General features: G+C 62.5%; 46 protein-coding genes and 1 pseudogene (1 of these 47 running past the window's edge). 27 read left to right on the forward strand and 20 right to left on the reverse strand.

Going from position 1 to position 57671, the window contains the following annotated elements:
- Window positions 1-529 precede the first annotated feature (529 nt).
- The 6 genes from ACFY9W_RS21860 to ACFY9W_RS21885 all read left to right on the forward strand — a co-directional run bounded on the left by ACFY9W_RS21860 (window position 530) and on the right by ACFY9W_RS21885 (window position 6529).
- Window positions 530-973, forward strand: a complete 444-nt coding sequence (locus ACFY9W_RS21860; protein ID WP_391134557.1) for an acetyltransferase — start codon at window positions 530-532, stop codon at window positions 971-973.
- Between the two features lie 84 nt (window positions 974-1057).
- Complete coding sequence (locus tag ACFY9W_RS21865; RefSeq protein ID WP_391134766.1) at window positions 1058-1324, forward strand: cupin domain-containing protein; 267 nt, start codon at window positions 1058-1060, stop codon at window positions 1322-1324.
- A gap of 161 nt (window positions 1325-1485) precedes the next feature.
- Window positions 1486-2196, forward strand: a complete 711-nt coding sequence (locus ACFY9W_RS21870; RefSeq protein ID WP_391134559.1) for a helix-turn-helix domain-containing protein — start codon at window positions 1486-1488, stop codon at window positions 2194-2196.
- A gap of 104 nt (window positions 2197-2300) precedes the next feature.
- A complete protein-coding gene (locus ACFY9W_RS21875; protein ID WP_391134562.1) occupies window positions 2301-3719 on the forward strand; it encodes an efflux transporter outer membrane subunit in 1419 nt (472 codons plus the stop codon).
- Window positions 3720-3879: 160 nt separating this feature from the next.
- Window positions 3880-5025 (forward strand): efflux RND transporter periplasmic adaptor subunit, encoded by a 1146-nt coding sequence (locus tag ACFY9W_RS21880; RefSeq protein ID WP_391134565.1) that lies wholly within the window; start codon window positions 3880-3882, stop codon window positions 5023-5025.
- Window positions 5015-6529 carry a DHA2 family efflux MFS transporter permease subunit gene (locus tag ACFY9W_RS21885; RefSeq protein ID WP_391134568.1) on the forward strand — a complete coding sequence of 505 codons (1515 nt, stop codon included), beginning with the start codon at window positions 5015-5017 and terminating at the stop codon, window positions 6527-6529. Before ACFY9W_RS21880 ends, ACFY9W_RS21885 begins: the two co-directional genes overlap by 11 nt.
- 151 nt (window positions 6530-6680) lie before the next feature.
- Here the strand turns inward: ACFY9W_RS21885 and ACFY9W_RS21890 are convergent, their stop codons facing one another.
- Window positions 6681-7982 (reverse strand): cation:dicarboxylate symporter family transporter, encoded by a 1302-nt coding sequence (locus tag ACFY9W_RS21890; protein WP_105945280.1) that lies wholly within the window; start codon window positions 7980-7982, stop codon window positions 6681-6683.
- Window positions 7983-8050: 68 nt separating this feature from the next.
- Complete coding sequence (locus ACFY9W_RS21895; RefSeq protein WP_391134572.1) at window positions 8051-9406, reverse strand: lyase family protein; 1356 nt, start codon at window positions 9404-9406, stop codon at window positions 8051-8053.
- A 118-nt stretch (window positions 9407-9524) separates the two neighbouring features.
- Here ACFY9W_RS21895 and ACFY9W_RS21900 point away from each other — a divergent pair, with 118 nt between their 5' ends.
- Complete coding sequence (locus tag ACFY9W_RS21900; RefSeq protein WP_391134575.1) at window positions 9525-10262, forward strand: GntR family transcriptional regulator; 738 nt, start codon at window positions 9525-9527, stop codon at window positions 10260-10262.
- Between the two features lie 139 nt (window positions 10263-10401).
- Here the strand turns inward: ACFY9W_RS21900 and ACFY9W_RS21905 are convergent, their stop codons facing one another.
- Both ACFY9W_RS21905 and ACFY9W_RS21910 read right to left on the reverse strand, forming a co-directional pair.
- Window positions 10402-13485: a MexW/MexI family multidrug efflux RND transporter permease subunit gene (locus ACFY9W_RS21905; protein WP_391134577.1), complete on the reverse strand. Its 3084-nt coding sequence runs from the start codon at window positions 13483-13485 to the stop codon at window positions 10402-10404.
- Between the two features lie 2 nt (window positions 13486-13487).
- On the reverse strand, window positions 13488-14579 hold the full coding sequence (locus tag ACFY9W_RS21910) for an efflux RND transporter periplasmic adaptor subunit (protein WP_391134580.1): 1092 nt from the start codon (window positions 14577-14579) through the stop codon (window positions 13488-13490).
- An 84-nt stretch (window positions 14580-14663) separates the two neighbouring features.
- Here ACFY9W_RS21910 and soxR point away from each other — a divergent pair, with 84 nt between their 5' ends.
- A complete protein-coding gene (gene soxR, locus ACFY9W_RS21915; protein ID WP_391134583.1) occupies window positions 14664-15119 on the forward strand; it encodes a redox-sensitive transcriptional activator SoxR in 456 nt (151 codons plus the stop codon).
- A gap of 231 nt (window positions 15120-15350) precedes the next feature.
- Window positions 15351-15599 (forward strand): CsbD family protein, encoded by a 249-nt coding sequence (locus ACFY9W_RS21920; RefSeq protein WP_391134586.1) that lies wholly within the window; start codon window positions 15351-15353, stop codon window positions 15597-15599.
- A 52-nt stretch (window positions 15600-15651) separates the two neighbouring features.
- Here ACFY9W_RS21920 and ACFY9W_RS21925 read toward each other — a convergent pair whose 3' ends face one another.
- From ACFY9W_RS21925 to ACFY9W_RS21940, 4 genes are all read right to left on the reverse strand, one after another.
- Window positions 15652-16905 carry an OprD family outer membrane porin gene (locus ACFY9W_RS21925; protein ID WP_391134589.1) on the reverse strand — a complete coding sequence of 418 codons (1254 nt, stop codon included), beginning with the start codon at window positions 16903-16905 and terminating at the stop codon, window positions 15652-15654.
- A 44-nt stretch (window positions 16906-16949) separates the two neighbouring features.
- A complete protein-coding gene (locus ACFY9W_RS21930) occupies window positions 16950-18254 on the reverse strand; it encodes a citrate:proton symporter (protein ID WP_391134592.1) in 1305 nt (434 codons plus the stop codon).
- A gap of 122 nt (window positions 18255-18376) precedes the next feature.
- A complete protein-coding gene (gene dctA / locus ACFY9W_RS21935) occupies window positions 18377-19693 on the reverse strand; it encodes a C4-dicarboxylate transporter DctA (protein WP_391134595.1) in 1317 nt (438 codons plus the stop codon).
- A gap of 59 nt (window positions 19694-19752) precedes the next feature.
- Window positions 19753-20832, reverse strand: a complete 1080-nt coding sequence (locus tag ACFY9W_RS21940) for a 4-oxalomesaconate tautomerase (RefSeq protein WP_391134598.1) — start codon at window positions 20830-20832, stop codon at window positions 19753-19755.
- A gap of 147 nt (window positions 20833-20979) precedes the next feature.
- Here ACFY9W_RS21940 and ACFY9W_RS21945 point away from each other — a divergent pair, with 147 nt between their 5' ends.
- Entirely contained in the window at window positions 20980-21873 is an 894-nt protein-coding gene (locus ACFY9W_RS21945; protein ID WP_391134601.1) for a LysR substrate-binding domain-containing protein, read from the forward strand.
- A 10-nt stretch (window positions 21874-21883) separates the two neighbouring features.
- Here the strand turns inward: ACFY9W_RS21945 and ACFY9W_RS21950 are convergent, their stop codons facing one another.
- On the reverse strand, window positions 21884-22180 hold the full coding sequence (locus ACFY9W_RS21950) for a DUF3144 domain-containing protein (protein WP_060498818.1): 297 nt from the start codon (window positions 22178-22180) through the stop codon (window positions 21884-21886).
- Window positions 22181-22567: 387 nt separating this feature from the next.
- On the opposite strand from ACFY9W_RS21950, the gene mtlD reads away from it, so the two are divergent.
- Window positions 22568-24766, forward strand: coding sequence for a bifunctional mannitol-1-phosphate dehydrogenase/phosphatase (gene mtlD / locus ACFY9W_RS21955; RefSeq protein ID WP_391134605.1), 2199 nt, complete (start codon window positions 22568-22570; stop codon window positions 24764-24766).
- A gap of 126 nt (window positions 24767-24892) precedes the next feature.
- Here mtlD and ACFY9W_RS21960 read toward each other — a convergent pair whose 3' ends face one another.
- Window positions 24893-25333: a GNAT family N-acetyltransferase gene (locus ACFY9W_RS21960; protein ID WP_391134608.1), complete on the reverse strand. Its 441-nt coding sequence runs from the start codon at window positions 25331-25333 to the stop codon at window positions 24893-24895.
- 177 nt (window positions 25334-25510) lie between these two features.
- Here ACFY9W_RS21960 and ACFY9W_RS21965 point away from each other — a divergent pair, with 177 nt between their 5' ends.
- The 7 genes from ACFY9W_RS21965 to ACFY9W_RS21995 all read left to right on the forward strand — a co-directional run bounded on the left by ACFY9W_RS21965 (window position 25511) and on the right by ACFY9W_RS21995 (window position 31360).
- Window positions 25511-26911 (forward strand): PAAR domain-containing protein, encoded by a 1401-nt coding sequence (locus ACFY9W_RS21965; RefSeq protein WP_391134611.1) that lies wholly within the window; start codon window positions 25511-25513, stop codon window positions 26909-26911.
- The gene (locus ACFY9W_RS21970) at window positions 26904-27293 is read left to right on the forward strand and encodes a hypothetical protein (protein WP_391134614.1); all 390 of its coding nucleotides are present in this window, start codon (window positions 26904-26906) and stop codon (window positions 27291-27293) included. The genes ACFY9W_RS21965 and ACFY9W_RS21970 overlap by 8 nt, the downstream gene beginning before the upstream one ends.
- A gap of 213 nt (window positions 27294-27506) precedes the next feature.
- Window positions 27507-27908, forward strand: coding sequence for a hypothetical protein (locus ACFY9W_RS21975; protein ID WP_391134617.1), 402 nt, complete (start codon window positions 27507-27509; stop codon window positions 27906-27908).
- 98 nt (window positions 27909-28006) lie between these two features.
- Entirely contained in the window at window positions 28007-28408 is a 402-nt protein-coding gene (locus ACFY9W_RS21980) for a hypothetical protein (RefSeq protein WP_391134620.1), read from the forward strand.
- A gap of 441 nt (window positions 28409-28849) precedes the next feature.
- A complete protein-coding gene (locus tag ACFY9W_RS21985; protein WP_391134623.1) occupies window positions 28850-29632 on the forward strand; it encodes an aldolase in 783 nt (260 codons plus the stop codon).
- 44 nt (window positions 29633-29676) lie between these two features.
- Window positions 29677-30570, forward strand: a complete 894-nt coding sequence (locus tag ACFY9W_RS21990) for a dihydrodipicolinate synthase family protein (protein ID WP_391134626.1) — start codon at window positions 29677-29679, stop codon at window positions 30568-30570.
- 73 nt (window positions 30571-30643) lie between these two features.
- The gene (locus ACFY9W_RS21995) at window positions 30644-31360 is read left to right on the forward strand and encodes a type 1 glutamine amidotransferase (protein ID WP_391134629.1); all 717 of its coding nucleotides are present in this window, start codon (window positions 30644-30646) and stop codon (window positions 31358-31360) included.
- 260 nt (window positions 31361-31620) lie between these two features.
- On the opposite strand, the gene ACFY9W_RS22000 is transcribed toward ACFY9W_RS21995, so the two are convergent.
- Complete coding sequence (locus ACFY9W_RS22000) at window positions 31621-32877, reverse strand: phospholipase effector Tle1 domain-containing protein (protein ID WP_391134632.1); 1257 nt, start codon at window positions 32875-32877, stop codon at window positions 31621-31623.
- A gap of 231 nt (window positions 32878-33108) precedes the next feature.
- Between ACFY9W_RS22000 and ACFY9W_RS22005 the strand changes: the two genes are divergently transcribed.
- From ACFY9W_RS22005 to ACFY9W_RS22030, 6 genes are read left to right on the forward strand one after another with little or no spacing between them, the layout of a single operon-like run.
- On the forward strand, window positions 33109-34068 hold the full coding sequence (locus ACFY9W_RS22005; protein ID WP_391134635.1) for an AAA family ATPase: 960 nt from the start codon (window positions 33109-33111) through the stop codon (window positions 34066-34068).
- A 4-nt stretch (window positions 34069-34072) separates the two neighbouring features.
- Window positions 34073-35017 carry a DUF58 domain-containing protein gene (locus tag ACFY9W_RS22010; protein WP_391134638.1) on the forward strand — a complete coding sequence of 315 codons (945 nt, stop codon included), beginning with the start codon at window positions 34073-34075 and terminating at the stop codon, window positions 35015-35017.
- On the forward strand, window positions 35014-35508 hold the full coding sequence (locus ACFY9W_RS22015; RefSeq protein WP_391134641.1) for a DUF4381 family protein: 495 nt from the start codon (window positions 35014-35016) through the stop codon (window positions 35506-35508). The genes ACFY9W_RS22010 and ACFY9W_RS22015 overlap by 4 nt, the downstream gene beginning before the upstream one ends.
- Window positions 35501-36577 (forward strand): VWA domain-containing protein, encoded by a 1077-nt coding sequence (locus ACFY9W_RS22020; RefSeq protein ID WP_300023774.1) that lies wholly within the window; start codon window positions 35501-35503, stop codon window positions 36575-36577. The genes ACFY9W_RS22015 and ACFY9W_RS22020 overlap by 8 nt, the downstream gene beginning before the upstream one ends.
- Window positions 36574-38292, forward strand: coding sequence for a tetratricopeptide repeat protein (locus ACFY9W_RS22025; RefSeq protein WP_391134644.1), 1719 nt, complete (start codon window positions 36574-36576; stop codon window positions 38290-38292). The genes ACFY9W_RS22020 and ACFY9W_RS22025 overlap by 4 nt, the downstream gene beginning before the upstream one ends.
- Complete coding sequence (locus ACFY9W_RS22030; RefSeq protein ID WP_391134647.1) at window positions 38289-39923, forward strand: BatD family protein; 1635 nt, start codon at window positions 38289-38291, stop codon at window positions 39921-39923. Before ACFY9W_RS22025 ends, ACFY9W_RS22030 begins: the two co-directional genes overlap by 4 nt.
- 412 nt (window positions 39924-40335) lie before the next feature.
- On the opposite strand, the pseudogene ACFY9W_RS22035 reads toward ACFY9W_RS22030, so the two are convergent.
- The 3 genes and pseudogenes from ACFY9W_RS22035 to ACFY9W_RS22045 form a co-directional block, all read right to left on the reverse strand.
- Window positions 40336-40584 (reverse strand): annotated as a pseudogene (locus ACFY9W_RS22035) (RHS repeat-associated core domain-containing protein); the annotation flags it as partial.
- 242 nt (window positions 40585-40826) lie between these two features.
- Window positions 40827-42446, reverse strand: coding sequence for an ATP-binding cassette domain-containing protein (locus ACFY9W_RS22040; RefSeq protein WP_391134650.1), 1620 nt, complete (start codon window positions 42444-42446; stop codon window positions 40827-40829).
- A gap of 1 nt (window position 42447) precedes the next feature.
- On the reverse strand, window positions 42448-43602 hold the full coding sequence (locus ACFY9W_RS22045; RefSeq protein WP_391134653.1) for a YcaO-like family protein: 1155 nt from the start codon (window positions 43600-43602) through the stop codon (window positions 42448-42450).
- A 626-nt stretch (window positions 43603-44228) separates the two neighbouring features.
- On the opposite strand from ACFY9W_RS22045, the gene ACFY9W_RS22050 reads away from it, so the two are divergent.
- The 3 genes from ACFY9W_RS22050 to ACFY9W_RS22060 are packed head-to-tail and all read left to right on the forward strand — an operon-like array spanning window position 44229 to window position 49698.
- Window positions 44229-45467: an exonuclease SbcCD subunit D C-terminal domain-containing protein gene (locus tag ACFY9W_RS22050; protein WP_391134656.1), complete on the forward strand. Its 1239-nt coding sequence runs from the start codon at window positions 44229-44231 to the stop codon at window positions 45465-45467.
- Window positions 45464-49108, forward strand: coding sequence for an AAA family ATPase (locus ACFY9W_RS22055; RefSeq protein ID WP_391134659.1), 3645 nt, complete (start codon window positions 45464-45466; stop codon window positions 49106-49108). Before ACFY9W_RS22050 ends, ACFY9W_RS22055 begins: the two co-directional genes overlap by 4 nt.
- On the forward strand, window positions 49105-49698 hold the full coding sequence (locus ACFY9W_RS22060) for a glutathione S-transferase N-terminal domain-containing protein (protein ID WP_391134662.1): 594 nt from the start codon (window positions 49105-49107) through the stop codon (window positions 49696-49698). Before ACFY9W_RS22055 ends, ACFY9W_RS22060 begins: the two co-directional genes overlap by 4 nt.
- A gap of 133 nt (window positions 49699-49831) precedes the next feature.
- Here the strand turns inward: ACFY9W_RS22060 and ACFY9W_RS22065 are convergent, their stop codons facing one another.
- From ACFY9W_RS22065 to pepN, 6 genes are all read right to left on the reverse strand, one after another.
- Window positions 49832-50011 (reverse strand): hypothetical protein, encoded by a 180-nt coding sequence (locus ACFY9W_RS22065; RefSeq protein ID WP_391134665.1) that lies wholly within the window; start codon window positions 50009-50011, stop codon window positions 49832-49834.
- A 122-nt stretch (window positions 50012-50133) separates the two neighbouring features.
- Window positions 50134-51264, reverse strand: coding sequence for a beta-propeller fold lactonase family protein (locus ACFY9W_RS22070; RefSeq protein ID WP_391134668.1), 1131 nt, complete (start codon window positions 51262-51264; stop codon window positions 50134-50136).
- Window positions 51230-51520 carry a DUF5629 family protein gene (locus tag ACFY9W_RS22075; RefSeq protein ID WP_391134671.1) on the reverse strand — a complete coding sequence of 97 codons (291 nt, stop codon included), beginning with the start codon at window positions 51518-51520 and terminating at the stop codon, window positions 51230-51232. The genes ACFY9W_RS22070 and ACFY9W_RS22075 overlap by 35 nt, the downstream gene beginning before the upstream one ends.
- A gap of 163 nt (window positions 51521-51683) precedes the next feature.
- Window positions 51684-54059 (reverse strand): MMPL family transporter, encoded by a 2376-nt coding sequence (locus ACFY9W_RS22080; RefSeq protein ID WP_391134769.1) that lies wholly within the window; start codon window positions 54057-54059, stop codon window positions 51684-51686.
- 20 nt (window positions 54060-54079) lie between these two features.
- Window positions 54080-55108, reverse strand: a complete 1029-nt coding sequence (locus ACFY9W_RS22085) for a YCF48-related protein (protein ID WP_391134674.1) — start codon at window positions 55106-55108, stop codon at window positions 54080-54082.
- Between the two features lie 292 nt (window positions 55109-55400).
- Window positions 55401-57671: the 3' portion of an aminopeptidase N gene (gene pepN / locus ACFY9W_RS22090; protein WP_391134677.1), read on the reverse strand. 387 nt of this gene lie beyond the right edge of the window; 2271 of the gene's 2658 nt are visible here — the last part of the coding sequence; the start codon falls outside the window, past its right edge; the stop codon is at window positions 55401-55403.

A 57671-nucleotide genomic window follows, 5' to 3' on the forward strand; every position in this document is an offset into this window, starting at 1 on the left:
ATTCTCTGGCAGGCTGATTCGTGCCTGGATGTTGCTGAGAGAGGCCGTGGGCTTTTCTACTGAAAATTTGCCTCCGGCCATAGAATCTCCCACAGAGAGATCGCATCAGGGCTTACAGGTGTTAGCCACAAGATATGCAGCGCCTGGGAGACCGAGCGCCGCACGCGCGGCGCTCGGTCTCCCAGGCGCTGAAGATGCTGTGGCGAGCACCTGGCAACCCTGATGCCATTGCCAGAAACCATAGAATCTCCCACAGGTACCGCACCAGGCTTGAGGGTAGTGCTGCACTTGTGGGAGCGGGTTCACCCGCGAAAGGGCCGGTACTGGCGGTCAATCTCTCAAGCCCGGCTCAGGCTGCATTGCCCCACACAACACAATCCGGGTACTCTTCCCGCCTCTTCCCTTCCGGCCTCCCTGCCGTGCACCGCCCAGGCGTTGATTCGCGAAGCGGTCATTCATGATGCCGACCCTTGCATGGCCGCCACTCACTCGCGCGCCCACCCGCCATCAATACATTCAGGATGACCTCATGATCATTCGCCAAGGCATCGCTGCCGACTACCCGCAGCTGCTCGACATCTGGCTGCGCGCCGTGCGCGCTACGCACCACTTTCTGCAACCCGCCGACATCGACGCGTTGCTGCCACAACTGCGCGATATCTACTTCCCGGCCGTCGAGTTGTGGGTAGCAGTCGACACGGATGACCAGCCGCAGGGCTTCATCGGCTTCAACGAACATCACGTGGAAATGCTCTTCGTCGACCCCGACCTTCATGGGCAAGGCATCGGCCGCACGCTGCTGGACTTCGGCCAGCAATCGCGCACTGCAATGAGCGTCGACGTCAACGAGCAAAACCCGCAAGCTGTGGGCTTCTACCGGCATTACGGTTTCATCCAGACAGGCCGCTCACCACTGGATGGCGAAGGCCGGCCATTCCCGTTACTGCACATGAGCTTGCCCACCCAGGCGTGATCAGGAATACATACCGCGATGGACCGCAAAGCCTCCCCCAAGCCGCCGTCCGACTGGGTCATTCGCAGCGCCTAGCCGGGTGGGATCGAGCGCATCGAAGGCGAATTCATCTGGCACGCACACCCGGAAACCGACGAAGCCTTTCTGGTGCTCGCAGGCACCCTGCGCATCGACCTGCCGGATGGCTGCGTGCATGTGCACCCGGGGGAGCTGTACGTGGTGCCCCGTGGCATCGAGCATCGGACGGCAGCCCAAGGCGAGGCGAAACTGATGATGATCGAGCCGCGAGGTGTTCTGAACACTGGGCATGAAGGGGGGGCGCGTACTGCCATGAATGATGTCTGGATCTGACAGTTCGAAAACTCGGCACAATCAACACAAGAGCAATTTTTAGTCTTTCTAGAGTTTCACATAGCCAATAACAGCCACCAAAAGGCATTTTCTCGCAACCATCCACAACCGGGCATCACTCAAGGTACGTATACTCGAACCCACTGTTGAGGATGCCCCGCATGCAAGCACTGGAAATGGACTACCGGCACGGCGATGAGGTCGCCAGCCACTGCCACGCCGAAGACCAGCTGATCTACGCCGCCAGCGGCGTGATGCGGGTCAGTAGCGACGGCGGTAGCTGGGTGATCCCCGGCGGGCATGCCTTGTGGATGCCCGCCGGGGTCAACCATGCCATCCGCATGGAGGGCGTGGTGTGCATGCGTACCTTGCTGCTTGAGGCGCGCGTGGAGCGCTGCCAGGTCATCGTGGTGTCCGGCCTGCTGCACGAACTGATCCTGGCTGCGTCACGTTTGTTTGACCTGCGTGACGGCCAACACGTACGGGCACTGATCCAGTGCGAACTGGCCACCGCCAGGCGCATCGATGCCTTTGTGCCGTTGCCGCAACAGGCGCGGCTGCGGGCCTGGTGCGAGCGCTTCTTGCAGGCCCCGGCCCAGGACCTGACCCTGGAACAATGCGGCGCGCAACTGAACATGAGTGCCCGCAGCGTGGCGCGGCTGTTTCAGCGCGAGGTGGGCATGTCGTATGGCGAATGGCGCGCCCGGGCCCGGGTGATGCTCAGCCAGCAATGCCTGGCACAGGGCCAACCGATCCTGAACGTCGCACTGGAGCATGGCTACCAGAGCGCCAGCGCCTTTGCTGCCATGTTCAAACGCATACTCGGCTACGCCCCCAGCGACTGGCAGAACATCGCCGCCCGCGGATACTGAAGCTCAGCTTGTCCCGATTGCGCGCAAGGTTGTCCCGCTTGCGGCAGCGAGGCCCGCCTCGCCCTCGTTAACCTCGCATCACCACCCTTCAAGCGACGTGCGTGATGCCTTTACTGCAATCATTCCCCTGCCCTGCCCGGCTTGGTGCCGCCCTCGGCATACTGAGCCTGCTTACAGCTTGCGCCCGGCAACCTGCGCCGATCGAGCCACCCGCCGCACTACAGGCAGACCCGCTGGCCAGCTTGCCGGCTGGCACCAGCAAGCAACCGCTTCCCGAACGCTGGTGGGCACTGTTCCAGGACCCACAGCTCGACCGCTGGGTGCAACAAGCCCTGGCACACAACCAGGACCTGGCGCAGGCCGACGCAAATGTGCAGGCCATGCTCGCTGGCATCGGCGAATTCGATGCCAGGCGCTGGCCGTCCACTTCTGTGGGGTTTGCCGCTACCTATGGCAAAAGCGCCGATGACCAGACCCTGGCCGAAGCCACCGACAGCCATGCCCCGTCACAATGGCAATTCAACCCAGGCATCGAACTGGCCTACCAGGTAGATATCTGGGGCCAGGTGCGTGCCGCCATCGAGCGTGCGCGGGTACAAGCTGATGCCACCCAGGCCGCACGGGATCTGGTGCGCCTGCATGTGGTGGCGCAAACCAGCCGTGCCTATATCGACCAGTGTGTGTACACGGCCCGGCTGGATGCGGCCCGCCAGTCGCTGCAATCGCTCGATCACAGCGTGCAACTCAGCACACGCCAGCATCAGGCCGGCGTTGCCACCGCCCTGGACAGCGAGCGCCTGCTGGGGTTACGGGAACAGGTGCGGGCACGGTTACCGATGCTGGAAGCCCGGCGGCAGATGGCGCTGTACGAACTGGGCATGCTCAGCGGTGAGGCCGCTGTGGCCGAGGCGCACACCTGCACGTCGATCCCTGCGCTGTCGGCACCCTTGCCCGCTGGCGATGGCTGGCAATTGCTTGAACGCCGCCCGGATGTGCGCCAGGCCGAGCGTGAACTGCAGGCCGCCACGCTGGAAATCGACATCGTCCAGGCAGACCTGTACCCGAAGGTCAGCTTCGGCGCCTCGCTGACGTCCTCGGACCATCACCTTGCCAACCTGGGCGACAGCGAAGCGCTGGTGTTCGGCATCGGCCCGCTGATCCGCTGGGAGTTCCCCAACGTCAAGGCCAACCGTGCTCGGGTTGCTAAAGCCAAGGCGTTGCAGCAGGCGCAGGTGGCCCATTACCACGGCGTGGCACTGGGCGCGCTGAAGGACGTGCGCCAAGCGCTGGCACGTTACGACGGCGAACGGCAGCGCTTGCAGGCGCTGGACGCGGCCCTGGCACACAGCCAGCGGGGGTTTGCGCTGGCCCAAGGCAATTACCGCGCCGGCACGGTTGACGGGCTGGCCTTGCTCGACAGCGAGCGCGAACTGATTCGTCTGCGGGCCAGCCATGTAGAAGCCCGAGGGCGGCTGGCACAGGCGCAGGTCAACCTGTTCCGCGCGCTGGGTGGGCGTTGGTAGCTCCAGGTCACTACAAACGGGGCCACTCTGCGGCCCTTCGCGGGCATGCCCGCTCCCACAAAAACTGCGCAACGCCTGAAGACAACGCCATCCCTGTGGGAGCGGGCTTGCCCGCGAAGGGCTGCGCAGCAGCCCCAAAAATCAAGTATGGAAATCGGACATGAATGCCGCCATAGAACAAACCGCTCCAGCCGGAACTGAACAGCAGTCCAGCGCCATACCCCGACGCCGCCTCGCCTACATCACCACCGGCAGCCTGGCAGTAACTGCCCTGCTGGCCTTCACCAGCTACTGGCTCACCACCGGCCGCTACCTTGAAACCACAGACGACGCCTACGTACGCGCCGACTGGGTGGCCTTGAGCCCACGCGTGGCCGGCTACGTGGCGAAGGTAGAAGTCGATGACGACCAACCGGTAAACGCCGGCGATGTGCTGGTGCGCCTGCAAGGCCGCGACTATCAGGCCCGGCTAGACCAGGCCCAGGCCCGCGTGGCCGAAGCCCAGGCAGCACTGGCCGCCGCCCAGGCCAGCCAGCAGGTAGCGGCCGAACGCATCAACCAGCGCAAACAAGCCATCGTCCAGGCACAGGCAGCTGTGCACAGTGCCATTGCCGAACGCCACCGCAGCGCGCTGGACATGCAACGTTACCGCGGCCTGGTGCGTGACGATGCCGCAACGGCCCAGCGCCTGGAAAGCGCCAGTGCCGCTGCATCCCAGGCTCAGGCTGCCGTGCAGGGTATGCAGGCTGCCTTGCGCGAACAGCGCTCGCAACTGGCCATGGCCAACGCTCAGGCCACTCAGGCTGACGCCGAACTGAAGCAACGGGAAGCGGCCTTGGCCCACGCACAGGCACGCCGGGTACTGGCCGAACAGGATGAACACGACACCGTGATCCGTGCCCCCATCACTGGCATCGTCGGCCAACGCCGCGTACGCGCCGGCCAGTACGTGGTACCTGGCCAGCCGCTGCTGGCTGTGGTGCCTGTGCAGCAGGCCTACGTGGTGGCCAACTACAAGGAAACCCAGTTGGCCCACATGCGGCCGGGGCAACCGGTTGAAATCCGTGTCGACACCTTCGCCGGTCAAACGCTGCATGGCCGGGTTGCCAGCTTTTCGCCGGCTTCGGGCAATGTCTTCGCACTGCTGCCATCCGACAACGCCACCGGCAACTTCACCAAGATCGTCCAGCGTTTCCCGGTGCGCATCCTGCTCGACAAACCGCTGGACGGCCCGCACGTGCTGCCCGGTATGTCGGTGGTAACCACCGTCCATACCCGCCCTGCCGAGGTTGCCGATGCCCACTGAACAACCAGTGTCACTGCGCGCCTGGGTGGCGGTGCTGGGTGGCCTGTTCGGCTGTTTCATGGCCGGCATGAACGTGCATGTCACCAGCGCCGCCCTGCCGCAAATCCGTGGTTCGCTGGGCGCCAGCTTTGAAGAAGGCTCGTGGATCTCTACCGCTTACCTGGTGGCCGAAATCGTGATGATTCCGCTGACTGCCTGGCTGGTGGAAGTGTTCTCGCTGCGCCGGGTGATGTGGACCGGCTCGCTGATCTTCCTGCTGGCCTCGGTGGCCTGTTCCTGGGCCCCGAGCCTGGAGGCGATGATTGCCATCCGGGTGGTCCAGGGCGCAGCGGGCGCGGTGCTGATCCCGCTGTCGTTCCAGCTGATCATCACCGAGCTGCCGGCCAGCAAGATGGCCATGGGCATGACGCTGTTCAGCCTGGCCAACAGCGTGGCGCAGGCGGCCGGGCCCTCGATTGGCGGCTGGCTGACCGATGCTTGTTCATGGCGCTGGATCTTCTACCTGCAACTGTTCCCCGGCATTGCACTGCTGGTCGCCATCGCCTGGTCGATCGAGGCCAGGCCGATGAAGCTTGAACTGTTGCGCAAGGGTGACTGGCTGGGCATCGGGGCCATGGTGGTGGGCCTGGGTGGCCTGCAGATCGTGCTGGAGGAAGGTGGCCGGCTGGACTGGTTCGGCTCGCCGTTCATCGTCGGCATGAGTGTGGTCGCTGCCATGGCCCTGGTGGTGTTCGTGGTAACCCAGCTGTTTGGCCAGCGCGCGTTCATCAACCTGCGTTTGCTGGGCCGCTACAACTTCGGCGTCGCCAGCGTGGCGATGTTCGTCTTCGGCGCGGCCACGTTCGGCCTGGTGTTCCTGGTGCCCAACTACCTGTCGCAACTGCAGGGTTTCAGCGCGCACGACGTGGGGGTGTCGCTGATTGCCTATGGCGTGGTGCAGTTGCTGCTGGCGCCACTGATGCCACGCCTGATGGGCTGCACCAGTGCCAAGTTCATGGTTGCCAGCGGCTTCCTGATCATGGCGCTGGGTTGCTGGCTGGGTGCGAGCCTGAACGCTGACAGTGCCGACAACGTGATCATCCCGTCCACGGTGGTGCGTGGCATTGGCCAGCCGTTCATCATGGTGGCGCTGTCGGTGCTGGCAGTGGCCGGGCTGGACAAGCGCGAAGCTGGCTCGGCTTCGGCAGTGTTCTCCATGCTGCGCAACCTGGGCGGTGCCATTGGCACGGCCGGGTTGACGCAACTGGTGGCGAGCCGTGAGCGCTTTCACAGTGAACGCATTCACGAGCAGGTGACGGTATTCGAGCCTGGTGTGCAGGAACGGCTCAATCAGACAGTGCAAAGCTGGTTGCCGCACCAACAGCAGATGCTGGAGGGGTTGGCGGGGACGATTCGGCGAGAGGCATACCTGATGGCTTACAGTGATGCGTTTTACCTGGCGTGCCTGGCGTTGGTGGGCTGTGCATTGGCGGCGTTGCTGCTACGGACCAGGCAAAACAGTTAAATTTTGGGGGCGCTTTGCGCCCCTTTCGCGACGCAAGGCCGCTCCCACAGGAGACCCCACCGCAGGAGGGTTACACATCTCCTGTGGGAGCGGCCTTGTGTCGCGAAAGGGCTGCAAAGCAGCCCCAAAATCTGTCAAGCAACCGAGTACATCAGAGCGCTGCCCCGGGCGCCCGCCCCAACACCCGCGAATACTCTTCACGCGCGCTCTGCTCGGTAAACTCCCCCGCCCATTTGGCAACCACCACCGTCGCCACGCTATTACCGATGGTGTTGCAGGTAGCCATGGCCATGGACATGAAGCGGTACACCCCAAACAGCAGCGCCAGCCCTTCCACCGGCAACACGCCAATGGCGGTCACCGTGGCGGCGAACACCACGAAGCTGCCGCCCGACACGGCCGCCGCGCCCTTGGAGGTCACCAGCATGATCGCCAGGATGCCCAATTGCTGCTCCCAACCCAGCGGCACACCGTAGGCGTTGGCAATGAAGAGTACGCACATCGACATGTAGATCGAGGTGCCATCCAGGTTGAAGGCATAACCTGTCGGCAGCACCAGGCCCACGCTCTGCTTCGAGCAGCCGAAGCGTTCGAGCTTTTGCAGCAAACGCGGCAGTGCGCTCTCGGACGAAGCGGTGCCCAGCACGATGAAAATCTCGTCCTTGATGTACTTCAGGAAGCGCCACAGGCTGAACCCCGACAACCGGCACACAGCCCCCAGCACCACGAACAGGAAGAACGCGACCGCCACGTAGAACATGAGCACCAGGTTGGCCAGCGACATCAGCACCGCCGAGCCGTTGCTGCCCACCGCATAGGCCACCGAGCCGAACGCACCCAGCGGGGCGAACTTCATGATCAGGTTGATGAACTCGAAGAAGCACTCCGACACCCGGTTCAGGCCGTCCTCGATCACCGCCCGGCGCTCATGTTTCAAGGCCAGCAAGGCAAAACCGAACAGCACGGCGATCACCAGCACCTGCAACAACTGGCCACCGGCAAAGGCCCCCACGAAGTTGTCGGGGAAAATGTTGTAGATGAAGTCCATGGTCGAGGCCGGCGCATGGCCCTTGGCGACGGCGGCGCTGGCCGCTGCCGATGCGGCGCTGCTGGCGTGTGCGCCGTGCATGCCCGAGCCGATGCTGATCAGGTTGCCCCACAGCAAGCCCAGCGCCAGCGCCAGGGTGGACAGCAGTTCGAAGTACACCAGCGCACGCCAGCCCACTTTCCCGACCCGCTTGATATCACCGGCCGAAGCAATGCCATGGACCACGGTGAAGAACACCAGCGGTGCAACAGCGGTCTTGATCAGTTTGAGAAAGATGTCCCCCAGGATCTTGAACTTGGCAGCAAGCTCGGGGGCGAGGAAACCGAAAGCGATGCCCAGCAGCATCGCGGCAAGCACCTGGAAAGTCAGGTCCTTGTACAGCGGCTTTTTCGAAGTGGAAGCCATGGTAGCGTTCTCATTGTTATTGTACGTAAACACAGGTCGTGGCCCGGGGGTGCCGGGCCACGGGCGTATCAGCGGGCAACGGCACCTGGGCGGGCCAGGGCCTGGTCAACCATCTGCGGCGCCAGGCCCAGGTAGTTGGTCGGGTCGCACAGCTGCTCGAGCGTCGCCAGGTCCAGGCGCGCGGTGGCTTCACCCTGGGCCTTCAAGGCTTCCAGCAGGCTGATGCCCTGGTCGTTGGCCATACGGCAGGCGGCATAGACCACATCGTGCGCCACCTGGCGGCCCAGCGCCGGGGCCAGGCCCATCATCACCGCCTCGGCAACGATCAGGCCCTGGGTCATGTCCAGGTTCTTGCGCATGCGCTCGGTGCGTACGTCCAGGCCGGCCAGCATGAAGCGTGCTTGCGCCAGCGAGGCACCGGTCAAGGCGAAGGCTTCAGGGACGGCGATCCATTCGGCCTGCCACGGGCCGGTGGAGCGCTCGAAGTCCTGGATCATGGCGTCGAGCATCAGCCCGGCCTGCTGGCGCACGCCCTTGGCGGCGGCGTACATCAGCTCGCAGGAGATCGGGTTGCGCTTTTGCGGCATGGTGCTGCTGGCGCCACGGCCCTTGACGAACGGCTCGTAGGCTTCGCCCAGTTCGCTGGTCATCATCATCATGATATCCAGCGCCACCTTGCCCAACGAGGCGCTGACCAGGCCCAGGAAGTTCAGGGTTTCGGCCAGGCCGTCACGGGCAACGTGCCAGGTGGCTTGCGGCACGCCCAGGCCCAGTTCGGCCATCAGCGCGGCTTGCACTTCCAGGCCTTTGTCGCCCAGCGAGGCCAGGGTACCGGCAGCACCGGCGAACTGCCCCACTTCCACTCGCGGGCGCAGTTCGACCAGGCGCTCGGCATGGCGGTCGAACATGCTCAGCCACACCGCGCATTTGTAGCCGAAGGTGATCGGCAGCGCGTGTTGCAGGTGGGTGCGGCCAGCCATCGGCGTATCGCGGTAGCGCAGCGCCAGTTCGGCCAGCAGGCCACGCACGGCCTGGATGTCACGTTCGACGATGGCCAATGCGGCGCGCACCTGCAATACCACGGCGGTGTCCATGATGTCCTGGGTAGTCGCCCCCCAGTGCACATAGCGGCCAGCCTCGCCACACAGCTTCGACAGCTGCTCGACCAGCGGCAGGATCGGGTAACCGACGATTTCAGTCTCGTGCTGCATCAGCGCCAGGTCCAGCGCCTCGTAACGCGACAGCTCGGCAATCTGCACGGCGGCTTCGGCAGGGATCACGCCGCAGCGGGCTTCGGCCTTGGCCAAGGCCACTTCCACTTCGATGTAACGCTCGATCAGCGATTTGTCGGAGAACACCGCACGCATTTCGGCGGTGCCGAACATGTCGCGGAACAGGGTGGAATCGAAAACGGTGGTGGACATGGGCAGGGATCCTGAAATGTTATTTTTTGACCGGACATATTGTTTATGTCCGTACATAATTCTTGCCCTGTCGCTGTTACACTGTCAACCGATGAAATTTGCGAGACAGACCAAAGGTATGAACCCGACCCGCTACACCACCGTGGCAAAGGACTTGATGGAAGGCATCGCCAGCGGCCGTTACCCGGTTGGCAGCCTGCTGCCGACCGAGTTCGAGCTGTGCGACCTGTACAGTGTCAGCCGGCACACGGTGCGCGCGGCGATCGACCAGTTGCTCAATCAGGGGCTGGTGTCGCGGCGCAAGCGTGTGGGCACCCGGGTCGAGGCCAGCAGCCCACGCGGCGGTTATTCGCAATCGCTGGCCAGCGTGGCCGACCTTGCCCACCTGGCCGAAACCCAGCAGCGGGAAATCCAGGACGTGCGCCACTTCGTGGCCGATTTGAGCGAAGCGGCGCGGCTTGGGCTGGTGCCGGGTGAGCATTACTTCTGCGTGTCGAGCATTCGCGTTGATCGCGCGCACAATGCGGCGCCGCTGTGCTGGACCGATGTGTACGCGCAGCGCGACTATGCCGAGGTGATCGAACGGGCCCGCGAGCACCCCGACCAACTGATCGCAGGCTTGATCGAGCAGCACTATGGCCGGGCGATCGCGGTGGTCGATCAGCAGGTGCGTGCAGTGCTGCTGACCGCGGAAATGGCCCGCGCGCTGAAGGCCGAAGCGGGCTCACCGGGGTTGAAGATCATCCGCCATTACCGCGAGGAGAATGGTGATTTGATGGCCGTGTCCGAGACGGTACACCCGGATGACCGCTTTACCCTGGTAACCCAGATGCGCCGGGATCGCTCACCCAGCTGATCCACGCCCCCTGTGGGAGCGCGCTCGCCCGCGAAAAATGCAACGCGGTGTATGGCACCGGCTTCGCCGGTGTTCGCGGGCAAGCCCGCTCCCACAGGGACTTGTACTTGCATTCAGGTCTTGCGCCAACCTGCTGCGCCTACTGCAACCGCAATTGCTGTTCGGCCTCGATCAATTGCTTGCTGCGCACCGTCACCACCCTGTGATCCCGCGCCAGCCACCCATACACCGTCGGTAGCACAAACAGGGTGAACAACGTCCCCACCAGCATCCCGCACACAATCACCACCCCCAGCCCGAAACGGCTGTTGGCCCCGGCACCGCTGGCGAACAGCAGCGGCAGCACGCCGAAGGTCATCGCCGCCGTGGTCATCAGCACCGGCCGCAAACGTATCTGCGCAGCGCGCACGATAGCCTCGGCGCGGGCCAGGTTGTCACGCACCTGAATCTCGTTGGCGAACTCCACCATCAGGATGCCGTGCTTGCTGATCAGCCCGATCAGTGTCACCAGGCCGATCTGCGTGTAGATGTTCAGCGTGGCCCACCCCAGTGCCAGCGGCAGTAGTGCACCACAGATCGACAGCGGCACGGTCACCAGGATGATCAGCGGGTCCACCAGGCTTTCGTACTGCGCCGCCAGCACCAGGTAAATCACCACCAGTGCGGCAAGAAACGCCCACATCAGGGCAAAACCTTCCTGCACGTACTGGCGTGATTCCGATTGCCAGTCGTGGCTGAAGCCAGGTGGCAACTCACTGGCCAGTTGCTCGAGAAATGCCACGGCGTTGCCCATCGACACACCCGGCGCCGGGATCGCCTGCAAGGTACTGGCATTCTGCTGGTCAAATTGCAGCAGGCGATTGGGCGCAACCTCGATATCCAGGTGCACCACCGTGGCCAGCGGCACCAGGCTGTCGTCCTCGGCGCGCACATACTGGCGGTTCAGCGCTGCCGGCGTCAGGCGTTGGTCCTGAATGCTCTGCGGGATAACGTCGTAGGAACGCCCGAACAGGGCGAAGCGATTAACGTACTGCTCGCCCACCAGCACGCCCAGCGACTCGCCGATGGCCTGCATGCTGATGCCCAGGCTGGCTGCCTTGGCCCGGTCGATGCGCACCTTCACCACCGGGTTGTTGTAGTCCAGGTCACTGTCCACCACGGCGAACAGGCCACTGTCGCGTGCACGCTGCTTGAGGGCTTCCATGGTCTGGTAGAGCTCAGGGTAATCCCCGGCACTGCGCAGCACCATCTGCACCGGCAACCCACCGCTGGAGCCCGGCAGCGAGGCCACCTGGAAGGCAAAAATGCTGCTGCCTTCGATGTCCGCTACCGCCTGCTGAAGGTGCGCCTGCACCTGCGCAGCCGAGCGCTCGCGGGCCTGCCAGGCACTGAGGTTGATGCCGCCAAAGCTGGCGGCCGGGCCGTCGGTGCCGTTGATGATCCAGGTGTCGGTGGTTTCGGCAATGGACTTCATCACCTGGTCGAGCTTCAGCGCAAAGCGTTCCGCATATTCCAGGCTGGCATGCTGCGGCGACTTGATGGCCGTGAGCACCGCCGCCTGGTCCTCGGGGGGTGCCAGTTCGCGCTGTGGCAGCAGGTACAGCCAGGGCAGGCTAAGGCACACCAGCAGTACCACGCCGCCACTGATCCAGCGATGAGACAGAATGTAGGCCAACACGCGCCCGTATGCCCCGGTCAGCGCCCCGAACACACGGTCCGCCAGGTTGGCCATTGCGCCGTGCTGCTGACCGGGTTGCAGCAGCAGCGAGCACATCACCGGCGACAAGGTAAGCGCCACCACGCCAGACACGATCACCGCCCCTGCCAGCGTCAGGGCGAATTCGCGGAACAGCGTACCGGTCAGCCCGCCCATCAGCCCGATCGGCGCATACACCGCCGCCAGCGTGAGGGTCATGGCAATCACCGGCCCGGCAATTTCCCTCGCACCCGCCAGTGCCGCAGCAACCGGCGACTTGCCCTCTTCGATATGGCGGTGCACGTTCTCCACCACCACGATGGCATCGTCTACCACCAGGCCGATGGCCAACACCATCGCCAGCAAGGTCAGCAGGTTGAGGCTGAAGCCGAACAGCAGCATCAAGCCTGCGGCGCCGAGCATCGACAACGGGATGGCCACCACTGCAATCATCACACTGCGCAGCGAGCCCAGGCACAGCCAGATCACCAGCACCACGATCAGCATCGCTTCTACCAGCGTGCGCAGCACCTCGTGGATGGAGGCGTCGATGAACCGTGCGGTCTCGTACGCCAACGCCACATGCACACCCGGTGGCAGGGTCTGCTGAATCTGCGGCAGCAGTTGGCGAATGCCCTCGACAATCACCAGCGGGTTGCCGGCCGGCGTGGGGAACAGGCCAAGGTGCACGGCCGGCTTGCCGTCCATGGTGGCACTGGTCTGGGTGGCCGCCGCACTCAGCTCGACAGTGCCGACATCGCGCAGGCGCACCAGGTCGGTGCCCGCGCTACGGATGATCAGCTCGCGAAAGTCCTCGACCCGGGTGAGGTCGGTGTCCACCTGGATATCGGCCAGCACATACTGCCCGCGCACCTGGCCCGGTGTTGCCTGGTAGTTGTTGGCACGCACCGCCTGCGCCACATCGGCTGCCGTCACTCCGCGCCCGGCCATGCGCTCGCTGTCCAGCCACAGGCGCATCGCCAGGCGCTGCCCGCCAAACGACTGCACCTTGGCTACGCCATCGATGCCGGAGAACTGCGGTTCCACTACCCGCGACAGGTAATCGCTCAGCTCGGGTATCGACAGGGTATCGCTGGCAAAACCCACGTAGGCCACAGCCGTGGAGTCACCTGCCGACAGTTCCACCACCGGGTCGTAGGCCTTTTCCGGCAGGCGATAGCGCACCTGGTTGACCTTGGCCATGGTCTCGGCCAACGCCTGGGTCGAATCGCGGTTCAGCACCATGCGCAGGGTGATCAGGCTGCGCCCCTGCTGCGACGACGAGGACAGGTAGTCGATGCCCTCCACCGATGACACCGCCTGGGTAATCGGCTGGGTCACGAAGCCTTGCATCAGCTCGGCGGAGGCGCCGGGGTACTCGGTGCTGATGGTGATGGTCGAGCTTTCCAGCAACGGGTACTGGCGGATCGGCAGCTTGCCCATGGCAAACAGCCCCAACAGGATGATCAGGCTGCTGACCACCAGCGCCAGCACCGGGCGGCGCACAAACAGATCGGTAAATTTCATGGCTACCGCCCTCCCAGGTTGGCCTGCAAGCTATCCTGCGCCACCGGCTCGACCGGCATGCCATCGCTCAGCTTGAGCTGGCCGGATACCACCACCCGGTCACCTGGCGCCAGCCCGGAGGTCACCTCCACCCGCCCCTGCCAGCGCTCACCGGTGGTAACCCGTACTCGGCCGACCCGGGTGCCCTGTTGCACATCCTGGGTCGCAACGAACACTGTCTGCCCATAGGCGGTGTAGGTGATTGCGGTTTCCGGCACGGCCAGCACGGTCGACGGCTGCGCAGCATCCAGGCGCACGCTGGCGTACATGCCCGGCTGCAACAGCCCGTCCGGGTTCGGCAGGGCTGCCTGCACCTGCACCAGGCGCGCCTTGCTGATAACCGGGTCGACCGCCACTACCTGGGCCTGGAAACCTTGGCTGCGCACGGCATCCACACCCAGTGTCAGCACCTGCCCGACGTGTACGCCGGGGGCAGCCTGCTCGCCCAAGGAAAAGTTGACATGCAATTGGCGGGTGTCTGCCAGGCTGACGATGGTCTCGCCAGCGCCCAGGTATTGGCCCTGATGTACCCGACGGATGCCGAGCTTGCCGGCAAACGGCGCACGGATGGCCTTCTGCGCAATCAGCGCCTCGACGTGCTGCAACTCGCCACGGGCCACATCCACGGACGTGGCCGCGTTGTCGAACAGTTCCTGCGAAACGGCATGCATTGCCAGCAGTTTGCGGCTGCGCTGCAACACCACCTCGGCGTTACGCAGCTTGGCCCGCAATTGCACACGCTGGGCCTGCTCCGGCGCGTCATTGAGTTGCACCAGCACCTGCCCGACCATTACCGCCTGCCCCGACTCGAACGCGATGGCGGTAATGCGCCCTGCCACCTCCGCCGCCACCTGCACCTGGTTGACCGCCTCAAGCTCCCCCGAGGCAAAGTTCTGCCGCGCCACCTGCACCTGTTCGGCGGTGGCCAGCGCCACCTTGGTTGCAGGCCACGCCGCCGTAGCGGGTGGTGCCGAACCACTACCTACCAGCGCATAGGCAGCGGCCAGCACACCTGCCACGGCGCCGGCGCAGGCCAGTAACGTCCTTTTGTTCATGCAGTGCTCCGATCATCAGGAAAGCGGTTGCGGGGAAGGTCGGGCAGGACTATAAGAGCTCAACTTAACTTGAGGTCAACAGGCATGGCAGCGGACAACACGCGGATGCTCACGGTAGGCGAAGTGGCCAAACGCAGCGGCGTGGCGGTGTCTGCGCTGCACTTCTACGAGTCCAAGGGGCTGATCGCCAGTGTCCGCACAGCCGGCAACCAGCGCCGCTTTCCCTCGCTGGTGCTGCGTACGCTGGCGATCATCAAGGTGGCGCAACGCACCGGTATTCCGCTGGAGGAAATCAAGCAGGCGTTCAGCCGTTATGCGCCCAACAGCAAGCTCACGGCGGCGCAATGGGGCGAGATGTCCACGGCCTGGCGCGAAGACCTGAACGCCCGCATCCGCACGCTGGAGGCGCTGCGCGACAGCCTGGACAACTGCATTGGGTGCGGCTGCCTGTCGCTGGAAGATTGCCCGCTGCGCAACCCAGAGGATGTACTGGCCAAAGAAGGCACCGGGGCGCGGATCCTTGAGAAGAAAGCCCGCTAGCCTGCAGACTTGCGCAAACATTGTGGGAGCGGCCTTGTGTCGCGAAAGGGCTGCAAAGCAGCCCCAGCAATTTCTGCATCTTGCTGAAATCAGGGGGCCGCTGTGCGGCCCTTTCGCGACACAAGGCCGCTCCCACAGGGGCGGGCCAGCTTTTTGGAACCATTGCGACCTGCCAACGCCCTAACCCTGTGCCGTTAACCCAAGCCGCTCACAGGAAGGAACTAAGCCATCATGAAACGCGAACAGATCGAAGGCGTTGCAGAGAACCTCGCAGGCAAGGCGCAAAGCGCTGTTGGCAGACTGATCGAAGACCCGGCACTGGAAGCCGAAGGCGATGGGCGTCAGGCCGCAGGCCAGCTGACCAAAAGCTATGGTGATGCCCTGGACAGCGTGTCTTCGTTCGTAAAGGAAAAACCGTTCGCCGCACTGGCCATCACGGCTGCCGCCACGCTGCTGGTGTCTCGCCTGCTGCGCCGCTGAACAGGGCACCGCAAGCAGGGCCAGGGCCGGGTATACCATCCGGCCCGCGGCATCACCAGAGGGCGATATCGTAGGTAAGGTACAAGCGGTTGCTGTCGCGCCCACGGGCGAAATCCGAACGGTACACATAGTTACGCAACTTCACGCCCAGCCCTTTCAGCGGCCCGGCCTGCACCACGTAGGCAATCTCGGCGTCACGCTCCCACTCCTTGATGCCCTCGGCACCCGAGCGGCCATTATCGCCACTCAGGTATCGCGCCATGAAAGTCAGGCCCGGCACACCTGCTGCCGCAAAGTTGTAGGCGTAGCTGGCCATCCAGGTCTTTTCCTCTTCCTCGATGAACTTGCCGATACCCACGTTGCTGAACGAATACACCGTCGCACCGCTGATGTATGGCAGCCCAGCCTCGCCATTGAGCACCTGGTAGCCCGCGCCGACGGTATGGCCGGAGTGCGCATACGCCAGCTGGCCGCTGAGCATGTCGTTGTCGATGGCACCGCCGTAGGCCGTACCGCTGTCACGGCTTTTGAAGTAGCGCAGGTCAGTGGTCAGCACCCCACCGGCCAGCGGCAGGTCATGCACCAGGCCGACGAAGTCCTGGCGGTAGAAGTGCTCAAGCTGGCCATGGAAGTAGCTCAGGCGCAGCGGCTTGCTGACGCTGTACTCAGCACCTGCAAACGTGAAATCCCCCGACCTGGTACCGCCGTAGCCGTCCAGATACAGGCCTGTGCTGTCGGCTGAGTCCCGCTGCTTGAAGCGGTCCAGGTGACCGGCGCTCAATGTCAGCCCGTCAATGTCCGTACTGGTCAGCTGCGTGCCCTGATACGTCTGCGGCAGCAGCCGCGCATCGTTGTAGACCAGCACCGGCGTCTTGGGCAGCAACGTGCCGTGCTTGAGCACAGACTTGCCCAGGCGAGCCTTGGCCGTTACCCCGGCGCTGGCAAACTCTTGCGCCGCACGGCCATCGTCATGCACCGGCAAAAGCCCCGTGCCACTGCGCCCGCGACCGGAGTCGAGCCGGGTACCCAGCAGGCCGAGGGCATCGATGCCCACGCCCAGCACACCTGGCGTATACCCTGACTGGTAGTCGAGCAGAAAGCCCTGTGCCCACTCGACCCGCTCACTTTTGGCAGTCGCGGCGGCGCGTGCACTCATGCCCTGCTCATCACGGAAGTTTTCATTGAAGTAGACATTGCGCAACTGCAACTTGAGCGTGCTGTCTTCGATAAAACCAGCCGCGCCGGCAACAGGCAGCCAGCCGCAGAGCAGGCCACAGGTGGCCCCACGGAATACAACTCGGGACATGATCGGTACTCTATTGTTGTTATTTGAAAGTGTGCAGACAGGGCTCAGACGAAGAACGACAGAGCACCTGTAAGCAGGGCCAGCGCGGTGATCACCAGCGAGGTGAGCACGGCCCATTTGAAGGTGGCCTTCTGGAAGTCACCGATGTCACGGTCGACCATGCCCACCAGCAGCAACGTCGAAGCCACCAACGGGCTCATCAGGTGCACCGGCTGGCCAAGGACCGAAGCGCGGGCAATTTCCAGCGGGTCGATGCCATAGGCCGCTGCGGCGTTGGCCAGGATCGGCACCACGCCAAAGTAGTAAGCGTCGTTGGACAGCACGAAGGTCAGTGGCATGCTGGTCAGCGCCACCACCAACGGGAACCAGTGGCCCCATTCTTCGGGAATCCAGTCCACCAGGGTTTGCGCCAGGGCGTCGACCATCTTGGTGCCCGAGAAGATCCCGGCAAAGATACCCGCAGCAAACACCAGCAGCACCACGGTCATGGCGTTACCCGAGTGCGCCAGGATGCGTTCTTTCTGCAACTCCAGCTGCGGGTAGTTGACCATCAACGCGGTAACAAAGCCGATCATGAACAGAATGGCGGCATGCATCAGCCCCATCACCAGCGCCGTCATCACGGCAATCACCAGCAGCAGGTTGACATAGGCCAGCCGCGGGCGCTTGCACGGGTTGTCGCCGAGGATTTCCTTGATGTAGCAGTTGCCACCGCCAGACTCCAGCGCGATGTTGCCGATACGACGGCGTTCGGTGCGCCCCAGCAGAAAAGCAGTGAACACCACCCAGGCTGCACCGCCGATCATGGTCGGCAACATCGGGATGAAGTATTCGCTGGCGTCCAGCCCGAGCGCGGCGATGGCCCGCGTGGCCGGCCCGCCCCAGGGGCTCAAGCCGCTCATGATGCTCAGCGACAGCATGGCCACGGTGGCCAGGATCATCGGGTTCATGCCGATGCGCTTGTACAGCGGCAGCATGGCCGCACAGGTGATCATGTAGGTGGTGGTGCCGTCACCGTCCAGCGCCACCAGCAGTGACAGCAGCGCCGTACCGATGGCGATCTTGACCGGGTCGCCATTCACCCGTTTGAGGATCTTGCGGATCAGCGGATCGAACAGCCCGGCATCGATCATCAGGCCGAAGAACAGGATGGCAAACAGCAGCAAAGCGGCCGATGGCGCGACCATTTTCAGGCCGTCGAGCATCATCTTGCCCAGCTCGGGGGCAAACCCGCCGATGACGGCAAAAACAATCGGGACAACGGTCAGCGCAACGATAGGCGACAGGCGCTTGCTCATGATCAGGTAGGTGAACGTCACCACCATGATCAGGCCCAGGAGTGCGAGCATGGTCTTTCTCTCTTGTTTTTATTGTGCGTGGCCGCCCGCGGGCAGGCAGCCCCCTACCCCACTCGGCATCGCGGTGATGTCGAGTGGAATTTTAAGTCAGGCGTGGGTGTAGCGGCGGCCAATCAGACGTGGCGGTGTGGCTCTGCGGGCCAGTCGACCTGAGCAGGTGCGGGTGAAGCCGGCTGCGCTGGTTGCCCGCCATCGAGGGTGTGCAGCAGGGTAGCCCGATCACAGGCATTCTCGGAAAGCGAGATCACCACGGTGGCCACCGCATTGCTGGCAAGGCTGGTAAGGGCCCGGGCCTCGGACATGAAGCGATCGATGCCAATCAACAGGGCCAGGCCAGCCAGCGGAATATCGTGGATCACGGTCAGGGTCGAGGCCAGGGCGACAAACCCGCTGCCTGTCACCCCGGCGGCGCCTTTGGACGACAGCAACATGATCGCCAGCATGGTCAGTGTCTGCCCAAGGGTGATATCGATATTGCAAGCCTGGGCAATGAAGATGGCAGCCAGCGACAGGTAGATGGCCGTGCCGTCGAGGTTGAACGAGTAACCGGTTGGCAACACCAGGCCGACCACACCCTTCTTGCAGCCCAGCTTTTCGAGCTTTTCCAGCATGCGTGGCAGCACTGGCTCGGTGGACGAAGTACCCAGCACCACCAGGAATTCTTCGCGGAAATAGCGCAGCAGTTTCCACAGGCTGAAGCCGTGGGCACGGCAGATGCCCCCCAGTACGACCAGTACGAAGAATGCGCAGGCGATGTACAGCGTACCTACCAGCTTGGCCAGGGCTCCCAGCGAGGTGATGCCGTATTGCCCCACGGTAAAGGCCAGCGCACCGAAGGCGCCCACCGGTGCAAAGCGCATCAGGTAGCCGAAAATGCGGAATACCATGGTCGAGGCCGACTCCAGCACCTCCAGCACGGGCTTGCCCTTGTCACCCATGGACGACAGGGCAAAACCGCTGAGCACGGCAATGAACAGCACCGGCAGCACTTCACCTTTGTTGAAGGCGCCGATGAAGGTGTCGGGAATGATGTGCATGAAGAAGTCCACCACGCCCAGCTTGGCAGCCGAGGCCGTGTACTGGCTGAGGCCTTCGGTACTGAGGGTGGCAGGGTCGATATTCATGCCTGCACCTGGCTTGAACAGGTACACCGCCGCCAGCCCTATCACCAGGCTGACCACCGTCAGGCCCAGGAACAGCAGCAGCGTCTTGCTCATCAGGCGCCCCAGCGAGCGCTTGTCGGTCATCCCGGCGATGCCGGTGACGATCGTGCAGAACACCACCGGGGCGATCATCATCTTGATCAGCTTGATGAAGGCATCGCCCATCGGCTTGAGTGCAACGGCCTGTTGCGCCCAGAAGTGGCCGACCAATACACCCAGCAGCACGGCGCAAAGGATCTGGAAGTACAGCGATTTGGCGAGTTTCATGAGGCATCACCGTTGTTGAAATTGTGCGGATGCGCTTGGGTGAATGTACGAGCGTGTGGCTACCCTGCCAGCCTGCGCAAGGTAGGGGCATAGACAAAGCCTGAGAACAGCCGCCGGGCGGTGCGTACCACCGAAACCTGGGTGGTCTTGCCGTCGGCACCACTGCGCGACAGCGCCACATCGATGCCACCGCTCGGATGCTCCAGGCGCACCTCGGTCAAGGGTTCGGCACTCTCGCCCAGCAGATCGCCGATGACCGTACCAGGGCTGATACAGGCCGTTGCCAGCCCGACTGCGCCCGTGATGGCCAAGGCACGGTGGCAGTTATGCGGCATGAAGTAACGCACCTGCAACGTGCCATCGTACCGTGGCGCCGACACCAGCACCGGCTTGGGGATGACCATGCCACTGACGTCGCCAAGGCCCATGGCCTTGCCGGCTTTCAGGCGCAACGCTTCCAGGCGCTTGAGCAGTTTGGCGTTGCCATCGAGTTCTGCAGGGGTTTCCGATCCGCTCACCCCCAGTTGACTGGCCTGCACGACCATCATGGGCATGGCCATGTCGATGCAGGTTACCGGTACGCCATCGATCACATCCGTGGCCGCGCCGGTGGGGAACAGCTTGCCGGTCTTGCTACCAACAGCATCGAGGAAAGTCAGCTGCACCGGGGCGGCAGTACCCGGTACGCCGTCGATTGCCGTGCGGCCTTCGTAGCGCACGATGCCGCCGGGGGTTTCCACCAACGAATTCACCAAGGTACCGGTGTTCAGGTTGCGGATGCGGACCAAGGTCTTGCCATCCTGGCCTTTCACCAGGCCCTGCTCGATGGCAAACGGGCCGACGGCGCACAGCATGTTGCCGCAATTGGGCGCGGTGTCGACGCGGCGCTGGGCAACCATCACCTGCACGAACAGGTAGTCGACATCGGCATCGGCATGCAGCGACGGGCTGACGATCGCCACCTTGCTGGTTTGCGGGCTGCCGCCACCGATGCCGTCGATTTCCAGCTCATGGCCGGAGCCCATCAGGTTGATCAGCAGCTCGTCGCGCTCGACCACATTGGCAGGCAGGTCCCAGGCGTGGAAGAACGGCCCTTTCGAGGTGCCACCGCGCATGAGTACGCAAGGAATTCGCTGCATGATTTTGCACTCTTGTCGATCAATGGACATCATTGATGCTGTGAGCAAAAGAGTGGCAGGGATGGATAAATCAATCCAATGCAAATATCGTAGCCATTATTGCGATCCAGACATCAATCAAGCACGGCGACAGTGGCGGGTTATCTTATGGAATATGAGCTGCAAGACATCCGATCTTTCGTGAAAATCGCCGAACTTGGCAGCTTCCACGAGGCCGCCGAAGCTCTTCACCTGTCTCAGCCGGCCCTGAGTCGGCGGATCAAGAAGCTGGAGGAAGGGCTGGGCACCTCCTTGCTCGAACGCACCACACGCCGGGTCGGCCTGACAAGCGTGGGCCGCGACTTCCTGCCCAAGGCCCGGCGTCTTCTGGATGATTTTGAAGACTCGATCCTCAGCATCCGCGAACTGGCCGAGCGGCAGACCGGCCAGGTCACCCTTGCCTGCATCCCCACCGCCGCCTTCTACTTCCTGCCGTCGGTGATCCGCGACTACAACGAGCGCTACCCGAAAATCCGCATCCGCTTGCTGGACCTCAGCGCCAACGACGGGCTGGAAGCCGTGCTGCGTGGCGAAGCCGACTTCGGCATCAACATGATGAGTGGCCAACACCCGGACATCGAGTTCGTTTCATTGGTGCAGGAGCACTTCGTACTGGCCTGCCGACGGGACCATGCCCTGGCAAACCGCAAGGCCGTGACCTGGACCGAACTCGCCGAGCACCGCCTGATCGGCGTGGGTCGCCTGAGCGGCAACCGCATGCTGCTGGACCACGCGCTGTCAGGGCTCAACCTGCGGCCCAAGTGGTTCTACGAGGTGCAGCACCTGTCCACGTCGCTGGGCATGGTGGAGGCCGGCCTGGGCGTGTCTGCCATGCCCAGCCTGGCAATGCCCAGCGCCGACCACCCCACCTTGGTCAGCGTGCCGCTGATCGAGCCGCAGGTCACGCGCACACTGGGGTTGGTCTACCGCCGCGGGGCATCGTTGTCGCCCGCCGCGGAAAAGTTCGTGTCAATTCTGCTGGAGCAGTGGCCCAACCGTTGAGGGCCGAAGCTCAGTCGGCTTTGCCCAGCACAAAGCGGTCAAAGTGCTCGATGTGCTCATCCAGGTTGTCTTCGAGCATCATCCGGTACTGCTCGCAGAAGTACTTCAGGATCTCCTCCCGGGCTGCCGCCAGCTCCGCGCCGCTCTTGAAGCTACGGGCACTCATCCAGGCGCTGAAGCGTGTGGCACCGAAGGTGAGCGAGGCACTGACCTTGCCCAGGTCTTCGAATTTTTCGATCTGCTGGTTGGCCAGGTCGATGTGCGCATCGGCGCGGTCGTAAAAGGCCTGATCGGTAGCTTGGGTCATTGCGGTTCACCTGGTAACGGAAGCCCAAGCCTTGCATGGCGGCGCGCATACGTGCAAGGCTGAAAAAGGATCAACGACACAACCAGACAGGAAGCAAAGCACCTTATGCTTGGAATCACACGTATCCATCGCTACTTGCGCCCACTGCCTGCAAAACCGACTGCAGCCAGTGGGCGTGACCTCAAGGCCAAACGAGCCGCCCGCCTTGCCTCAAAGGTTGCAAACCTCCTCTGCACCCCCCGCTCTGCCCCGCCCTACCTCTGTGTCACGCCTGAGCGTGCACCTGCCAAACGCGTGCCCCCGACCTGACTGCCGACGCTGCAGTTCACACGCCGTGCTCGCTTGCTACAGGCGAGATGTCTGACGCACCCACAAGGGCAACACGCAATGCTTTTCTTTCAAGGTAAACAGATTCTCAGCGCCATCTTCGATATGGATGGCACCCTTTTCGACACCGAGCGCTTGCGCTTCAAGACGCTGAAACAAGCTTCGCTGGAAATCTTCGGCAAAGCGCTGAGCGAGCACACATTGATCGGCTCGCTGGGCCTGAGCGCGACAAAGGCAGAAGCCTTGGCCAAGGCGCATAACGGTGAAGACTTCCCATACGCCGAGATCCGCAAACGTGCGGATGAACTTGAGCTGGAGTATGTGCGCAATCACGGCGTACCGATCAAGGCCGGCCTGCTGGAAGTGCTGGAGCGCTTGCGCAAGTCAGGCTTGACCATGGCGGTGGCCACGTCCAGTCGCCGTGCCATTGCCGAGGAATACCTGATCAACGCCAACGTGCTGAAGTACTTCGACATCACCGTCTGCGGCGATGAAGTCAGCCAGGGCAAACCCCACCCCGAGATTTTCCTGAAAGCCGCCCGCGCACTCAATTGCGAGCCCGGCCAATGCTTCATGGTCGAGGATTCGGAGAACGGCATGCTGTCGGCCATGCGTGCCGAAGGCCAGGCGATCCTGATCGAAGACATCAAGCCACCTGCCGCCGAGATCAAGGCAGGCGCGCTCAAGGCCTACCGCAGCATGACCGAATTCCTGGCTGATTTGAGCGAGTGCGTGCCCGACCTGGGCATGCCCGAACTGAACGAAAGCTTCCCGGCCTCCATGAACCAGTTCCGCGTGGGCATTCATGGTTTCGGCGCCATCGGGGGTGGCTACCTGACGCAGGTCTTTTCCCACTGGGATGGCTACACGCGGCCATGTGAAATCATCGCCGCCACACGCTCACGCATGCTTCGCGAAAGCGTCAATGCCTTCGGCCGTTACAGCGTGCGCTACGGTGCTACATCGTTCGACCAGACCATCGACAACGTGCGCATGATCGACCTGGACGATGACGACGCAGTCATCGGTATGTACACCGCGGCCGAAATCATCGGCCTGAGCCTCCCGGAACAGGCCATCCGCAACCAGGCGAAGGTGATTGCCAAGGGGCTACTGCAACGCTTCGAACGACGTGGCCGCGAGCTCACGTTGCTGATCGTGCTGAACAAGGTAGGCGGCGCCGCATTCGTGCGCCGCCATGTGCAGGCGGAGCTGGCATTGCTGTGCTCGCCAGCCATCGGCCAGCAAGTGCTGGAAAAGACCCACTTCGCCGAAACCGTGGTCAGCCGCATTGTCTCCAAGCTCGGCAACGACGCACTGGTGCGACAACTGCGCATCAAGTCACGGATGTTCCAGAACAGCCTGGAAGATGAGCCGGCAATCGCCAAAACGGCATCGACGCCAATGCCTGAATACGAACGACTGATCGGGCGCTTCAGGCCCTTTGCCCAACCCAGCAGCGCGATGAGCCAGTTGCACCTGATCCTGTTCAACAGCGAGCCCGACATGCCGCTGTACGTAGAGCACGGCAGCGAGCTGCTCGAACGCCTGCGCCAGGTGAAGACGGTGCCTGACATCACCCAGATCCAGGTGATCAAGAACCGCCTGTGGAACGGCCCGCATGCCATCGTTGCCTGGTACGCCAGCCTGCTGGGCCATGACTCGGTAGGCCAGGGGATGGGCGATGCACGTGTGAGCGAACTGGCCGAACGCCTGATTCGCCAGGAAGTCGGCCCCGCACTGGTGGCGGAGTACCCACAGATGGCGGAGGTGGTTAGCCGTTTTGCCGAGACCTTCCTGGAACGCTGCAAAACCTCGTTCAAAGACCCTTGTGCCCGAGTGGGGCGCGACCCGTTGCGCAAGCTTCAGCGCAAAGAACGCATCTTCAGCAGCATCGACCTTGCACGCAAGCATGGTATCGAAACCCCGACGCTGGAATTTGGAGCGGCTCTGGCCATTCACCATGCCCTGCGCTGCAAAGACGACAAGGCGCTGGAAGCCCGGGCGATCAGGCAGGTGTATCAAGACAACGACGGTAGTGTCGAGGCCGTGCTGACCTGTGACGTTGACCGTGATGGCAAGCGTTTTCCAGGGTTGGACCCGGTCAGGGATGCACAACTGATCAGCACCATTTCTCGAGCGTTCCGGCAGTATCCACAAGGGCATGCGACAGCCAGGTTGGACGAGCTTTGCAATGGCACCGGCGTTGCCGGTGTTCGCGGGCAAGCCCGCTCTCACAGGGATCGCGTCAGCTTTTAGTTCTTGAGCAACCCGGCTGTTCCCACAGGTGCTGCATAGCCTGAAGCCTGCGCTGTACCTGTGGGAGCGGGCGTGCCCGCGAAGAACCCATCACGGTATGTGCCACCGGCATTGCCGGTGCAGGCATCAGGCTCTGATCTTCACAAAAACCAGCTCTGGGTCGCCTTCATCCAGGTTTTCAACCTGACCACTGCCGATAAAACCACACTTCTCAAGCAGCGCCTGCATCGGCAGGTTCGACGCGTTGGTCGAGGTAAACAGCTTGGCACCCAGGGCCCGGGATTCAAATCCACGAAGAATGGCTACGCCCACACCGCGGCGACGCGCCGAATCCCGCACCACCACGAGCGGGATGAAATCCTGCCCGAAAAATGAGTTATCCAACACGCCATAGCCCAGCAGCAACGCAGCATTTTCAGCGTCCGTTGCCACCCAGCACTGGCCGCAAGCTACCGCGCGGGTAATGAACTCCCGTCGGCTGTCTTGGCACTGCGTGATTGCATCAAGATCAAAGAGCGCAGCAAGGTCGGCTTGCCTTGCGAGCCGCATGTGTGGTCCAAGCGCCATTGCGTCACCGTATCAATAAATCAGCGCACCATCCTATCACCCGTGTCGCGATCAACCGCAGGCACAACGTAAAGTTCAAACAACTTGTAGGAATCATCTGGATTTCTTCAGACAGCATTTAAGGCCCCTTGGCAGATGTTAGGTTTTTAACCTCAACCATGCACAGGGAATTTGTATATGCGCGTCAGCCTAGAGGGAAAAGGCCAGGCAGTAGATGGCGATGTCACCACGACGGGTGCTGTCTGTATTGCAACGGGGCACGGGTATCTGGATGAAGGGCGAATGGTGCTTCGTGAAGGCGACCACACCACGGCATGTCCCCTTTGTGGGCAGGTGGGCACTGTCGCCGAAGGCGTAGACCACTTCATTTCCGATGGCCAGCGGGTGGCCATGGACGGTGCGCTGGTTATCTGTGGCTGTTCGCCGGGCAGCAACCGGGTGGTCGCGCCGTTGTATCAAGCACCGCCGCCCCTGTATGCCGTTGCAGGGCATGCCCATACCCACTTTGCCGAGCCGGCAACCACCGTCAACCCCGCACGCTTCTCCCAGCCTGTAATTGGCGGATTGCCCGGCACAATGGAACCCGGCTTTTACGTGGTGCCTCGACGCATGTCGTTCCCTCAGGTGCTGCTGCAACTGGCCGAGCACGACGCCACGCTGCCAATCTCCCGTTTGCAGCGGCTCAACCCTACGTTTGAACAGGGCTTCAAAGCAGGGGAAATCTTCGTTATCGGTGACCCTGACAACGGTGATGCCTGCACCCGCGAGGAAGGCCAGTTGATGGCCGCGGCGCAGCAAGCACGCCGCGCGCTGGAAGCGCTCGATTTCGCCGAAGCGGATTTCATGATGGAGCACCAGGCCGAAATCGCCGGCTTGCTCAGCGACGCCAGCCTTTCCATGGGTGTGGGCAAGGACATGCTGGATCAAGGTCTGAAGCAGGTCAGTCATACGTTGACCAGTATCGAACAACTGCATCAGCGGGAGTTCATGCGTCATGGCCACTTGAATAGCCCGGGCTTCTTTGCCGAACGGCGGCGGCTTCTGCAGCAGCTGGATGGGCAGCTGAAAACAGCACTGTTGAATAAACAGTTGAACCTTGGAAACTATGAGCGCTTGAGGAAGAGCTTGAACATCTCGACCAAAAGCCTGGTGCATCATTGGTCAAAAGCGGGCGGGCCGGGGCAGATTCCGGGGTATGCGACGCATCTGGATAAGGTAGCGCGGCTCAGCAAGTACCTTGAGTATGGAGGGTACGCTGCAATAGGATTGAGTGGGACCTCCTCATATCTAAAAGTTCAGGAAGTTTGTCGGGCTGATGAAACAGGTGATTGTAAGAAGGTTCGTTTCACTGAAACGGGTAGCTTCGCAGGTGGACTGGGGGGAGGCATGCTTGGGGCCTGGGCAGGAGGTGCTGGTGCAACCGCGCTGTGCGGTGTTTTCTCGCTCGGTACGGCTGGGATTGGTCTTCCGGCATGTGGGATTGTGATGGTTGGCGCTGGCTCTGCGGCTGGTTCTATTGGCGTTGGCGCTTTCGGAGAGAAAGCTGGGGAGTTGCTGTATGAGGTGACAGATGATTGACTTCGAGAGTTGGTCGCCTCTTCTTAAGCTAGCATTCCTGATTGTCCCGTTTGTCACTGGCTTCACGGGTCTGGCTATTAATTTTAAAATCGCAATGTCCCGCGATTTTGAAGTTGCCTTGTCAGCCATCACAAGCAACCCCTATCTGGAGCAGATGAAGTCCGTCTGGGGAGGCGGGAGCCTGCGGTCTCGCTGCCTGCTGATGAGCGCGGTGAGCGCCGTAGTCACGTTTCCTCGATTTTATCTACATATGGGCTGGCTTGATGAAAAAGAAATTAAAAGTTTTCCATCATGCTTGAGGCGAAAAATGGTCATTGCGCTCTGGCTGATTTCGATTGCGCTGCTTTGGACCCTGATTGGTTACTTTTTTATTATAAAATGAGAATGGCGCAGACCCGAAAGTACGGATTTTCGGTTTTCAGCCATACGTTTTCCACTTGAAACTTTTTTGCGGTTAGCCATTTTCTATTACCGCCTTCTATTGAAGCCGCAGGCATTACGACTGAAATATGGAGTATTGCTGTTGTCGGAGCAGGCTCCATCGCTGGCGGCTTGGCTGGCGCGGCGGCTGGGGAGATGCTGGGAGATAAGATCTATGAGTCCATCGCTGATTGATATCAATAGCTGGCCACTGACAATCCAGCTATTGTTTCTAGCTGCGCCATTTTCTTTGAATGCTATCGGCCTGGCAGTTACCGGTTATGCTGCATGGTCTAGCGAGTTTGAGGTTATCAATAGGGCTATACGAAGCAATGCCTATCTAGAGCAGACAAAGCGCTTTTGGGGGACCACTAGCTACCGTGCACGGTGGATGGTGGTCTGTGCGGTTTGCGGCCTACTGACCTTTCCTCATTTTCATTCAAGAATAGGCGTTGTCGATGCTGATGAATTAAAGGATTTTCCTTCAAGGCTGAGGCGTAAATTGGTTGTTTCTAGTTGGCTCATATTAATAGGCTCAGCGTGGCTAGCGGTCGCCTATGTGATCGTGAGTCATTAATTTAGTGAGTGATTAGACCCGCACTTGCGAGTCTTCTTATTTTCCGATGCCCATGGGTGGCCATGACCGGTGCGGTGACTTTTTGTACGAGATTACGAGTGATTGACATCAACGACTGGCCGGTCTTGGCGAAGATAATATTGGTAACAGGGCCATTTGTAACTGGACTCCCTGGCCCCGCGATTCTAGCCTTTCTCGTACTCAGGAAAGATTACGATGTCGCGTGCTCCGCGATTAAGAGTAAACCTTACCTTGAGTCCATCAAGCAAGCGTGGGCGGGGCGAAGGTTCAAGTGGCGATGGATGCTGATGTGCACGATCGCTGGGCTAATCACATTTCCAGGCTTGGCATTGCGCAGAGGCAAGTTAGATGCTGATGAATTGAAGCGCTTTCCTGCGGCGCTAAAAATCAAGTTGGCGCTTGCGACCTGGCTAACATTAATGGGTTGTGTCTGGATGATTGTTGCCTATGCCCTTCTTGAACTATCGAAAGGGAGATAGAAACATTTCAGGTCAGACCCGCTCTCGCGGGTCTTCCTCTCTTTGCATCGATCTGTCGTCGATGCTAGAAACCTGTCGCCCTCCTTCGGCTACAAGATCATCAGCATAACGAGCACGTTGCTGATTCTGCCCATCCTTGGCCACACAAGGCCGCTCCAGCTGACCCTGCGCGGCAGCTTCTAACCCCTTCATACCGTCTTCAACACCACCGGGGCCGCTTTGCGCCCCATCGCCGGCAAGCCAGCTCCCACAGGTAACGCGACAATCTCAAGTTTTGCGCACGCCTGTGGGCTTGCCGGCGATGGGGCGCAAAGCGGCCCTTTTTTGTGGATGACACAATGCTTGCGCATGACACAAAGTGTCATTAAGATCGCCATGTGTCCTGGCAGCGCCCCTACGACGATCAGCCAGTGCCCGCCCTTTCTCACGCAGGTACCGCCCATGACGACCACCATGCACACCCCCAAGGACCAGTTGGTGAAACTCGCCCAGCAGCAGATGCTGACCGCGTTGGCCGACAACACTTACAGCGCCCGGCAAAAACTTGCCCTCACCTGCCGCATCCTGTTCGATGGCGGCCACGACTCTGGCCTGGCCGGGCAGATCACCGCGCGTGCGCAGGAGCCTGGCACCTACTACACCCAGCAACTGGGCCTGGGCTTCGACGAAATCGCCGCCTCCAACCTGCTGGTGGTGGACGAAGACCTCACCGTGCTGCAAGGCCGCGGCATGGCCAACCCGGCCAACCGTTTCCACAGCTGGCTGTACCGCGCCCGCCCCGACGTCAACTGCATCATTCACACCCACCCGCTGCACAGCGCCGCCCTGTCGATGCTGGAAGTGCCACTGGCCATCTCGCACATGGACCTGTGCCCGTTGTTCGACGACTGCGCGTTCCTCAAGGAATGGCCAGGCGTGCCGGTAGGCAATGAAGAAGGCGAAATCATCGCGAAGGCGATCGGCGACAAGCGCGCCATCCTGCTTTCCCACCACGGCCTGCTGATTGCCGGCGGCTCGATCGAAGAAGCCTGCGTGCTGGCCCTGTTATTTGAGCGCGCAGCCAAGATGCAACTGCTGGCCATGGGCGCCGGTGACATCCGCCCCATCCCCGATGTGCTGGGCAAAGAAGCCCACGACTGGATCTCCACCCCCAAACGTCATGGCGCTGCGTTCAGCTACTACGCACGCCGTGCCTTGCGTGCCCATGGCGACTGCCTGGGCTGATTGACGCTGTATTCTTTCCTCAATAACGGCAGAGGTGCCTGGTCATGTCTACACCTGTAATTCGCGGCGTTATCGGCTACACCATTACTCCTTTCACGGCTGAGGGCACGCTTGACCTGGAAGCCCTGGGCACGTCCATCGACAGCCTGATCGACAGCGGCGTGCACGCTATCGCGCCACTGGGCAGCACCGGCGAAGGGGCCTACCTGTCCGACAGCGAATGGGAAGCCGTCGTGCACTTCAGCCAGGCGCGCATTGCCGGCCGCGTGCCAAGCGTGGTCAGCGTTTCCGACCTGACCACTGCGCGTACCGTGCAGCGCGCCCGCCTGGCGCAGGCCTGCGGCGCCACAGCGGTGATGGTGCTGCCAGTGTCCTACTGGAAGCTCACCGAAGCCGAAGTGGTCGCCCACTACAAAGCCGTCGGCGCGGCCATCGATATCCCGATCATGCTCTACAACAACCCGGGCACCAGCGGCACCGACCTGTCGGTAGAACTGATCCTGCGCATTCTCGGCGATGTCCCCAATGTGACCATGGTCAAGGAAAGCACCGGTGACATTCAGCGCATGCACCGCCTGTTCAAGGCCACCGATGGCCAGGTTGCGTTCTACAACGGTTGCAACCCGCTGACCCTGGAAGCCCTGGTAGCCGGCGCCACGGGCTGGTGCACCGCCGCACCCAACCTGATCCCGGCACTCAACCTGGCGTTGTGGGACGCCGTGCAGCAGGGCGACCTGGCCGAAGCCCGCGCGCTGTTCTATCGCCAGTACGAACTGCTGGAATACATCACCCGCCGCGGCCTTCCCACCACCATCAAGGCCGGCCTGAAAATGCTCGGCCAGGATGTCGGTGCGCCACGCCTGCCGTTGCAGGCGCTGGATGCGCAAGGCAGCGCCTACCTTAAAGGCTTGCTGAAGGCACTAGGCGCGACCAACTGACAACGTCGACACTTGCCCGGTAGCACCTCGCTGCCGGGTTGTGCCTGCTGCACCCTCTGCATAGAGAACCAGAATGAAAGTCCACTTCATCGTCCACGAATCATTCGAAGCGCCTGGTGCGTACGAAACCTGGGTCAAGACGCGAGGCCACGAGGCCGGTTTTTCTCGTGTCTATGCCGATCAGCCCCTGCCTGCTGATGCCAGCCATTTCGACTTGTTGGTCGTGCTAGGCGGGCCGCAAGACCCCGCCACCACCGTCGCGCAATGCCCACACTTTGACGCGGCCAGCGAATGCCGGCTGATCCGGCAAGCCATCACGGCTGGCAAAGCGGTCGTCGGGGTGTGCCTGGGCTCCCAGCTGATCGGCGAGGCGCTAGGTGCCAGTTTTGCCCACAGCCCGGAAAAAGAGATTGGCAAATTCCCCATCAGCCTCACGCCCGAAGGCAAAGCCAATGAGAACGTCAGCCACTTTGGCGAGGTGCTGCAAGTTGGCCATTGGCACAACGACATGCCGGGCCTGACGGCCGACGCCAAAGTCCTCGCCACGAGCGAAGGCTGCCCACGCCAGATCGTCGAGTACACCCCGCTGGTTTATGGCTTCCAGTGCCACATGGAGTTTACGAAGGAGGTAGTCGAACTACTGATTGCAGCAACCGAAGCCGAACTGGCCACCCTCACAGACCGGCGCTTCGTTCAAACGCCTGACGCACTGCGTGCCAACGATTGGGATGACATGAACCAGAAGCTGTATGTTTTCCTCGACAAGTTGATGGAAGCGTATCGAGGCTGACAGGTGCTTGTCTTAAGGTAGGCAGCGCTTTGGTGATGCCGGGCGCACAGCGTACCCTGTGGGAGCGGGCTTGCCCGCGAAGAATCCAACGCGGTGAATGGCACCGGCTACGCCGGTGTTCGCGGGCGTGCCCGCTCCCACAGTTACTGCATCGGCCTCGGGTTCACCTTGAACCTGTGGAGGCCTTACGCCGCGCGGGCGGCGCTCGATATCACAGGCGCTGCAAACACCAAGACAGACACCAGGCAGCCCCCATAACGCTATACCGGGTCCGCATGCACCACTCGCCCCTCTACCCCCGGTCGATTGACGAACAGCACATCCAGCACACTGTTGCGCAGCCCCTTCACCGCATTCCAGTTCGCCGACGTATGCACGTACCTGTCACGCAGCAAGCACTGCTCCTGCTCGGTCAACCCCATTTCCTCACTGACACCCAAGGCAAAATCATGCAGCTTGCGGCTGATACCCACCAGTTCATCAGGCACCTGGTGCTCCGCCTGCCCGCCCAACGGCCCAAACGGTACCCCTGCACGCACCGCCAGCGCCCGCATGACACTCAGGTAAACCCGTGAAAGCTGCCCCGCCACCTCCCGCTCCCGGTACACCGCCGCATACACCTGCTTCTGCGCCTCGCCCGGACGCCCGCCGGAAATCGGTTCCTCCCAGGTAATCACCTTTGCACCCAGGCCACCAAACGCTGCGCCCAGCAGGTCACTCACCTTGGCATGCACACACGTCTGGTCGGCACGCATGGCCGATGGCACACGTTGCGACTGAGGTTTGCACAACAGCACCTGCTCCTGCGTGAGGTCCGGGTAACCACCGCCAATGTTCGAATGCACACCCGGCAACACGATGTCGTGCCCGCTGCACACCAGCGGGAAGTTGTGCCGCTGCTCATCCCCTGCCACCAGCTGCGCCACCTGCCGGGCCATGCCAGCCCCAAGGCCCAGGCGTAAATCTCCATGGCCAGCGTCGGCAGGGTCAAAGTCGCCCTGTAACGGCGCAATGATCGCCGCCACGGTGTCGAAAAGGCCTATGAAATTGATCGTGATGCCGCATGTAACGGCCAACACCCTGCCCCCGTCGGCGTGCAGCAGATTTGCCAGGTGACGCACCGCCGCAGCTCCGCGGCTGAAGCCGAACAGGTCGAACTCGACCCCTTCGAGGCTTGCCTGCGGATAGGCGTGCTCCCACTCCCGCAGCTGCCCGGCGATACCCGCCAATGCCTCGGTGACTCGCGCCTCGACGCCGGTGCGCCCCCGCCCGGTGGCCGAGGCATACGCATGATCCTCCGCGCCCGCCAGGGTTCCCACCCCCTCCACATAACGGCTGAGAAAGGCCATGCAACCGTCGGCGCTGGCCCCCTCTGCCGGATAAAGCGCGTGCAACAGGGCCACATTGCTCAAGGCGTTGGTATAACTCGCGCCCATGCCTGCGTTCACCTCCGTCGGCATCACATTGTGCTGGTTGTTACCGGTGCCATCGAAAAACACCCCAAACCTCACGATCATCGTTGTGCTCCTGCTTGCGTCAAAAGCACAAGCAGGCGCCAGACCGCCGCAACAGAACATCAGGCTATGGCCAGCCTTTTGCAGGACATTTCTCTATCGGCATGGCCCACGGCACGGATAAATTTCCCTGCCGCCATTAGTCGCCACCCCTCCGGATGGATTAAAGTATCACCCCTTGCCAGGGCAGCTGACTCCAGCCCGCCTGTGGCCCCATACCAGGAACCGTCGCCGATGGAACACCGTGAAGCGCTGATCGCGCTGCGCACCTTTCTTTCTTCCCAGATCCTAGGCCAGGAAAAACTGGTCGAGCGGCTGCTGATCGTGCTGCTGGCAGACGGCCACATGCTCGTCGAAGGTGCCCCGGGCCTGGCCAAGACCAAAGCCATCAAAGAGCTCGCCGAAGGTGTTGAGGCGCAGTTCCATCGCATCCAGTTCACCCCCGACCTGCTCCCGGCCGACATCACCGGCACCGAAATCTACCGCCCGGAAACCGGCAGTTTCGTGTTCCAGCAGGGGCCGATCTTCCATAACCTGGTGCTGGCCGACGAAATCAACCGCGCCCCGGCCAAGGTACAGTCGGCACTGCTTGAAGCCATGGCCGAACGCCAGGTCAGCGTGGGCCGCAGCACCTACGACCTGTCGCCGCTGTTCCTGGTCATGGCCACGCAGAACCCCATCGAGCAGGAAGGCACCTACCCGCTGCCCGAAGCCCAGCTCGACCGCTTCCTGATGCACGTGAAAATCGGCTTCCCCGACGCCGCGGTGGAGCGGCGCATCCTGGCACAGGCCCGTGGCGAAGCCCTGGGCGGCGAGACCAAGCCCGAACGCCGGGTCAGCCAGCAAGCAATTTTTGCCGCACGCAAGGAAATCCTTGGCCTGTACATGGCCGACGCGGTAGAGGAATACCTGGTGCAGCTGGTCATGGCCACCCGCACCCCGGCGAAGTTCGACGCCGAACTGGCCGACTGGATCGCCTACGGCGCCAGCCCCCGGGGCTCCATTTCGCTGGACCGCTGCGCACGTGCCCACGCCTGGCTGGCCGGGCGCGACTTCGTCAGCCCCGAAGACATCCAGGCGGTGCTGTTCGACGTGCTGCGCCACCGCATCATCCTCTCGTTCGAGGCCGAGGCGGCGGGGATCGACCAGGACCGCGTGGTCCAGCGCATCCTCGACGTCGTCGCCGTTGCCTGACCCCATGCCCACCACGCAGCTGGCCGAACCTGGCATCCGCATCGGCCTCGCCGAGCTGATCGACATGCGCCACCGCGTGCGCGAAATCCAGCTGTTCTCCAAGCCCGGCCAGCGCAGCCCGCTGGTGGGCCTGCACCACTCCAAGCTGCGTGGGCGTGGGGTGGACTTCGACCAGGTGCGCGTGTACCAGGCCGGCGACGATGTGCGCAACATCGACTGGCGGGTCACCGCACGCACCCAGGAACCACACACCAAGCTGTTCCACGAAGAACGCGAAAGGCCCATCTTCATTCTTGTCGAGCAAAGCCAGCGGCTGTTCTTCGGTTCCGGGCTGATGTTCAAGTCGGTGCTGGCAGCCCAGGCCGCAGCCCTGTTCGGTTGGGCTGCGCTGGGCCACAACGACCGCATCGGCGGGCTGGTGTTCGGCGACAACGACCCGCACGAAATCAAGCCCCGGCGCAGCAAGCAAAGCCTGCTGCAACTGCTCAACCGCCTGGCCAAGGTCAACCAGTCGCTGCACACCGAAGCCGTGCCCCACGCCGACAGCCTTGGCCTGGCGCTGCGCCGGGCGCGGGAAGTGCTACGCCCGGGCAGCCTGGCCATCGTCATCTGTGACGAGCGCTCGCTGACCGCGCAGTGCGAACAGCACCTGGCCATGCTCTCGCGCCACTGCGACCTGTTGCTGTTGCCGGTGTCCGACCCGCTCGACCACGCCCTGCCCGCCGCCGGGCTGTTACGCTTTGCCCAGCGCAGCGCCCAGCTGGAACTCGATACGCTGGACGCCAACCTGCGCCAGGCCTACCGCCAGCAGGCCGAGGCGCGCATCGAGCGCTGGGAGCTGATGGCACAGAAACTGCGCGTAGTGCTGATGCCGCTGAGCACGCAAAGCGACATGATCGAACAACTGCGCGAATACCTGAACGCCCAGCGCCCAAGGAACGCGTCATGAACCCGCTCGACCAGCTGCATCCGCTGATCGAACCGGCGCCTGTCGGCCTATGGCCACCTGCACCCGGCTGGTGGCTGTTGCTGGCCTTGCTGCCACTGCTGGGCTGGGGCCTGTGGCGCCTGCGCCGCTGGCGCCCGGGCAAACGCCGCATCGTGCGTGCCGAGCAACCGCTCGACCCGGTGCGCGTGGCCGCGCTGGCCGAACTGGCCCTGCTGCCACGCCCCTACGACGGCGCCCCGGCGGGTGCCTGGTTGCAGCAGATAAACGCACTGCTCAAGCGGCTGTGCCGCAGCCATTATCCGGGCGCCAACAGCCACACCCTGAACGGCCGTCAGTGGCTGGCGTTTCTCGACAACCGCTGCCCCGCCGCCGGCCTCACCCGCTGGATGGTGCTGGTCGAGGGTGCCTACAAACCCGAATGCAAGCTCGACGACAAAGCCATTGTCGGGCTCAGCCAAGCCGTCGAAACCTGGATCCGCAAGCATGTTTGAACTGGCCTGGCCGTGGGTTTTCGCGCTGTTGCCGCTGCCGTGGCTGGCGCGCCTGCTACTGCCGGCCGCCGACAGCGGCGAGCCGGTGCTCAAGGTAGGCTTCCTCAACGAACTGGAAGGCCTGGCCGGGCGCCGCGCACGGCTCAACCTGCCCACCTGGCGCCAGCAGGCGCCGTTCGTGGTCATCTGGCTGTTGCTGCTGTGCGCCGCCGCTCGCCCGCAATGGCTGGGCGAACCGGTGCCGGTGGCCGCCAGCGGCCGTGACCTGCTGGTGGCGGTGGACGTGTCCGGGTCGATGGATTTCCCCGACATGCAGTGGAAGAACGAAGACATCAGCCGCCTCGACCTGGTCAAGGCGCTGATGGGTGACTTCCTGCAAGACCGTGAAGGCGACCGCGTGGGCCTGATCCTTTTCGGCAGCCAGGCCTATCTGCAAGCCCCGCTCACCTTCGACCGACGCACCGTGCGCACTTTCCTCGACGAAGCACAAATCGGCATCGCCGGGAAAAACACCGCCATCGGCGACGCCATTGGCCTGGCAGTCAAACGCCTGCGCCAGCGGCCAGCACAAAGCCGGGTGCTGGTACTGATTACCGACGGTGCCAACAACGGCGGGCAAATCCACCCACTGACCGCCGCCCGCCTGGCAGCCCAGGAAGGCGTGCGCATCTATACCATCGGCATCGGCGCCAACCCGGAGGCCAGTGGCACCCCCGGCCTGCTCGGGCTCAACCCCAGCCTGGACCTGGACGAAGCCTCGCTAAAGGAAATCGCCGACATCAGCCATGGTGCCTACTTCCGTGCCCACGACGGCGCCGAACTGGACGCCATCGGCGACACCCTCGACCAGCTCGAGCCGGTCGCCCAGCAACCCACCCAGGCACGAACGGCCCAGGCCCTGTACGCCTGGCCATTGGCCCTGGCGCTGTTGCTCAGTGTGCTGCTGGTGGTGGCCGTGCAATGGCCCGACAACCTGCTGCAACGCCTGCTGCGCAAACCGCGCTTCCTGCAGCCGCACCCGGAATGGCGCCAACGCCTGAAGCGCTTGCGCCTGAGGAGGCGGCGATGATCGAACTGTGGCCCCAATGGCTACGCCCGCTCTGGCTGCTGGCCGTGCCCCTGCTTGGCTGGCTACTGTACAAGCTGTGGCACCGGCGCAAGCGCGCCGGGCGCTGGCAGATGATTCTGCCGCCGGCGTTCCATGGCGTATTGCTGGGCGGCGGCAACGGTAGCACCAGCAAGCTGCCATGGGTGGCGTTGGGGTTGGCCTGGGCGCTGGTAATCCTGGCCCTGCTCGGGCCCAGCTGGCAGCGCGTTGAAGAAAACCGCCAACGGCCGGCCGACCCATTGGTGATCCTGCTGGAGCTGACCCCGCAGATGCTGGCCGAGGACAGCCCGCCGAACCGGCTGGAACAGGCCCGGCGGAAAATCCTCGACCTGCTTGAACACCGCCGCGACAGCCAGACAGCACTGGTAGTGTATGCCGGCTCGGCGCACACGCTGGTGCCGCTGTCCGATGACCTGGCCACCACCCGCAACCTGCTGGAGGCCATCGACCCGTCGATCATGCCGCAAGCCGGCCAACGCGCCGACCTGGCCGTGCAAAAAGGCCTGGCGCTGCTGGCCCAGAGCGGTCTGGGCCAAGGCCGTTTGCTGCTGATCGGCTCATCGCTCAGTGCCCCGGAGCGCCAAGGCATCAGCCAGGCCCTCGGCCGCCAGGGCCCCAGCCTGTTGATGCTGGGCATCGGCAGCCGTGAAGGCGCCCCGGTGCGCCAGGCCAATGGCGAATACCTCAAGGATGACCAAGGCGGTATCCTGCTGCCGCGCCTGGACAGCGCCGGCCTCAAGGGCTTTATCAGCGGCACCGGAGGGCGCTACCGGCATGCCCGCGTCGACGACCTCGACCTGCGCGGCCTGGGCCTGTTCGATAACCCGCGCACTGCGCGCAATGATGGCCAGACCCTGCAACTGGACAGCTGGGCCGACCAGGGTTACTGGCTGCTGATTCCGCTGTTGCTGCTGGCCGCCTGCGCGGGCCGGCGTGGCTGGCTGTTCTGCCTACCGCTGCTGCTGGCCCTGCCACAACCCAGCCAGGCCTTCGAGTTCAACGACCTGTGGCTGCGCCCCGACCAGCAAGGCCAGAGCCTGCTGGAACAGAACCGCCCGGCCAGCGCCGCACGCCACTTCCAGGACCCACAGTGGCGTGGCATGGCCCTGTACCAGGCGGGCGACTATGCCGGTGCCGCCGAGGCGTTTTCCCAAGGCGACACGGCCGCAGCCCACTACAATCGAGGCAATGCCCTGGCCCGCAGCGGCGAACTGGAGGCCGCCCTGGACGCCTACGAGCAAGCCCTGGAGCGCCAGCCCGACCTGCAAGCGGCGCTGGACAACCAGGCGCTGGTGCAGCAACTGCTGCAACAGCGTGAGGCCAAAGCCGAAGAGCAACCGGCCAGCAGCGATGCCCAAGGCACACCCGGCAGCGAAACCGAGGGCAACAGCAGCTCGGCCAGCAGCCCGGCCCAGGGCACACCCGGCAACGACGAACAAGCCAGCGCCGAACAACCCGGCGAAGGCAGCAACAACAGCCAGGCAGCGCCCGGAAACCAGGCGGGCGCCGATGACAGCGTGATCCAGCCGCCACAGCGCCCGGTATCGACCAATCTCGATGCCGAACAGCGCCAAGCCCTGGAACAATGGCTGCGGGAGATCCCCGACAACCCGGCGGAGCTGCTGCGGCGCAAATTCTGGTATGAACAGCAATTGCATCAGGAAACCCCACGATGAGTCGCTTCGGCGTCTTGCTTCTCACCCTGCTGTGGGCCGTGCTGGCCCAGGCCGAACCGCTGCTGCAAGCCAGCGTCGACCGTACCCGCCTGGAAGCTGGCGAAAGCCTGGAGCTGACCCTGGAAAGCCAGGACGTGACCCAGTTCGGCAAGCCCGACCTGCGCGCCCTGGAAGGCGACTTCGAGGTACGCGGCACACGCCAGCTCAACAGCCTGCACACCCTCGACGGCGAAACTCGCGCCAGCACCCGCTGGATCATTACCCTGCTGCCACGGCGCAGCGGCAGCCTGCGTATTCCCGAGCTGCAACTGGGCCAGTCGCACAGCCAGGCCATCGACCTGCAAGTGCTCCAGGCCGATGCCAGCCGCCAGGACAGCGCCTCGCAAGTATTCATCGAAGCGACCCTCGACAGCAGCGACGTTTACGTCCAGGCCCAGGCCGTGCTGACCCTGCGCATCTACCACTCAGTGGCGCTGTACGACGACAGCAACCTCAGCCCGCTGCAACTGGAGAATGCCAAGGTCGAACCGCTGGGCGAGTCGCGCACCTATGAAAAGGAAATCAACGGCGTACGCCATGGCGTGATCGAAACCCGCTATGCCGTGTATGCCCAGCAAAGCGGCACCCTCGACATTCCGCCACTGACCTTCACTGCCACCGCCGCCGCCAACAGCGACGAAAACGCGCAGGCCAACGGCACGGCCCGCGCCGGCCGCCAGGTGCAGGTCAGTTCGCTGCCACTGCGGCTGACCGTGCGCCCCATTCCGGCCGCCTGGCCCGCGGGTGCACCGTGGTTGCCGGCGCGCAGCCTGACCCTGGAGGAACACTGGAACCCCGACCCGGGCAGCCAGCAGGTGCAGATTGGCGACTCGCTGACGCGCAACATCACCTTGCGCGCCGAAGGCTTGTCCAGCACCCAACTGCCGCCGCTGCCGGCCACCGAAATCGTCGGCCTGCGCCGTTACCCTGACCAGCCGCTGTTGCGCAACGAAATCGGCGACCGCGGCATGACCGCCAACCGCGAAGAACGCGAGGCGTTGGTGCCGACCCACAGCGGCACACTGGCCCTGCCAGCGCTGGAAGTGGCCTGGTGGAATACCCGCGAAGACCATCTGGAGCACACCAGCCTGCCGGCACGCACGCTGAACGTGCAAGACAACCCGGCGCTGAGCGGCGATACCCCGGTGGGTGACACCAGCAGCGCCAGCACCCTGCTGTGGCCCTGGCAGTTGGCCACCCTGGTGTTCGCCCTCACAACCGTGCTGGGTTTCGTCCTGTGGTGGCGAGCCCGCTCGCAACCGGCTGTGCTACGTGCCGCGCAGAACGGGCCTAGCCCGCGTACCTTGCTGGACGACCTCAAGCGTGCCTGCCAGGCCAACGACCCCCAGGCAACGCGTCAGGCGCTGGACGCCTGGGCCCGCCAGCAGCCAGAAACCCTGGCCGAAATGGCAGCCCGGTTCGTGCCGCTGTCGAATGCGCTGGATGGGTTGAACGGGGCGTTGTACAGCGAGAGCGGCCAGTATTGGCAAGGTGAGGAATTGTGGCGCGCGATTGGCACCATACCGCCGGCTGAGCAGGTGTTGCTGCCGGCTGGGGAGAATGGCGGGCTGCCGCCGCTTTATCCCAAGTGATAGGTCCGTGTAGTGACTACAACCACTCAGTACCTAATCTAATTACCTCTACATCGTCGACTGGTGATATCTGGACAGCTCGCAAAGACTCAATCTGGCGCTCCGCTAACAGCAAGTGAACCAATGGGGCATCATCGCGATCCGGAATGGGGATGTGCATAGGTGGCGGTTTATTGAGGTGCTTCCCTTGACTCTCCTGCAATTTGGCAACCATTAGCGGCTCAGATCCCGGCTTATTTTCTACCGTCGAATAACGAGTGCCGTCGTTTTTATTCACCAACGAACGGGGGGGCGGAGCCGAAACTGTGCTTGCAGTGGCAGTGCCAGTGGCAAATTTGATAGGGCCACATGGATGCAATGAAATTTTTTTATCATGCGCCCCAGAGGGATTCAGCTTCGATAGCTGTTTACCGGCAGAAAACATATGCCCACTTGGATCACTTTTGTTAACAGGATCACCGAGGCAATAGGCATAGCTGTTCAGCCCACCCTTCCCGAATGGGCTGAGGCTATCCGGCGAACGAAAGCGCATCAGAACCGGGCTAAACGCTCTATAGCCATTGCCCAACAGGTAGCTCGCCAACTCAACGGCCAGCCGTTCGCCATTGAAACCAAGCACCGTGCTTTTCGATGGCCGCTCGGAGTACCCGTATGCCGTATAGACCTGCGTCAAGGTTGCCATCGCCTAGCCTCATGCAAGTGAGCCCGTTGTAGTCCGCTCGAGCACAATTTTTCAGCCATAAACAACGGCAAGGCAACTGACAAAAATGCCAGGCGGGCGCGGTCCATGTGGGAGCGGGCGAGCCCGCGAAGCAGGCAGCGCGATCTATGGGACCGGCTGCGCCGGTGATCGCCGGCAACCAGCTCCCACAAGCTATGCGAAGCACCTGCTAGCTCAGTGTTCTAAGCGATCTGCGCTTGTACTTGGCTGATGATGCGCCCCTCGCTCATGCTGATAACCCGGTCAAACCGCGACAGCGCACTCTGATCATGCGTCACGCAAATCAGCCCTCTCCCTTGGAATGCTTCGAATAACAGATCCCAGGTACGCTCAGCCGATCCGGAATCAAGCCCTGCTGTGGGCTCGTCAAAGAAATTGAATTCCCCAGGCTGATTGAGAAGACGTAGCAGCGTTAGCCTGCGTGCTTCGCCGCCCGAAATCGACTCTGCCCGTGCATCAAGATCAAGGTCGTACCAGTCTTTGCTCAGGCCCAGCCGCTCAAGCCATCGCTCGACTTGAGCCCGTTCATGCGTATGCCCGAACAGCACCGCACGGGGCAGTAAGCCGGGGATGAAATGCGCATCCTGAGGGCAGAGTCGCAACCGACTGAACTGTTCACTAGCGTGGAACGAAGCCAGGCACCTGTCGTGCAAGTGAACATGCTTGCGCAACTGGAATACCGTGCCCGCCAGCGCATGCAGAAGTGTCGATTTACCACACCCGCTGGGCCCGATCAGCGCGACCCGTTCTCCTGCACGTATTACCAAGGGCTCATCGATCAGCAGTTGCAGTGCGTTTCGAGCGCTGAGCTGGCAGGGGGTGATGCGAAGCCCTGCGTTTTCATCTACGGGCTCTGCATCCATGGAGTCTACCGGGCCGAACACAGGGAGTTGGAGCCAGTGTTCGAGCTTGCGTTTGTCGAGCCGGAACTGGTCAAGTACCCGCCAGGCTTCAGCCAGTTGTGCAACGCCTGCAAGCAACCCACTCACCAGAGTAAAGAGGGCAACAAGCTCGCCCAGGCTCAGATGCGGTGTTGCCTGGGATTGATCATGGATACCCCACAACAGCAACCCAACACTGCCCAGGCCAATGAACAGAGTACGCAAGCCCTGAAGCCATCCGCCACTGTAGGCAACCCCCACCGCTGAGTCGGCATAGCCCGACAGTGTCTGGGTGACGGGAATCATTGCCGCATCCTCGGCCTTTTCCAGCTTGACGGTTGACGCACTGGCGAAGGTATCAACCCATTGTTCCGCCAGCTCGTCTTCCCGCGAGTTGACTGCCTCGATACGGGGGCGACGCCAGCGCACCATGCGATCGTTTGCCCACAGATACGCCAAGCTCAAGGGTACGAGGCCAATCAATACTGAGGTGGCACCAAGGTATGCGAACAGCGTCACCAGTACCACAGCTTCGGCCAGTACTGGCCATGCTGAGCCAATCAGAAAACCTAGCCATCGCTCTTGGGCCGTTATCCCTCTATCCAGTACTTTTACCAAGGTTCCGCCATGGAGCTGTCCATAGGCCTCGAAGCGTTTCTCCAGTAACCCCCGGCACCAGCGCATGGAAAGCAGCTTCACGCGCTCCTGGCAGAGGCGCGCAAGGCACCAGGCTTGCAAAGGGGTCAACGAGGCTTGTAGCGCGACAAGGCATATGAAGGCACCGAGCAGGGCGAGAGAAGACGAGGACGACGTGGACAGGTCGTCGATAATGTCAGCCAGAATAAAGGCTGGTACGACGGTCGCGACCTTCAGTACTAGTGTTGCACTCAGGGCGGCGAAGATGCCTCGGTAAATATGCATATCATTGCCTTATGCCTTTGAATGCGCTCTGTGGCGCGACTGGAATCCCAGACCTTATCAAGTGAAAGCGCTCCAGTCCGGGGATAAACACTTGTACCACCGTGGCGAGATTTGGATGCATATATAATGTGCGATAGAAAACAGATTTATTATTCTTGGCCAGATTGATCAGTGTACGTTTGATCTGTCCGAGCACGGTGAGCTCAACACGCGCCGGATGATGTTTGGGTACGTCGTATTTAGGGGATGGATGGAGAAGTGAGGAAAGTCGTGCGGAGTGGGAAAGCACTTCCTCAGTGGAGAGATCTTCCTGTTTTTCTTTCGAGCCAGAAAGCTGTTCGCACTGAACTTGTTCGGTTACAGCACGATACATTGCAATGGATGGATTTATGGAGCTTCCCGAGCCTATGCCGCTGAGAGATCCTTCTTTTTTACTGCGAGAAATAGCAATGCAAAATGGAACATCGTAAAAGTCATGGGTTAAGTATATCTCTAGTTTGTTCGCGTGACGGAGAAGTTTGGCGTCATGGCCAAAGGTGTCTTCCAGAAAAGAATCGGAAGGCCGGTAGAGTTCTGGGGGTGGGCTCAGGCTGCAAAGCGATAGGTAGTACATTGACAGCGCATGACGTTCGATAGATTCATTTATGGCGTGTAAAAGAGCTTCGCTCTCGGTGCAGCCTATGGCTGTACCGGAGTTGGTCGCATATTTGGCAAGGTAGCCAGCTGAAGTTTTTTCTACTTCATCAATATTTCTGGAGGAGGGGGCTATCAGTATCGCCGGTATTTTTATTTCGTCATAGCTGTCCAGTGCTTGAAGTGCGAAGGAGGGTATCTGGCAATTAGGCGGGATTGACTTCAGTAGCCAGTCGTCAAAGGAGGCTATCGACTGTAAGATTGTGTCGCTTTCGATGGGGGTTGGAGTGGCTTTGTCGACGAAGTAATGCTCTAAGCTTTCGGCAAGGGCTCCTAGTTCACAATGCTCCCCCTTTCCGGCTCCGCAAGACACTTCTCTGTAGGTACTATCGTATAAGTGGCATGTGGCGACCAAGCCACTATTTTTTGATAGTTTCATTTTCGAGCTAAAGCCCAAGTGCTGATACAGCCTTGTCAGGCGGCTGCATGCTTCTTCTATGGTCAATTCGCGTTCGGCAATCATCTCTAGCTCCTGGGTCAGGCCAGAAGGGGGCAAGCCCCTTCTGGCTTATTGATTACAGCACATTGAGGAAGTCAACCTCGGACTCGGTAAATGTGTAGTTCATCACCCGAGAGATCTGAGGCATGTTGATTTCAGAACGACGACGTCCCATGGCTACTGCTCCTATAAAATTGGGTTGAGTGCGCTTTTTTTGCGCGAGCCATTTGTACCACTTGTTTTTTTCTTTATTCAAGATATACACGGCACCCCCGCTGGAAAGGCGTCGTAGGAATTCTTCCTGGTATTTGTAGTTCAATTCCTACATTTATTTGAAGCAACAGAAAAAACACCTACTAATTAACGAGTTACCGCGTATAGAGGGTCAGGTGGGTTAAATGTTTTGTAAAACACTGAAAGAACCGCGATGCCTAAGCAGTGGGGTGGGTGATGCTGCGCACTATCCGAGTGCGAGGGTCAAGGCCAGTCTCCATAAGAAGACAGTTGCTCCCACATGGACCGCGCATACATTGAACCTGTGCAATACCTGTTGGCTCTGGCTGCCCGCGATCGGGCCGCACAGCGGCCCCACGCTTGGGTTACCATACCGCCCTTTCCCCGCTAGCCCGACTCGACACCACAGGTCATCCATGCGTCTGTTTCATACTTCCGACTGGCACCTGGGCCAAAGCCTGCACGGCCAGGAACGCGACTTCGAACACGCCTGCTTCCTCGACTGGTTGCTCGGCCAGCTGCGCCTGCGCCAGCCCGATGCGCTGCTGATCGCGGGCGATATCTTCGACACGGTCAACCCGCCGGTCAAAGCCCAGGAACGCCTCTACGACTTCATCGTCCAGGCCCACGAGCAGCAGCCCAAGCTGGACATCGTGATGATCGCCGGTAACCACGACTCCGGTTCCCGCATTGAGCTGCCTGCTGCCTTGATGCGCCGGCTGCGTACCCATGCGCTGGGCCGTGTGCACTGGCTGGACGACGGCCAGCTGGATGCCGAACGCCTGTTGATCCCGCTCACCAACGGCCGTGGCAAGGTCGCCGCCTGGTGCCTGGCCCTGCCCTTCCTGCGCCCGGCCGAGGTCACCGGCCCGCAGCTGGGTGACGACTACCTGCAAGGCATCACCCAGGTGCACCAGCAACTGATCGCCGCCGCGCAGAAAAAACGCAAGAAAGACCAGGCGCTGATCGCCATCAGCCACGCGCACATGGCCGGTGGCGCGGTGTCGGAAGACTCCGAGCGCAGCCTGATCATCGGCAACGCCGAGGCCCTGCCGGCCAAGCTGTTCGACAAAACCATCAGCTACGTTGCCCTCGGCCACCTGCACAAACCGCAGAAGGTCAACCGCGAAGAACGCATCCGCTACAGCGGTTCACCGATCCCGCTGTCGTTTGCTGAAATCAACTACCCGCACCAGGTGCTGGAAGTGGAGCTGGACGGCAGCGGCCTGGTCAGTGTCGAACCGCGCCCGGTACCGCGCGCCGTGGCCTTGCAACGGGTCGGCCCGGCACCGCTGGGCGAACTGTTGCAGCAACTGGCTGACCTGCCAGTGATCGACCTGCTCGAAGACCCCAACCGCCAGCCCTGGCTGGAGGTGCGGGTGATACTGGACGAGCCGCAGCCCGACCTGCGCCAGCAGATCGAGACCGCACTGGAAGGCAAGGCCGTGCGGCTGATCCGCATCAGCGCCGAATACGCCGGCCGCACCAACGCCGAGGATGATGACCTGGCCTTTGTCGAACTGGCCCGGATGACCCCGCAGGACCTGTTCAGCCGCGCTTGGGAACAGGCCTACGGCAACCCCGCCGACGAGCAGGCGCTGGCCGACTTTGCCCTGCTGTTGCAGGACGTGCAGCAGGAAGAGGAGCAGCCATGAAGATTCTCGCCATTCGCCTGAAGAACCTGGCATCGCTGGCCGGCCCGGTCGACATCGACTTCACTGCCGAGCCTTTGGCCAGTGCCGGCCTGTTCGCCATTACCGGCCCTACGGGGGCCGGCAAGAGCACCCTGCTCGATGCCCTGTGCCTGGCGTTGTTCGGCACCGTACCGCGGCTGAACGACATTGGCCGCGAAGCCAAGGTGCCGGATGCCGATGGCGAAATCCCCACCTCCGACCCGCGCAACCTGTTGCGCCGTGGCACCGGCAGCGGCTTTGCCGAGGTCGATTTCATCGGCATCGATGGCCGCCGCTACCGCGCCCGCTGGGAAGCCAACCGCGCCCGCGACAAGGCCAACGGCAAGCTGCAACACAGCCGCCAGAGCTTCTACGACCTGGACAGCGAACAGGTGCTGGGCAGCGGCAAGAACGAATACAAGCAACTGGTCGAGGCCCGCCTGGGCTTGAACTTCGAGCAGTTCACCCGCGCTGTGATGCTGGCCCAGAGTGAGTTCGGCGCGTTTTTGAAAGCCGACGACAAAGAGCGCAGCGAGCTGCTGGAAAAGCTCACCAACACGGCCATCTACACCCGCCTGGGCCAGCGCGCCTTCAGCAAGGCCCGTGAGGCCGGCGAGGCCCACAATGCCCTGAAGGACCGCGCCAGCCACCTGCTGCCGATGGCCGACGAAGCCCGCGCCGAACTCGACCAGCGCCTGGAGCAGGCGCAACAGCAGTTCAAGGCCGACCAGGCCGGCGAGCGCCAGCTGGAACAGCAACGCAACTGGCTGAATGAGCAACACCAGTTACAGGCCCAGCACACCGAAGCCGGCAACGCACTGCAAGCCGCCGAGCAGGCCTGGCAAAAGCTGGCCGAGCCCCGCCTGGACCTCGTGCGCCTGGAGCGGCTGGCCCCGCAGCGCCACCAGTTCCACCGCCAGCAGGCACTGACCGCGCAACTGGCGCCGGTGGCCGCGAAGATCGTTGAGCAACAGCAGCAGCAAGCCGAGCTGCAAGTGCGCACCCAACAGCTTGAACAGGCGCTGGATACAGCACGCCAAGCGCTTGCCGACCACCAGGCCCGGCACGGCGAAAACGCCCCGCGCCTGCGCCAGGCCTTTGCCGCCCAGGACAACCTGGCCCGCCTGGACCAGGAACTGGCTGCGCAGCGCAGCAGCAGCGAACAGGCGGAGCAGCAAGTCGCCGAAGGCCAGCAACAGTTGCAGCAACTGGAGGACAACCAGCAGCGCAGCCAGCAGCAACTGGCACAGATCGACACCGCGCTTGCCGACAGCCAGCACCTGGCAGGCCTGGCCGATGCCTGGCATGCCTACCTGCCGCAGCTCAAGCAGGTGATGCTGGTGGGCGGTCGCCTGGCCAAGGGCCGTGAAGAACTGCCCGGCCTGCAAGCCCAGGCCAGCCAGGCCAATGCGCACTTGCAGGCCGAACGCGACGCCTACGACCTGTTGTTCCGCGAAGCCAAGGCCGAACCGCAAGCCCTGACCGAACAGGTCGAGTTGCTGGGCGCCATGCTGCAGGACAACCGCAAGCAGCAACGCGCCCTCGAACAACTGTCGCGCCTGCATGGCCGGGAAATGGAGTTGCGCCAGCAACTGGATGCCGTACGCGAGCGGCAACAGCAGGCCATGCAGCAGCGCCAGCAACTGATTACCGAGGGTACCGCCGCCAAGGTCGAGCTGGAAACCGCCGAGCAGGCGCTGAACCTGACCCGCCAACTGCTGGAGCGCCAGCGCCTGGCGCGCAATACCAGCGTCGAAGAATTGCGCGGCCAGCTTCGTGATGGCGAACCCTGCCCGGTGTGCGGCAGCGCCGAGCATCCGTTCCATCAACCCGAAGCGCTGCTGCAAAGCCTGGGGCGCCATGATCAGGCCGAAGAAGACGCCGCGCAGACGCAAGTCGAAACGCTCAACGGCAAGCTGGTGGAACTGCGTACCCAATTGGGTGTGGTCAACGCCCAGCTCAAGGATTACCAGCAGCAACAGTCGCAACTGGGTGAACAGCTGCAACCGCTGGTGGCCGAGGTGCAGGCACACAGCCTGTGGCCCGCCCTCGCCCCGCAGGACGACAAGGCCCGCGGTGCCTGGCTCGACAGCCAGCTGCGGCGCCTGGACGAAGAAATCGGCCAGGACGAAAAGCGCCAGAGCGCCCTGCTCGCCCTGCAAAAAGATGCAGCCCGCCTGAACCAGCAACTGCAAGCCGCGCACGAAGCCCAGCAACAGGCCCAACGCCACCTGGAACAACAACACCAGGCCCTGGCCAATGACGAGCAACAACTGCAACAAGGCCTGAACGACCTGGCTGGCGTATTGCCCGAGGACGCCGTAAAGGCCCTGAACGACGACCCGGCCAATGCCTTCCTCGCCCTGGACCAACAGATTGCCCAGCGCTTGCAACAGCTGGAACGGCGCAAGGACGAACTGGAAGAACAGCAAGCCCGCCAGGCCCAGCTGGACAAATTGCGCGACCAGCAACAGGCTCGCGTGCAAACCCGCCAGCAGTTGCTGCAGAAACTCGCCGCCCTTGATGAGCAGCGCCAGCACGCCCAGGTTTCGCTCGCCGAACTGCTCGGCGAGCACGTCAGTGCCGAAGCCTGGCAACAGCATATGGACGCCGCGCTGGAACAAGCCCGCGCCCTCGACGCCGACACTGCCCAGCGCCTGCAAGACCTGCGCACCCAGGGCGTGCAACTGGCGGGTGAGCTGAAGGCCAATGCCCAGCAGCAACAGGCACTGGACGCCGAGTGTCAGCAGTTGCAGGGGCAGATCGCCCAGTGGCGCAGCGAGCACCCCGAACTGGACGACGCCGGCCTGGATCGCCTGCTTGCAATGGACGATGTGCAAGTCAATGAACTGCGCCAGCACCTGCAAAGCGTCGAAAAAGCCATCGAACAGGGCCGCGTGCTGCTGCGCGAACGCGAACAGCGCCTGCAGCAACATGCCGCGCAAATGACCGTGGAGGCTTCAGCCGAAGCCTTGGAGCAGGCCTTGGCTGAGCTGCGTGAGCGCCTGGCCGGGCATGAGCAGCACTGTGCCGAACTGCGTGCACAGCAGGCCGACGACCAGCGTCGCCAGCAGGCTCACCAGGCACTGGCGGCCGAAATCGTCCAGGCCCACCAGCAGTGGCAACGCTGGGCACGCCTGAATGCCCTGATCGGTTCGGCCTCGGGCGATGTGTTCCGCAAGATCGCCCAAGGTTACAACCTCGACCTGCTGCTGCACCACGCTAACGCCCAGCTGCGCCAGCTGGCCCGCCGCTACCGCCTCAAGCGCGGCGGCAGTGCCCTGGGCCTGCTGGTGCTCGACACCGAAATGGGCGACGAACTGCGCTCGGTGCACTCGCTGTCCGGCGGGGAAACCTTCCTGGTGTCGCTGGCCCTGGCCCTGGGCCTGGCATCAATGGCCTCCAGCACCCTGCGCATCGAATCGTTGTTCATCGACGAAGGCTTCGGCAGCCTCGACCCGGAATCGCTGCAATTGGCGATGGACGCGCTCGACGGCTTGCAGGCTCAAGGCCGCAAGGTGGCGGTGATCTCCCACGTGCAGGAAATGCACGAGCGCATCCCGGTACAGATCCAGGTACGCCGCCAGGGCAATGGCCTGAGTGACGTGGAGGTGTGCGGGTGATCCTGTACTCGTTCCGCCGCTGCCCCTGGGCCATGCGTGCACGCCTGGCCCTGCGCTATGCCGGGTGCGCGGTGGACATTTGCGAGGTGGCGATGAAGAACAAGCCGGCAGAACTGCTGGCCTTGTCGCCCAAAGGCACGGTGCCGGTGCTGGATACCGGTGCCGGCGTACTGGAAGAGAGCCTGGACATCATGCGCTGGGCACTGGCGCAAAACGACCCGCAGGACTGGCAACTGCTGGCAAACCCGGCGGCGGCGCAGCAGGCTGAAGCGTTGATTGCGCGCAATGACAGCACCTTCAAGGCGCAGGTGAACCTGTACAAGTACGCCGAGCGCTACCCGGCGCATTCCCGCGAGCATTACCGCCAGCAGGCCGAGGCCTGGCTGGCGGAGCTCGAAGGTTTGCTTGACGGCCGGGCTTACCTGCTGGCCGATCACCCAAGCCTTGCCGATGCCGCATTGTTGCCCCTGATGCGCCAGTTTGCCGGGGTCGAACCGCAGTGGTTCGCCGAGGCGGCTTATCCGCGGGTGCGGAGCTGGCTGGAGGGGTGGCTGGCTTCGGAGCTGTTCAAGGCAATCATGGTCCGCTGATTAAAGATCGGGCTGTACATGGGTCCCTGTGGGAGCGGGCATGCCCGCGAAGCAGGCACCGCGGTGGATGGCACCGGCTCTGCCGGTGTTCGCGGGCATGCCCGCTCCCACAAGAACCTCGTGCAAGGCTTGGTCAGTGGTTGTGCTTGCCGCTGAGGGCCGCATGGAAGTTGGCACTCTGGCGCAGGTACTGCTCGGTGTAGCTGTGGGTAGCGGCGGCCTTGCCGCTGCTATCGGCATGGGCATGGGCCGGCAGTACGACCGAAGCTGAAATGGCGGATGCGGCAATGACCGGGAAGAGATTGAAGTTCATCTGGGCTGACCTCGACGGCGGTGGTTTGACGGTGGCCCGTTTGGGCCTTGGGTCAAACTTACGCCGCCGACGCCGAACGCAAAAATTCATTGCACCAGTATCGACTATCACGCCGATCGATATCACTCGATGAATTTCAGGTCCGAAGGTGCATCCTGTTGCAGTGTCTGCACCGTCTCCAGCAACTTGCCGCTGCGCGGATCGCGGCGCATGACCACGATCTGGTTGCTCTTCTGGTTGGCCACCAGCAGGAAGTTGTCACTCGGGTCGAGGGCGAATTCCCGAGGATGATCACCCTCCACCGAACGGCGCTGCAGGAGGGTCAGCTGGCCGTCCTGCTTGCCCACGCTGAACGCCACGATCTCGTTGGCCGTGCCACGGTTGCTTACGTACAGGAAGCGCCCGTCCGCCGACAGGTGCAAACCACCCGCCGCCTTGGCTGCTGCCTCTTGGCGTTCGGTCAGCGGCAGCCGCTGGCGTTCGACCAGGTTGCCGTCCTGCACATCGAACACCACCACCTCGGCACTCATTTCCAGGGTGAGGTAAGCGTGCAGGCCCTTGGCGTCGAACAACAGGTGACGCGGCCCGCTGCCCGGTGGCAATGCCACCGAAGCGGGTATGGCGGGTGTTAACGGGTGGTCCGCGCTGGCGCCGTCGTAGCGGTAGATGAACACCTTGTCTGCCCCCAGATCGCTGGCGTACAGGTGTCGGCCATCCGGTGACAGCACCACCGAGTGCACATGGGCACCGGCCTGGCGCTCGGGGTTTACCCCGCTGGGCTTGTGCCGGGCCTGTTGCACCACGGCCTTGAGCTTGCCGTCCCTGGAAACCGGGATCACCACCAGGCTGCCACCGGGGTCGGGCTTGACCGCATAATTGGCGACGAACAGGAAACGCTGGTCACGGCTAAGGCTGGCATGGGTTGGTTCATCGCCCTGGCTGGCCACTTGGTTGAGGGGTTTGATTTCACCCTTGCTGCTGATGCTGAAACTGCTGGCATGGCCCTGTGGGGTTTCATTCACCGCAAACAGCAGGCGCTGGTCGGCTGAGAGCACCAGCCACGACGGGCTGACGCTCTTCACCACTTGCTGGGGCGTGGGATCGATACGGCCGGCCTTGTCGTCGAACTGGTAGCGGTAGATGCCCTGGCTGGTGCCATCGGTGTAGCTGCCCACCAGCAAGGTAGCGGCGTGGGCGTGGATTGTCAGGGTCATCAGGCTAGCGGTCAGCAGGCTCGTCCAGGTCCGGTTCATCGTGGTCTTCATCCGGGGCGCGAAAGGCACTCATACAGACTAGCCGATGCTCGCCGTTGGCATCGTCGAGTTGCCACTCGTCACCGCTGGCGATAGCGGCGGCGACTTGCTCGGGGGTGAATGACCAGCGGCGCAGCTGACGGCCGTCCATGCATTCGACGGTGAGCCCGGATTCGTCGGCGGTGAAGTCGAAGGCGTGCAGGCCGTCGATCAGGAGCATGTCGCAAGACTGCAGGGCGGTGGCTAGGGGGGACATGGGGGTACCAATCAGAAATGAGTTGGCATTATAGCCTTGGGGCTGCTTTGCAGCCCATCGCCGGCAAGCCAGCTCCCACAAGGACCTCACAACCCTGAAGGGCTTGCGCTGTACCTGTGGGAGCTGGCTTGCCGGCGATGGGCCGCAAAGCGGCCCCCTATGCTCAATGGGCGAAAATCGAGCCCCCTTCCTTGCCCACCATCTTCTCCGGCTTGATCAGGAACCGCGCCAGCGCCGGCAGCAGCCACAACGCACCAAACATGTTCCACAGCAACATGAAGGTCAGCATCAGCCCCATGTCGGCCTGGAACTTGATTGCCGAGAAGATCCAGGTGCACACGCCAATGGCCAGGCACAAGCCGGTGAACAGCACCGCTTTACCGGTAGAGCGCAGGGTCTGGTAATAGGCCTCCTGCAACGGCAACCCGGCACGCAGGAAGCTTTCCAGGCGGCTGTAGATATAGATGCCGTAATCCACGCCAATGCCGACACCCAGCGCCACCACCGGCAAGGTCGCCACCTTCACCCCGATGCCCATGTAGGCCATCAGCGCGTTGCCCAACACCGAGGTCAGCACCAGCGGCAGCACGATGCACAGCGTGGCGGCAAACGAGCGGAAGGTGATCAGGCACATCACCGCCACACAGATGTACACCAGGATCAGGATGGTCAGCTCGGCCGACTTGATCACTTCGTTGGTCGCCGCCTCGATCCCCGCGTTACCCGCTGCCAGCAGGAATTGCAGGCCTTCCTTGTTGTGGCTGTCGGCAAACGCCTTGGCCACGGCGGTAACCCGTTCAAGGGTTTCGGCCTTGTGGTCGTTGAGGAACACCAGCACCGGCGCCAGCGAGCAATCGCCGTTGTACAGGCCGTCGGCACGGGCAATCGAGTTGTTGAGGATGTCCGGGTTGCGCGACAAGGTTTCCCATTTCAGGCTGCCCTCGTTCATGCCCTTGATCACTTGCTTGGACACGGTCACCAGGGAAATCGCCGACTGCACGCCCGGGGTGTTCTGCATGGTCCACATCAGCTCGTCGATCGGTGCCATGGTCGAGTGGATCGAACATTGCTCCGGCGGGGTCTTGACCATGATCACCAGCACGTCGGAGCTGGTGGAGTAGTTGCTGATGATGAAGTTGTTGTCCTGGTTGTAGCGCGAGTCGGGGCGCAGCTCTGGTGCGCCCTGGTCGAGGTCGCCGATTTTCAGGTTCTGGCTGTACCACAGGCCGCCGGCAAAGGCGACCAGCGCCAGGGCCACGGACACCGGCGCCACTTTGGCACTGGCGAAGTTCGACAGCAGGCGCCAGAACGGGTGCTCGCGGGTCGCGTCCTTCTTGCTGCGCTCGATGGCCTTCTTGCTGATGCCAACGTAGGAAATGGCCACCGGCAACAGGATCAGGTTGGTGAACACGATCACCGCCACGCCGATGGACGCGCCGATGGCCAGCTCGCGAATTACCCCGATATCGATGATCAGCAGGGTGATGAAGCCCACCGCGTCGGCGAGAATGGCGATCATCCCCGGCAGGAACAGTTGGCGGAACGTGCGCCGGGCTGCCGTGAGGGCGTTGTCGGCGTCACTCGACTGCAAGGCGATGCCGTTGATCTTCTGCACACCGTGGGAAATGCCGATGGCAAAGATCAGGAATGGCACCAGCATCGAGTAAGGGTCCAGGCCAAAGCCCACCGCATGCATCAGCCCCAGCTGCCAGACCACCGCCACCAGGGTGGTGATGAGCACGGCGATGGTGCTGCGGATGCACCAGGTGAACCAGTACAACAGCACCCAGGTGATCGCCAGGGCGACACCGAAGAACATTGCCACCATCACCAGGCCGTCGATCAGGTCGCCGACTTTCTTGGCGAAGCCGACGATATGCACCTTCACATTGGGGTTCTGCGCCTGGAACTTGTCACGGATCTGTTCTTCCAGCAGGTGCGAGAACTGCTGGTAGTCGAGCTTCACCTGTTTGCCCGGGTCCTGCGGGTCGGGGTAGCTCTCCAGCAGCGGTACGTCGACGATGCTGGACTTGAAGTTGTTGCCCACCAGCCGCCCCACCTGGCCAGACTTGAGCACGTTGTCACGCAGGGTGTCGAGGCTGTCCTGCGAACCGTTGTAGGTGTTGGGGATTACCTCGCCACCGGAAAAGCCCTCTTCGGTGACTTCGCTCCAGCGCACGCTGGGGCTCCACAGCGACTTCAGCCCGGCACGGTCGACCCCGGGGATGTAGAACACCTCGTCATGGACCTGGCGCAGGGTTTCCATGTAGTCCTTGTCGAAGATGTCGCCGTTAACCGCCTCCACCGAGATGCGCACGGTGTTGCCGAGGTTGGCCAGGTCGTTGCGGTGCTCCATCATCTGCTCGATGAACGGGTGCTGCAGCGGGATCATCTTTTCGAAGCTGGTGGAGGGGCGGATCTGCGTGGCCTGCCAGAACAGGAAAATGCTCACCAGCACGCACAGGGCGATGACCACGGGGCGGTTGTTGAAGATCAGGCGTTCGAGCAGCGTGGCCTTGTCCTGGTGGTGCGGGTGCATGGTAATGCTCTCCCTGCTGGTCATCGGCTTGCCCCCTCGGCGCCTTGGGCATCCGCCAGGTGTACGCCCCCCTGCCCTACCAGCAGCAGGCCGCCGTTGGCCAGGCCGCTGACGCCCGCCAGGGCGATGCGGTCGGCACGGTTGTACACGCTGAAGGTCTGGCCGCCATCGGCACTGCGCAGCACGCTGCCACCGTTGCCGACCAGCACCACGGTGCCATCATCGAGAAGCGTAGCGCTTGCCAGGCCGAATTCGAGGTTGCCGCGTGCGGCCTTGAGTTCGATGGGCTGCCAGCTGTCACCAAAATCGGTGGAGCGGAACAGGTTGCCGCGCAGGCCGTAGGCCAGCAGGGTGTGCGGCTGGGCGGTGCCGATCACGCCGAACAGTGAGCCTTCGTACGGGCTTTCAACCTTGGCCCAGGTCTGGCCGTTGTCAGCGGAGCGGAACATGCCGCCCTGCTCGCCCACGATGAACAGGCCGGCATCGCGCACCCGGGCGATGCCGTTCAGGTGAAGCTGGTCGGGGTTGTCCAGGCGCTCGGCCACGTCCTGCCAGTGCTGGCCGCCGTCGGTGGTTTCCAGCAAGGCACCGTAGGCCCCCACGGCAAAGCCGTGCTGGGCATCGAGGAAGGCGATATCGAGCAAGGGTGCTTCGCGGGCGAGGTCTTCAAACTGCTTGCTCCAGGTCGCGCCGCCATCGCTGCTGGTAAGGATCTGCGCGTCATGGCCGACGGCCCAGCCGCGCTTGTCGTCGAGGAAGAACACGGCGGTGAGCAGTTGCCGGGTAGGCACCCGGGCCTGGGTCCAGGTGTTGCCCTGGTCGTCGGAGAACAGGATATGGCCCCGATCGCCCACCACTACCAGGCGTTTGCCGGCATGGGTGGCATCGATCAACAAACTTTGGCTGGCCTTGGCCGATTCGGTGGAGTATTCGTCGGCGGCGGCGGCCTGAGCGCTGTCGGCCCACACCCCCAAAGCCAGCGCCAGCACTGCGCTGGCCGCCCATGGCCAGGCACCACGCCTGGCTGGCACCTGTAGCTGTTCCCTCATGACTGCCCCCTGTTGTGTTCTTCTTGGTGGGTCAATGCACTGCAGGCACTGCGAAAAGCCTGATCTAGAGGCCTGCAATAGCTTGAGGGGATCGTAGCGGGGATGTTTGCGGGATTACAACGGGCGGGGTGTTATGTTTTGTTGTCGGCTTGAAAAAGTCGGGGCCGCTGTGCGGCCCATCGCCGGCAAGCCAGCTCCCACAGGTATTCCACCGCCTTCAAGGCCTGTGATATCCCTGTGGGAGCGGGCATGCCCGCGAAGGGCTGCACAGCAGCCCCAGTTTCTAACAGGCTTACGCCAGGCTCTTGCTCACCACTTCATACACATCACTGGACAGCTCACCCGAAGCCAGAATCCGCTCCAGCTCGCCCTTCATCAGGCCCTGGCGCGCGTCGTCATACTTGCGCCAGCGGGTCAACGGTGCCAATTGACGCGAAGCAATCTGCGGGTTCAGCGCATTCAGCTTGATCACCAGGTCCGCCAGGAAGCGATACCCCGAACCATCCGCTGCATGGAAGTTGACCAGGTTCTGCCCGGCAAAGGCACCAATCAGTGCACGCACCTTGTTCGGGTTCTTCAGGGTGAACGCCGGGTGCTGCATCAGCGCCTTGACCCGCGCCAGCCCGCCCGGCAACGCGCTGGCCGCCTGCACGCTGAACCACTGGTCCATGACCAGCGGGTTGTCCTTGAAGTGCTCGGCAAAGGTTGCCAGCGCCTTGGCCCGCTCGGCTTCGAACGGCGAGTTGACCAACACCGCCAGCGCGGTCAGGCGCTCGGTCATGTTGTCGCACTGCTCGAACTGCTCCAGGGTCGCTTCCAGCACCTGCGGCTTGCCGCTCTGCATCAGGTACGACAGGGCAATGTTTTGCAGGCTACGGCGGGCAAAGTGCTCGGCAGAGGCCACGTAGGCGGTGCTGCGCGACACTTCACGGTTGGCCTGGTAGCGCACCCACAGGGCATCGAACAGCTGATCGGCGATCTGCTGGCGGGCGAACTCCCGGGCGGCGTGAATGGCGTCCACGTCGGCCACTTGGCTGATTTCGGTGAGGTAGGCCTCACCCGGCAGCGAGAGCATCTCGGCCACCATGGCCGGGTCCAGCGCTTCATTGCCCAGCACGGTGCCCAGGGCGATAATCAGGCGCTGGTCGAGCTTGAGCGCTTCGCCGCGCTGGTGTTGGCCGATCAGTTCCTGCAACACCTGCACCGACAGTTGCTGGCCCGCTTCCCAGCGGTTGAAGCCGTCGCTGTCGTGCTGCATCAGGAACATCAACTGGTCGCGGTCGTACGGGAAGCTCAGCTTCACTGGGGCGCTGAAACCACGCAACAGCGACGGCAGAGGCTTGGCCCCGATGCCCTGGAAGGTGAAGGTTTGCTCGGCCTCGGTCACCGACAGCACGCGGCTGCTACCTTGGGCAGCGGCTTCGCCGGCCAGTTGCAGCGGCAGGTCGTTGCCAGCGGCGTCCAGCAGGCCCAGTTCCACCGGGATCACGAACGGCAGCTTTTCGGCCTTGTCCGGGGTTTGCGGGCAGCTCTGGCGGAAGGTGAGGCTGTAGGCCTGCGCAGCCGCGTCATAGGCTTCGCTGACGTCCAGGCGTGGTGTACCGGCCTGGTTGTACCAGCGTTTGAACTGGGTGAAGTCGACGCCGTTGGCGTCTTCCATGGCCTTGATGAAGTCGTCGGTGGTCACCGCCTGGCCATCGTGGCGTTCAAAGTACAAGTCGCTGCCTTTGCGGAAGCCTTCGTTACCCAGCAGGGTACGGACCATGCGCACCACTTCGGCGCCCTTCTCGTACACGGTCAGGGTGTAGAAGTTGGAAATTTCAATGAAGCTGTCCGGGCGCACCGGGTGGGCCATGGGGCCAGCGTCTTCGGCGAACTGATGGGTACGCAGGTAGGCGACGTCTTCGATACGCTTGACCGTGCGCGAGTTCATGTCGGCGCTGAACTCGGCATCGCGGAACACCGTGAAGCCTTCCTTGAGCGACAGCTGGAACCAGTCACGGCAGGTGACGCGGTTGCCCGACCAGTTGTGGAAGTACTCGTGGGCGACCACGCCTTCGACGCGCTGGTGCGCGGCATCGGTGGCAGTTTCGGCACGGGCCAGCACACAGCTGGAGTTGAAGATGTTCAGGCCCTTGTTTTCCATGGCGCCCATGTTGAAGTCGTTGACCGCAACAATCATGAAGATGTCCAGGTCGTACTCACGGCCATAGACTTCTTCATCCCAGCGCATGGACTTCTTCAGGCTGACCATGGCGTGGTCGCACTTGTCGATGTTCTCGGGCTCGACGTAGATCCGCAGGGTCACGTCCCGGCCGGACTGGCGGGTGAAGTTGTCCTCGACGCACCACAGGTCACCGGCCACCAGCGCGAACAGGTAGGCCGGCTTCATGAACGGGTCTTCCCAGGTGGCCCAGTGGCGGCCATCTTCGGCCGGCCCGCTGCCGATCGGGTTGCCGTTAGACAACAGTATCGGGTAGCGATGCTGCTCGGCGATCACCGTGGTGGTGAAGGTGCTCATCACGTCCGGGCGGTCGAGGTAATAGGTGATCTTGCGGAAACC

The sequence above is a fragment of the Pseudomonas sp. NPDC008258 genome (assembly GCF_042956345.1).
GTDB lineage: Bacteria > Pseudomonadota > Gammaproteobacteria > Pseudomonadales > Pseudomonadaceae > Aquipseudomonas.

Excerpts from the sequence above, each read along its gene's own strand:
- ACFY9W_RS21860 (WP_391134557.1), top strand. The coding sequence starts at position 530 with ATGATCATTCGCCAAGGCATCGCTGCCGACTACCCGCAGCTGCTCGAC.
- ACFY9W_RS21870 (WP_391134559.1), top strand. The coding sequence starts at position 1,486 with ATGCAAGCACTGGAAATGGACTACCGGCACGGCGATGAGGTCGCCAGC.
- ACFY9W_RS21875 (WP_391134562.1), top strand. The coding sequence starts at position 2,301 with ATGCCTTTACTGCAATCATTCCCCTGCCCTGCCCGGCTTGGTGCCGCC.
- ACFY9W_RS21880 (WP_391134565.1), top strand. The coding sequence starts at position 3,880 with ATGAATGCCGCCATAGAACAAACCGCTCCAGCCGGAACTGAACAGCAG.
- ACFY9W_RS21885 (WP_391134568.1), top strand. The coding sequence starts at position 5,015 with ATGCCCACTGAACAACCAGTGTCACTGCGCGCCTGGGTGGCGGTGCTG.
- ACFY9W_RS21890 (WP_105945280.1), bottom strand. The coding sequence starts at position 7,982 with ATGGCTTCCACTTCGAAAAAGCCGCTGTACAAGGACCTGACTTTCCAG.
- ACFY9W_RS21895 (WP_391134572.1), bottom strand. The coding sequence starts at position 9,406 with ATGTCCACCACCGTTTTCGATTCCACCCTGTTCCGCGACATGTTCGGC.
- ACFY9W_RS21900 (WP_391134575.1), top strand. The coding sequence starts at position 9,525 with ATGAACCCGACCCGCTACACCACCGTGGCAAAGGACTTGATGGAAGGC.
- ACFY9W_RS21905 (WP_391134577.1), bottom strand. The coding sequence starts at position 13,485 with ATGAAATTTACCGATCTGTTTGTGCGCCGCCCGGTGCTGGCGCTGGTG.
- ACFY9W_RS21910 (WP_391134580.1), bottom strand. The coding sequence starts at position 14,579 with ATGAACAAAAGGACGTTACTGGCCTGCGCCGGCGCCGTGGCAGGTGTG.
- soxR (WP_391134583.1), top strand. The coding sequence starts at position 14,664 with ATGGCAGCGGACAACACGCGGATGCTCACGGTAGGCGAAGTGGCCAAA.
- ACFY9W_RS21920 (WP_391134586.1), top strand. The coding sequence starts at position 15,351 with ATGAAACGCGAACAGATCGAAGGCGTTGCAGAGAACCTCGCAGGCAAG.
- ACFY9W_RS21925 (WP_391134589.1), bottom strand. The coding sequence starts at position 16,905 with ATGTCCCGAGTTGTATTCCGTGGGGCCACCTGTGGCCTGCTCTGCGGC.
- ACFY9W_RS21930 (WP_391134592.1), bottom strand. The coding sequence starts at position 18,254 with ATGCTCGCACTCCTGGGCCTGATCATGGTGGTGACGTTCACCTACCTG.
- dctA (WP_391134595.1), bottom strand. The coding sequence starts at position 19,693 with ATGAAACTCGCCAAATCGCTGTACTTCCAGATCCTTTGCGCCGTGCTG.
- ACFY9W_RS21940 (WP_391134598.1), bottom strand. The coding sequence starts at position 20,832 with ATGCAGCGAATTCCTTGCGTACTCATGCGCGGTGGCACCTCGAAAGGG.
- ACFY9W_RS21945 (WP_391134601.1), top strand. The coding sequence starts at position 20,980 with ATGGAATATGAGCTGCAAGACATCCGATCTTTCGTGAAAATCGCCGAA.
- ACFY9W_RS21950 (WP_060498818.1), bottom strand. The coding sequence starts at position 22,180 with ATGACCCAAGCTACCGATCAGGCCTTTTACGACCGCGCCGATGCGCAC.
- mtlD (WP_391134605.1), top strand. The coding sequence starts at position 22,568 with ATGCTTTTCTTTCAAGGTAAACAGATTCTCAGCGCCATCTTCGATATG.
- ACFY9W_RS21960 (WP_391134608.1), bottom strand. The coding sequence starts at position 25,333 with ATGGCGCTTGGACCACACATGCGGCTCGCAAGGCAAGCCGACCTTGCT.
- ACFY9W_RS21965 (WP_391134611.1), top strand. The coding sequence starts at position 25,511 with ATGCGCGTCAGCCTAGAGGGAAAAGGCCAGGCAGTAGATGGCGATGTC.
- ACFY9W_RS21970 (WP_391134614.1), top strand. The coding sequence starts at position 26,904 with ATGATTGACTTCGAGAGTTGGTCGCCTCTTCTTAAGCTAGCATTCCTG.
- ACFY9W_RS21975 (WP_391134617.1), top strand. The coding sequence starts at position 27,507 with ATGAGTCCATCGCTGATTGATATCAATAGCTGGCCACTGACAATCCAG.
- ACFY9W_RS21985 (WP_391134623.1), top strand. The coding sequence starts at position 28,850 with ATGACGACCACCATGCACACCCCCAAGGACCAGTTGGTGAAACTCGCC.
- ACFY9W_RS21990 (WP_391134626.1), top strand. The coding sequence starts at position 29,677 with ATGTCTACACCTGTAATTCGCGGCGTTATCGGCTACACCATTACTCCT.
- ACFY9W_RS21995 (WP_391134629.1), top strand. The coding sequence starts at position 30,644 with ATGAAAGTCCACTTCATCGTCCACGAATCATTCGAAGCGCCTGGTGCG.
- ACFY9W_RS22000 (WP_391134632.1), bottom strand. The coding sequence starts at position 32,877 with ATGATCGTGAGGTTTGGGGTGTTTTTCGATGGCACCGGTAACAACCAG.
- ACFY9W_RS22005 (WP_391134635.1), top strand. The coding sequence starts at position 33,109 with ATGGAACACCGTGAAGCGCTGATCGCGCTGCGCACCTTTCTTTCTTCC.
- ACFY9W_RS22010 (WP_391134638.1), top strand. The coding sequence starts at position 34,073 with ATGCCCACCACGCAGCTGGCCGAACCTGGCATCCGCATCGGCCTCGCC.
- ACFY9W_RS22015 (WP_391134641.1), top strand. The coding sequence starts at position 35,014 with ATGAACCCGCTCGACCAGCTGCATCCGCTGATCGAACCGGCGCCTGTC.
- ACFY9W_RS22020 (WP_300023774.1), top strand. The coding sequence starts at position 35,501 with ATGTTTGAACTGGCCTGGCCGTGGGTTTTCGCGCTGTTGCCGCTGCCG.
- ACFY9W_RS22025 (WP_391134644.1), top strand. The coding sequence starts at position 36,574 with ATGATCGAACTGTGGCCCCAATGGCTACGCCCGCTCTGGCTGCTGGCC.
- ACFY9W_RS22030 (WP_391134647.1), top strand. The coding sequence starts at position 38,289 with ATGAGTCGCTTCGGCGTCTTGCTTCTCACCCTGCTGTGGGCCGTGCTG.
- ACFY9W_RS22040 (WP_391134650.1), bottom strand. The coding sequence starts at position 42,446 with ATGCATATTTACCGAGGCATCTTCGCCGCCCTGAGTGCAACACTAGTA.
- ACFY9W_RS22045 (WP_391134653.1), bottom strand. The coding sequence starts at position 43,602 with ATGATTGCCGAACGCGAATTGACCATAGAAGAAGCATGCAGCCGCCTG.
- ACFY9W_RS22050 (WP_391134656.1), top strand. The coding sequence starts at position 44,229 with ATGCGTCTGTTTCATACTTCCGACTGGCACCTGGGCCAAAGCCTGCAC.
- ACFY9W_RS22055 (WP_391134659.1), top strand. The coding sequence starts at position 45,464 with ATGAAGATTCTCGCCATTCGCCTGAAGAACCTGGCATCGCTGGCCGGC.
- ACFY9W_RS22065 (WP_391134665.1), bottom strand. The coding sequence starts at position 50,011 with ATGAACTTCAATCTCTTCCCGGTCATTGCCGCATCCGCCATTTCAGCT.
- ACFY9W_RS22070 (WP_391134668.1), bottom strand. The coding sequence starts at position 51,264 with ATGAACCGGACCTGGACGAGCCTGCTGACCGCTAGCCTGATGACCCTG.
- ACFY9W_RS22075 (WP_391134671.1), bottom strand. The coding sequence starts at position 51,520 with ATGTCCCCCCTAGCCACCGCCCTGCAGTCTTGCGACATGCTCCTGATC.
- ACFY9W_RS22080 (WP_391134769.1), bottom strand. The coding sequence starts at position 54,059 with ATGCACCCGCACCACCAGGACAAGGCCACGCTGCTCGAACGCCTGATC.
- ACFY9W_RS22085 (WP_391134674.1), bottom strand. The coding sequence starts at position 55,108 with ATGAGGGAACAGCTACAGGTGCCAGCCAGGCGTGGTGCCTGGCCATGG.